This window comes from Luteitalea sp. TBR-22 (assembly GCF_016865485.1).
Classification (GTDB): domain Bacteria; phylum Acidobacteriota; class Vicinamibacteria; order Vicinamibacterales; family Vicinamibacteraceae; genus Luteitalea.
In genome coordinates this window covers 5412952-5470622 of record NZ_AP024452.1, presented here as the reverse complement: position 1 = coordinate 5470622, position 57671 = coordinate 5412952, and the positions used below count along the sequence as shown (strand labels likewise).

The 57671-nt window shown below is 71.2% G+C and carries 49 protein-coding genes (2 of these 49 only partly in view); 27 read left to right on the top strand and 22 right to left on the bottom strand.

The window, feature by feature from the left end; genetic code table 11:
* Positions 1-843 carry the 3' portion of an NAD-dependent epimerase/dehydratase family protein gene (locus tag TBR22_RS22635; protein WP_239490109.1) on the top strand. The gene continues 90 nt to the left of window position 1, outside the view, so the window shows 843 of its 933 coding nt (coding positions 91-933); the start codon falls outside the window, past its left edge; the stop codon is at positions 841-843.
* Positions 844-855: 12 nt separating this feature from the next.
* Positions 856-1770 (top strand): dienelactone hydrolase family protein, encoded by a 915-nt coding sequence (locus tag TBR22_RS22630; protein ID WP_239490108.1) that lies wholly within the window; start codon positions 856-858, stop codon positions 1768-1770.
* A gap of 19 nt (positions 1771-1789) precedes the next feature.
* Here the strand turns inward: TBR22_RS22630 and TBR22_RS22625 are convergent, their stop codons facing one another.
* Positions 1790-2434: a hypothetical protein gene (locus tag TBR22_RS22625; RefSeq protein ID WP_239490107.1), complete on the bottom strand. Its 645-nt coding sequence runs from the start codon at positions 2432-2434 to the stop codon at positions 1790-1792.
* Positions 2435-2622: 188 nt separating this feature from the next.
* Between TBR22_RS22625 and TBR22_RS22620 the strand changes: the two genes are divergently transcribed.
* Positions 2623-3564 carry a threonine/serine dehydratase gene (locus tag TBR22_RS22620; RefSeq protein ID WP_239490106.1) on the top strand — a complete coding sequence of 314 codons (942 nt, stop codon included), beginning with the start codon at positions 2623-2625 and terminating at the stop codon, positions 3562-3564.
* A gap of 93 nt (positions 3565-3657) precedes the next feature.
* Here TBR22_RS22620 and TBR22_RS22615 read toward each other — a convergent pair whose 3' ends face one another.
* Together TBR22_RS22615 and TBR22_RS22610 are read right to left on the bottom strand one after the other, a co-directional pair.
* Positions 3658-5031: a CCA tRNA nucleotidyltransferase gene (locus TBR22_RS22615; protein WP_239490105.1), complete on the bottom strand. Its 1374-nt coding sequence runs from the start codon at positions 5029-5031 to the stop codon at positions 3658-3660.
* Between the two features lie 166 nt (positions 5032-5197).
* Positions 5198-5983 (bottom strand): SDR family oxidoreductase, encoded by a 786-nt coding sequence (locus TBR22_RS22610; protein WP_239490104.1) that lies wholly within the window; start codon positions 5981-5983, stop codon positions 5198-5200.
* 41 nt (positions 5984-6024) lie between these two features.
* On the opposite strand from TBR22_RS22610, the gene TBR22_RS22605 reads away from it, so the two are divergent.
* Positions 6025-7110 carry a hypothetical protein gene (locus TBR22_RS22605; RefSeq protein WP_239490103.1) on the top strand — a complete coding sequence of 362 codons (1086 nt, stop codon included), beginning with the start codon at positions 6025-6027 and terminating at the stop codon, positions 7108-7110.
* A 3-nt stretch (positions 7111-7113) separates the two neighbouring features.
* On the top strand, positions 7114-8247 hold the full coding sequence (locus tag TBR22_RS22600) for a M20/M25/M40 family metallo-hydrolase (RefSeq protein WP_239490102.1): 1134 nt from the start codon (positions 7114-7116) through the stop codon (positions 8245-8247).
* Positions 8248-8254: 7 nt separating this feature from the next.
* Here TBR22_RS22600 and TBR22_RS22595 read toward each other — a convergent pair whose 3' ends face one another.
* The 4 genes from TBR22_RS22595 to TBR22_RS22580 form a co-directional block, all read right to left on the bottom strand.
* Entirely contained in the window at positions 8255-8530 is a 276-nt protein-coding gene (locus TBR22_RS22595; protein ID WP_239490101.1) for a hypothetical protein, read from the bottom strand.
* A gap of 238 nt (positions 8531-8768) precedes the next feature.
* Positions 8769-9704, bottom strand: coding sequence for a proline dehydrogenase family protein (locus TBR22_RS22590; RefSeq protein ID WP_239490100.1), 936 nt, complete (start codon positions 9702-9704; stop codon positions 8769-8771).
* A gap of 1 nt (position 9705) precedes the next feature.
* Positions 9706-10824, bottom strand: a complete 1119-nt coding sequence (locus TBR22_RS22585) for a 1-acyl-sn-glycerol-3-phosphate acyltransferase (protein ID WP_239490099.1) — start codon at positions 10822-10824, stop codon at positions 9706-9708.
* 5 nt (positions 10825-10829) lie between these two features.
* A complete protein-coding gene (locus TBR22_RS22580; RefSeq protein WP_239490098.1) occupies positions 10830-11843 on the bottom strand; it encodes an isocitrate/isopropylmalate dehydrogenase family protein in 1014 nt (337 codons plus the stop codon).
* Between the two features lie 21 nt (positions 11844-11864).
* Here TBR22_RS22580 and TBR22_RS22575 point away from each other — a divergent pair, with 21 nt between their 5' ends.
* The 5 genes from TBR22_RS22575 (at position 11865) to TBR22_RS22555 (ending at position 19134) form a co-directional block, all read left to right on the top strand.
* A complete protein-coding gene (locus TBR22_RS22575) occupies positions 11865-13238 on the top strand; it encodes a DUF255 domain-containing protein (protein ID WP_239490097.1) in 1374 nt (457 codons plus the stop codon).
* Positions 13239-13331: 93 nt separating this feature from the next.
* Complete coding sequence (locus TBR22_RS22570) at positions 13332-15131, top strand: transketolase (RefSeq protein WP_239490096.1); 1800 nt, start codon at positions 13332-13334, stop codon at positions 15129-15131.
* 22 nt (positions 15132-15153) lie between these two features.
* Positions 15154-18084, top strand: a complete 2931-nt coding sequence (locus TBR22_RS22565; protein ID WP_239490095.1) for a gamma-glutamyltransferase — start codon at positions 15154-15156, stop codon at positions 18082-18084.
* Between the two features lie 137 nt (positions 18085-18221).
* A complete protein-coding gene (locus TBR22_RS22560) occupies positions 18222-18710 on the top strand; it encodes a DinB family protein (protein ID WP_239490094.1) in 489 nt (162 codons plus the stop codon).
* Positions 18711-18723: 13 nt separating this feature from the next.
* Positions 18724-19134 carry an OsmC family protein gene (locus TBR22_RS22555; protein WP_239490093.1) on the top strand — a complete coding sequence of 137 codons (411 nt, stop codon included), beginning with the start codon at positions 18724-18726 and terminating at the stop codon, positions 19132-19134.
* On the opposite strand, the gene TBR22_RS22550 is transcribed toward TBR22_RS22555, so the two are convergent.
* Positions 19131-20588: a class I adenylate-forming enzyme family protein gene (locus TBR22_RS22550; RefSeq protein ID WP_239490092.1), complete on the bottom strand. Its 1458-nt coding sequence runs from the start codon at positions 20586-20588 to the stop codon at positions 19131-19133. The two genes, TBR22_RS22555 and TBR22_RS22550, sit on opposite strands and share 4 nt — an antisense overlap.
* Before the next feature lie 24 nt (positions 20589-20612).
* Between TBR22_RS22550 and TBR22_RS22545 the strand changes: the two genes are divergently transcribed.
* On the top strand, positions 20613-21059 hold the full coding sequence (locus tag TBR22_RS22545) for a 3-hydroxyacyl-ACP dehydratase FabZ family protein (RefSeq protein WP_239490091.1): 447 nt from the start codon (positions 20613-20615) through the stop codon (positions 21057-21059).
* Here TBR22_RS22545 and TBR22_RS22540 read toward each other — a convergent pair.
* A complete protein-coding gene (locus TBR22_RS22540) occupies positions 21056-21970 on the bottom strand; it encodes a hypothetical protein (RefSeq protein ID WP_239490090.1) in 915 nt (304 codons plus the stop codon). The genes TBR22_RS22545 and TBR22_RS22540 overlap by 4 nt on opposite strands.
* A 57-nt stretch (positions 21971-22027) precedes the next feature.
* Here TBR22_RS22540 and TBR22_RS22535 point away from each other — a divergent pair, with 57 nt between their 5' ends.
* The gene (locus tag TBR22_RS22535) at positions 22028-23194 is read left to right on the top strand and encodes a DUF2062 domain-containing protein (RefSeq protein WP_239490089.1); all 1167 of its coding nucleotides are present in this window, start codon (positions 22028-22030) and stop codon (positions 23192-23194) included.
* Between the two features lie 11 nt (positions 23195-23205).
* Here TBR22_RS22535 and TBR22_RS22530 read toward each other — a convergent pair whose 3' ends face one another.
* Genes TBR22_RS22530 through TBR22_RS22510 form a run of 5 tightly spaced genes read right to left on the bottom strand, consistent with a single transcriptional unit; the run spans position 23206 to position 29153 of the window.
* A complete protein-coding gene (locus TBR22_RS22530) occupies positions 23206-24255 on the bottom strand; it encodes a metal-dependent hydrolase (RefSeq protein ID WP_239490088.1) in 1050 nt (349 codons plus the stop codon).
* The gene (locus TBR22_RS22525) at positions 24256-25290 is read right to left on the bottom strand and encodes a lysophospholipid acyltransferase family protein (protein ID WP_239490087.1); all 1035 of its coding nucleotides are present in this window, start codon (positions 25288-25290) and stop codon (positions 24256-24258) included. It lies immediately after the preceding gene.
* A complete protein-coding gene (locus TBR22_RS22520; protein WP_239490086.1) occupies positions 25287-25973 on the bottom strand; it encodes a glycosyltransferase family 2 protein in 687 nt (228 codons plus the stop codon). Before TBR22_RS22520 ends, TBR22_RS22525 begins: the two co-directional genes overlap by 4 nt.
* Complete coding sequence (locus TBR22_RS22515; RefSeq protein WP_239490085.1) at positions 25970-28429, bottom strand: MMPL family transporter; 2460 nt, start codon at positions 28427-28429, stop codon at positions 25970-25972. The genes TBR22_RS22520 and TBR22_RS22515 overlap by 4 nt, the downstream gene beginning before the upstream one ends.
* A gap of 28 nt (positions 28430-28457) precedes the next feature.
* Positions 28458-29153 carry an outer membrane lipoprotein carrier protein LolA gene (locus tag TBR22_RS22510; protein ID WP_239490084.1) on the bottom strand — a complete coding sequence of 232 codons (696 nt, stop codon included), beginning with the start codon at positions 29151-29153 and terminating at the stop codon, positions 28458-28460.
* A gap of 25 nt (positions 29154-29178) precedes the next feature.
* Between TBR22_RS22510 and TBR22_RS22505 the strand changes: the two genes are divergently transcribed.
* The 5 genes from TBR22_RS22505 (at position 29179) to TBR22_RS22485 (ending at position 35481) form a co-directional block, all read left to right on the top strand.
* Positions 29179-30399, top strand: a complete 1221-nt coding sequence (locus TBR22_RS22505; RefSeq protein ID WP_239490083.1) for a beta-ketoacyl synthase — start codon at positions 29179-29181, stop codon at positions 30397-30399.
* A 280-nt stretch (positions 30400-30679) separates the two neighbouring features.
* Complete coding sequence (locus TBR22_RS22500) at positions 30680-31432, top strand: 3-oxoacyl-ACP reductase family protein (RefSeq protein ID WP_239490082.1); 753 nt, start codon at positions 30680-30682, stop codon at positions 31430-31432.
* Between the two features lie 7 nt (positions 31433-31439).
* Entirely contained in the window at positions 31440-31697 is a 258-nt protein-coding gene (locus TBR22_RS22495; protein ID WP_239490081.1) for a phosphopantetheine-binding protein, read from the top strand.
* A 5-nt stretch (positions 31698-31702) separates the two neighbouring features.
* The gene (locus TBR22_RS22490) at positions 31703-32542 is read left to right on the top strand and encodes a polysaccharide deacetylase family protein (protein ID WP_239490080.1); all 840 of its coding nucleotides are present in this window, start codon (positions 31703-31705) and stop codon (positions 32540-32542) included.
* On the top strand, positions 32527-35481 hold the full coding sequence (locus TBR22_RS22485; RefSeq protein ID WP_239490079.1) for a sigma-E factor regulatory protein RseB domain-containing protein: 2955 nt from the start codon (positions 32527-32529) through the stop codon (positions 35479-35481). Before TBR22_RS22490 ends, TBR22_RS22485 begins: the two co-directional genes overlap by 16 nt.
* 68 nt (positions 35482-35549) lie before the next feature.
* Here the strand turns inward: TBR22_RS22485 and TBR22_RS22480 are convergent, their stop codons facing one another.
* On the bottom strand, positions 35550-36170 hold the full coding sequence (locus TBR22_RS22480) for a response regulator (RefSeq protein ID WP_239490078.1): 621 nt from the start codon (positions 36168-36170) through the stop codon (positions 35550-35552).
* Complete coding sequence (locus tag TBR22_RS22475; RefSeq protein ID WP_239490077.1) at positions 36167-38311, bottom strand: PAS domain S-box protein; 2145 nt, start codon at positions 38309-38311, stop codon at positions 36167-36169. Before TBR22_RS22475 ends, TBR22_RS22480 begins: the two co-directional genes overlap by 4 nt.
* 256 nt (positions 38312-38567) lie before the next feature.
* Here TBR22_RS22475 and TBR22_RS22470 point away from each other — a divergent pair, with 256 nt between their 5' ends.
* Complete coding sequence (locus TBR22_RS22470; RefSeq protein WP_239490076.1) at positions 38568-39749, top strand: beta-ketoacyl synthase; 1182 nt, start codon at positions 38568-38570, stop codon at positions 39747-39749.
* A gap of 142 nt (positions 39750-39891) precedes the next feature.
* Positions 39892-42567 (top strand): alpha/beta fold hydrolase, encoded by a 2676-nt coding sequence (locus tag TBR22_RS22465; protein ID WP_239490075.1) that lies wholly within the window; start codon positions 39892-39894, stop codon positions 42565-42567.
* Positions 42568-42640: 73 nt separating this feature from the next.
* Here the strand turns inward: TBR22_RS22465 and TBR22_RS22460 are convergent, their stop codons facing one another.
* The 4 genes from TBR22_RS22460 to TBR22_RS22445 form a co-directional block, all read right to left on the bottom strand.
* On the bottom strand, positions 42641-43663 hold the full coding sequence (locus TBR22_RS22460; protein ID WP_239490074.1) for a hypothetical protein: 1023 nt from the start codon (positions 43661-43663) through the stop codon (positions 42641-42643).
* A gap of 156 nt (positions 43664-43819) precedes the next feature.
* Entirely contained in the window at positions 43820-44896 is a 1077-nt protein-coding gene (locus TBR22_RS22455; protein WP_239490073.1) for a hypothetical protein, read from the bottom strand.
* A gap of 74 nt (positions 44897-44970) precedes the next feature.
* The gene (locus tag TBR22_RS22450; protein WP_239490072.1) at positions 44971-46047 is read right to left on the bottom strand and encodes an SPFH and helix-turn-helix domain-containing protein; all 1077 of its coding nucleotides are present in this window, start codon (positions 46045-46047) and stop codon (positions 44971-44973) included.
* 383 nt (positions 46048-46430) lie between these two features.
* Positions 46431-47006, bottom strand: a complete 576-nt coding sequence (locus TBR22_RS22445) for a Uma2 family endonuclease (RefSeq protein ID WP_239490071.1) — start codon at positions 47004-47006, stop codon at positions 46431-46433.
* 406 nt (positions 47007-47412) lie between these two features.
* Between TBR22_RS22445 and TBR22_RS22440 the strand changes: the two genes are divergently transcribed.
* The 3 genes from TBR22_RS22440 (at position 47413) to TBR22_RS22430 (ending at position 52200) form a co-directional block, all read left to right on the top strand.
* Positions 47413-49386: a HAMP domain-containing sensor histidine kinase gene (locus TBR22_RS22440; protein ID WP_239490070.1), complete on the top strand. Its 1974-nt coding sequence runs from the start codon at positions 47413-47415 to the stop codon at positions 49384-49386.
* On the top strand, positions 49383-50054 hold the full coding sequence (locus tag TBR22_RS22435) for a response regulator transcription factor (RefSeq protein ID WP_239490069.1): 672 nt from the start codon (positions 49383-49385) through the stop codon (positions 50052-50054). Before TBR22_RS22440 ends, TBR22_RS22435 begins: the two co-directional genes overlap by 4 nt.
* A 76-nt stretch (positions 50055-50130) precedes the next feature.
* Positions 50131-52200, top strand: coding sequence for a hypothetical protein (locus TBR22_RS22430; protein WP_239490068.1), 2070 nt, complete (start codon positions 50131-50133; stop codon positions 52198-52200).
* A gap of 172 nt (positions 52201-52372) precedes the next feature.
* On the opposite strand, the gene TBR22_RS22425 is transcribed toward TBR22_RS22430, so the two are convergent.
* Positions 52373-53959, bottom strand: coding sequence for an NAD(P)/FAD-dependent oxidoreductase (locus TBR22_RS22425; protein ID WP_239490067.1), 1587 nt, complete (start codon positions 53957-53959; stop codon positions 52373-52375).
* 190 nt (positions 53960-54149) lie between these two features.
* Between TBR22_RS22425 and TBR22_RS22420 the strand changes: the two genes are divergently transcribed.
* Both TBR22_RS22420 and TBR22_RS22415 read left to right on the top strand, forming a co-directional pair.
* A complete protein-coding gene (locus tag TBR22_RS22420) occupies positions 54150-54392 on the top strand; it encodes a type II toxin-antitoxin system Phd/YefM family antitoxin (protein ID WP_239490066.1) in 243 nt (80 codons plus the stop codon).
* Positions 54389-54847, top strand: coding sequence for a PIN domain-containing protein (locus tag TBR22_RS22415; protein ID WP_239490065.1), 459 nt, complete (start codon positions 54389-54391; stop codon positions 54845-54847). Before TBR22_RS22420 ends, TBR22_RS22415 begins: the two co-directional genes overlap by 4 nt.
* 3 nt (positions 54848-54850) lie before the next feature.
* Here the strand turns inward: TBR22_RS22415 and TBR22_RS22410 are convergent, their stop codons facing one another.
* Positions 54851-55069, bottom strand: a complete 219-nt coding sequence (locus TBR22_RS22410) for a hypothetical protein (RefSeq protein ID WP_239490064.1) — start codon at positions 55067-55069, stop codon at positions 54851-54853.
* 158 nt (positions 55070-55227) lie between these two features.
* Between TBR22_RS22410 and TBR22_RS22405 the strand changes: the two genes are divergently transcribed.
* The 3 genes from TBR22_RS22405 to gltB all read left to right on the top strand — a co-directional run.
* Positions 55228-55389 carry a hypothetical protein gene (locus TBR22_RS22405; protein ID WP_239490063.1) on the top strand — a complete coding sequence of 54 codons (162 nt, stop codon included), beginning with the start codon at positions 55228-55230 and terminating at the stop codon, positions 55387-55389.
* Positions 55355-55453 (top strand): PEP-CTERM sorting domain-containing protein, encoded by a 99-nt coding sequence (locus TBR22_RS26990; protein WP_370651370.1) that lies wholly within the window; start codon positions 55355-55357, stop codon positions 55451-55453. The genes TBR22_RS22405 and TBR22_RS26990 overlap by 35 nt, the downstream gene beginning before the upstream one ends.
* A 242-nt stretch (positions 55454-55695) precedes the next feature.
* Positions 55696-57671 carry the 5' end (the start) of a glutamate synthase large subunit gene (gltB, locus tag TBR22_RS22400; protein ID WP_239490062.1) on the top strand. 2650 nt of this gene lie beyond the right edge of the window, so only the first 1976 of its 4626 coding nucleotides appear in the window; it begins with the start codon at positions 55696-55698; the stop codon falls past the right edge of the window.

Genomic DNA, 57671 nt, shown 5'->3' with positions numbered 1-57671 from the left:
GTCCGGCACCAGGAAAAGGCGCGTCGGCTTGCCGATCGCGGCGTCGATTCAGCTGTCGGGACCCTCGGCAACCCGAATACCTGGCGCACCCAGGCCTCCTCCTGCGAGGCCTTCGTGCACGCGGCCTTCGAGCCCTCCCCCAAGGGTGTCGAGATCGAGCGCATCGCCCTCGAGACCCTGATCGATCTCGCGCGGCACGCCGCCGAGCGCGGCCCCGCCGTCCTCGTCTACACGTCGGGCATCTGGGTGCTCGGCCCGGCCCCCGATCCCGTCGACGAGACGGCACCGCTGGCGCCCGTGGACCTGGTGGCCTGGCGCCCGGCGCACGAGCAGTGGGTGCTCGACGCCGGCGGCGGCGCCCTGCGCGCCGCGGTGATTCGGCCGGGCATCGTCTACGGTGGGTCGCGCGGCATCGTGTCGGACCTGCTGGCCTCGGCCGAGAACGGGCTGATGCGCATCGTCGGCAACGGCGAGAACCACTGGCCGCTCGTCTACGATCGCGACCTGGCCGACCTCTACGCGCGTGTCGTCGCCAGCGAGGATGGGCACGGGGTGTTCCACGGCACCGACGGCGCCGACGAGCAGGTCCGCGCGATCGCCGACGCGATCGCCGCGCACCGCCCGCATCCGCCCGACATCCGCTTCGTGCCGATCGCCGAGGCCCGCGCCAAGATGGGGCCCTACGCCGACGCGCTGGCGCTCGACCAGCGGATCCGCAGCGCCCGCTCGCTGGCGCTCGGCTGGTCGCCCACGCTGCACTCGGTGTCGGGGAACATCCCACGCCTGTTCGAGGAACTGCGTCGCGGACGCGCCCGCCGCGAGCAGGACCAGCAGGACTCGTAAGGAGGCCGCACCATGAGGAACCGCATGGCCGCCGTGCTGCTCGGCGCAGCGCTCGTCGCCCACGTGCGTCCGGCCGGGGCCCAGACGGCCGCGGCCGCCGCGGACCCCCACGCCGGGCACGCCATGGCGCACCCGATCGCGCAGGCCGCGACGGTCGCCGATGATCCGTCGCTGCCCCCCGCCGAGGAGACCGCCAAGGCGCGGCTGAACGCGTCACCCCGGCACGGCGAGTACGCCGACGTCGCCGTGCCCGGCGGCGGCACGCTACGCGCCTGGGTTTCGTACCCCGAGCGCAAGGACAAGGCGCCGGTCGTCATCGTCATCCACGAGATCTACGGCCTGTCGGACTGGATCCGCGGCGTCGCCGACCAGTTCGCCGCCGCCGGCTACATCGCCATCGCCCCCGACCTGCTCACCGGCAAGGGACCCAACGGCGGCGGCACCGAGGCGTTCGCCTCCCGCGACGACGTGGTGGCGGGCGTGCGAGGGCTGACGCCCGACGAGGTGGTCATGAAGCTGGACGCCGTACGCACCTATGGCGTCAAGCTGCCGGCGGCCAACGGCAAGTCGGCCACCGTCGGCTACTGCTGGGGCGGTTCCACGAGCTTCGCGTATGCCACGAAGCAGCCAGCCCTCGATGCGGCCGTCGTCTACTACGGGAGTTCCCCGGCCGACCTCGCGACGCTGGCCAACGTCAAGGCGGCCGTGCTCGGCCTGTACGGCGAGAACGACGCCCGCGTCAATGCGACGATCGACGGCGCCAGGGCGGAGATGGGCAGGCTGGGCAAGACCTTCGAGGCCAACGTCTACCCCGGCGCCGGGCACGGGTTCCTGCGGGCGCAGTCAGGGCAGAACGGGGCGAACCTGAAGGCCACGCAGCAGGCCTGGCCGGCGATGCTCGCCTTCCTCAAGAAGCACGTCGGCTAGCCGGGCGGGGTGCCGTGGCTCACTTGAAGCCGAGGCCGACGCTCAGCACGAACAACGACGTGGCCGGGTTGCCCACGTAGTCGGCGGAGGGCTCGCTGGAGCCGAGGCGGTAGTAACGGCCGTCGAAGGTGAAGGCGACGTGCTCGCTGACGAACCAGCGCGCGCCGCCGCCGACGTTGATGGTCAGCAGTTGCGGGCTGTACGACAGGTCCGTGTCGGGGTTGCCGGCCTTCAGTTGCGACAGGCCCAGCCCGCCGCCCAGGTAGCTCCAGCCGCGGTGGCTGCCGAAGTTGAGCGACACCTGCGGCACGATGCCTCTCACCCGGAACTCGCCCCGGTTGCCGGTCGCCGTGGCGCCGTCCACCGGATCGGCCGGCGACTGCGTGCCGCCCATCATCAGCAGCGACGCGCCGATTCCCAGCGTGACCTTGCCCCGCACCGGGTAGACGTGTGCGCCGACGTCCAGGCCCAGCACCCGCTTGGGCAACTCGGCCACCTGCAGGCCGCGCGGGGCCGCCAGTTCCTCCGAGCGGCCGACGCTGCTGAATCCGCCGCGCACGTCGAGCACGAACGGGCCCGGCGGCCCGGCGACCTGCGCCTGCGCGGGTGTCCACGCCAGTAAGCCGAGGCTGACCAATAGGAGGGTGCGCGCCAGTCGCCGCATCTCGGAGGAGTATAGAACTAGAATTCCCCCATGCGCCTCTGCCCGACCGCCCAGGCCGCTGACTGCCTCGCCGGCCTGCCAGCCCTCGCCGCCCTCGCACGTCAGCCGTCGGCCCGGGGCCCGGCCAGCCTCGACCGAGACTCGCTCGGCGTTGCCTGCATGCCGCTGACCGGAAAGGCAGGGCGCTGATGCTCGCCACCCTCGAGGGGATTCGCGCTGCCGCCGCGCGTGTGCAGGGCATCGCCCGCCGGACGCCGGTGCTCGACCTCGCGCCGCTGCTGCCGCTGCAGGTCAAGTGCGAGCAGATGCAGCCGATCGGCGCCTTCAAGATTCGCGGTGCCTACAACTACCTGGCGCGCATGACCGAGGCGCAGCGCGCCGCTGGCGTGATCACGTACTCGTCGGGCAACCACGGGCAGGCAGTGGCCTTCGCGGCGCAACGGTTCGGCATTCCTGCCGTCATCGTGATGCCGGAGACGGCCCCGGCGGTGAAGGTCGAGGGCGCGCGCCGCTGGGGCGCCGAGGTGCTGTTTGCGGGCACCACGACGGTGCACCGCCAGGCGCGCGCCGAGGCGATCGCCAACGAGCGCGGGCTCGCCATCGTGCCGCCCTTCGACTGCCTGCCGATCATCGAAGGGCAGGGCACGGCCGGGCTCGAGATCGTCGCGCAGGTGCCCGAGGTGCGGACGGTCGTGGTGCCGGTCGGCGGCGGCGGCCTCATCTCGGGCGTCGCCGCGGCCGTCAAGCTCACCGATCCGTCGATTCGCGTCGTCGGCGTCGAACCGGAGGGCGCGCCGAAGATGTCGCAGTCGCTGGCCGCAGGGATGCCGGTGACGCTGTCGGCGGTCAGCAGCATCGCCGACGGGTTGATGGCGGTCCGCCCGGGCGTGATGAACTTCCTGCACGTGCAGGCGTTCGTCGACGAGGTGATCACGGTGAGCGACGCCGAGATCGTCGACGCGGCGCGGGCGCTGTGGGACAGCGCGCGCATCGCGATCGAGCCGAGCGGCGCGACGTCGGTGGCCGGGGCGCTGCCGCGCGTCGCCGACTGGGCGCGCGAGGGAGCGGTTGTGGCCGTGCTGAGCGGCGGCAACGTCTCGCTCGCTTCGCTCGCCGAGCTGCTCGGGTAATTCGAGATTCGAATTTCTCGGCGGCTCGGCCTCCGGCCTTCGCTCGCTCGCGACAATGCGAGGGGCGACGGCGAAGCCGCGCCCCGCGAAATTTCAACTGTCGAATTTCAAATTGCCACGGGCGGCGTCGATGGCCTCCTCCAGCGTCGTCACCGCGCCATCGAGCTGCTGTTCGTAGACGGCCTTGAGGATCTCGCCCATGCGCGGCCCCGGCGCGACGCCGAGCGCGATGAGGTGGCGGCCGAGCAGCAGCGGCGCCGGCGGCGCATGCTCGACGCCGAGCGCGGCGACCCGGTCGAGGAACCACTGGCCGAAGCTGCAGTCGAAGGTCCCGCCGCGGCCGTTGCAGTCGGCCTCCGAGAGACGCGCCAGCAGCACCATGTCCACCTTGCGTGCGAGCCGACGGAATGCGCCGTCCGAGACCGGCTCGGGCGCCTTCCACCAGGCGCCCGGGAGCATGTGCCAGGCGACCAGCGCGAGCACCTGCGCCCGCACCGGGTAGCCCTCGAGCGTGTGCACCTGCCAGGCGTCGAGCAGCGCGGTGGCCAGCGGCACGCCTTCGCCCTCGTGGCCGGGGCTCTTGATCCGGCCGTCGATCTCGGCGGTCACCAGCGGCTTGCCGATGTCGTGCAGCAGCGCGCCGAGCATCAGCGCCACCTGCTCGGGATGCGTGAAGGCCGCCTTCCGGGTCGCGGCCTCGTCCACCACCATGCAGGTGTGCGTCCACACGTCGCCTTCCGGGTGCCACTCGGGGTCCTGCGGGCAGCGGGCCAGGGCCTCGAGGGTCGGCCAGAGGCGCCCGACGACGTCGAGGTCGCGCGCGAGGTGGAGGCCCACCGACGGCCGCGGCGAACGGAGCAGCAGCTTCTCGAGCTCGCCCCACACGCGCTCGGCCGGCAGGTCGTCGAGCGGCGTGGCCCGGCACACCCCCGCCGTCGCCTCGTCGACTCGACAACCGAATCGCGCCGCGAACTGCAGCGCCCGCAGCACCCGCAGGCTGTCCTCGCCGAACGTCCGGGCGTCGACCATCCGCAGGACGCGCGCCTCGAGGTCGGCCCGCCCGCCGTGCGGGTCGAGGTACTCGCCGGTGCGCGGGTCCCACCCGATGGCGTTGATCGTGAAGTCGCGCCGGCGAGCTGCCTCGTCGAAGGGCAGGAACGGGTCGCCGTGGACCACGAAGCCCTTGTGCCCGCGCCCGACCTTCGACTCGCGTCGCGGCAGCGACACGTCGAGTCCCTGCACCTTGAAGACGGTGAAGCTCTCGCCGACGGTGTTCACCGCCCCGAACCTCGCCAGCAGCGCCTTCAGGTCGTCGGCCGGCACGCCGAACACCTCGAGGTCGATGTCCTTGGACGGGTGCCCGAGCAACTGGTCGCGCACGTAGCCGCCGACGACGAGCGCCCGGCCTCCTCGGGCATGCACGTCCTCGGCGATGGCACGAGCGAAAGTCAGTTCGGCGCTCTGCATCGTCACCGTGAACAGGGACGGCTCTCCGTCCCTCGACGATGCTCGGGGCGGCGTGAGCGAGAGTCGAAGGGCGAGCGGGCCGTGACCATGGCACGGCCTCGGACGGCTCGGACAGCCGTCCCCACCCAGGGCCGGTGCCCGGATCCCGGTGCCCGGTGCCCGGTGATCACTTCGGCGTCCTCGTGAACCTCGTCGACACCCAATCGGCGACGCCGGGCAGCAGGGCCGCGGCGACGGCAACCAGGCGCGAGGCGCGCATCGGGTAGACGTCTGCCCGTGGTCGTCGCAACGCGCGCACCATCGTCGCGGCGACGTGGTCGGGCGACTGCCTCGGTCCGGCGCCGGCGACGTCCTGGCCCCATTCACGCGCCATCGCGCTGCGGAAGCCCGTCTCGGTGCTGATCGGGTACACCAGCGTGACGTGGATGCCCGAGCCTGCGAGCTCGGCGCGCACCGACTCGCCGAGCCCGACCTGGGCGAACTTGGTCGCCGCGTAAGCCCCCATCCGCGGCACGCCCTTGCGGCCGACGATGGAGGACACGATGAAGAGGTGACCGGCGCCGACGGTGCGGAAGTGCCCGACGGCGGCGCGTGCGGCGTGGAAGGTGCCGAAGTAGTTGACCTCCATCAGCCGCCGCATGGTCTCCGTGTCGGTCTCGTCGAGTCGTCCGTTGTAGCCGAGGCCGGCGTTGGCGACCATCACGTCGAGCCGCCCGGTCGCGGCGAGGGCCCGGGCCACCAGGGCATCGACCTGCGCCGGGTCGGTGACGTCGCACGGTGCCACGGTGGCAACCCCACCTGCGGCCGCGATGTCGGCGGCGACGCGCTCGAGTTCACCCGCCCGCCGGGCGGCCAGCACCACGTGCAGGCCCTCCCGTGCAAAGGCCCGGGCGCACGCCTCCCCGATGCCCGAGGAGGCGCCCGTGATCACCGCGGTTCGGCGGTCGGCCATCGGCGGGATCGTACCAGCCCGTGGATGCTATCCTCGGCCGTATGAATGCTCGCCTGCCCCTCGCGGCTGCGACCCTCGCCCTCGTCATCGCCGGGTGGATGAGGCCCGACGCGCTCCTGCTCGCCCAGCACCAGGCGCCCGCGCTGCCGCCGGTGCCGGAGAACCTCGCCGCCCTCGAGGGACACCTCTCCGACATCCGGATGCTGACCGATCGTGGAGAGAATGCCGAGGCCTACTTCTCGCCCGACGGCTCGCACCTGATCTTCCAGTCGTCGCCCGACCCCGTGTCGTGCGACCAGATGTTCGTGATGAAGATCGACGGCACCGACCGCCGGCAGGTCAGCAACGGGCAGGGGCGCACCACCTGCGGCTTCTTCACGCGCGACGCCAGGCAGATCGTCTACGCGTCGACGCACGGCAAGGCGGCGGCCTGCCCCGAGCGCCCCTCGATGGCGCGCGGCTACGTCTGGCCCATCTACGACGGGTACGACATCTACAAGGCGAGCGCCGACGGCAGCGCGCCGGTCGCGCTCACCAGGACGCCAGGCTACGACGCCGAGGCGACCGTCGGCCCGAACGGCCGCATCGTGTTCACGAGCGTGCGCGACGGCGACATGGAGATCTACTCGATGGCCGGCGACGGGTCGGACGTCAAGCGCCTGACCAACCTGCCCGGCCCCGACGGCGGCGCGTTCTACTCGCCCGACGGCACGCAGATCGTCTTCCGTGGTCGCCATCCGCAGGCCGGCAGCGCCGAGCTCACCGACTACTTCACGCTGCTGAAGGAGGGCCTCTGGCGCCCGACCTCCACCGAGCTGTACGTCATGAACGCCGACGGCTCGAACCTCCGCCAGATCACCAACAACGGCGCGGCCAACTTCGCCCCGTTCTGGACGCCCGACGGCAAGCGGCTGATCTTCTCGTCGAACCTGCACAACGTGAAGGGGCGCAACTTCGACCTGTTCCTGATCGACGCCGCCGGCGGCGCCGTGGAGCAGGTGACGCACCACCCCGACTTCGACGGCTTCCCGATGTTCTCGCCCGACGGGACGCGCCTCGTGTTCGCGTCCAACCGCAACCAGAAGAACCGCGGCGACACGAACATCTTCATCGCCCGCTGGAAGTAGGCCATGGAGCGGGCGAGGCAGCTGCTGCGCGACCTCGTCGCGATCAACTCGGTCAACCCGTCGCTCGTGCCGGGCGCGCCCGGCGAGGCCGACGCGGCGGCGTGCCTGGCCGCGTGCCTGCGCGAGTCGGGACTCGACGTGACGGTGACCGAGGTCGTCGCCGGCCGGCCCAACGTGGTCGGCGTGCTGGAGGGCGCGCAGCCGGGGCCGACCCTGCTGCTCTGCGGCCACCTCGACACGGTGGGCGTCGAGGGCATGGCCGACCCGTTCGTGCCGGTCGAGCGTGACGGGCGGCTCTACGGGCGAGGCACGCAGGACATGAAGGCGGGCCTGGCGGCCTGCGTCGGCGCGGCGCGGCAACTCGCGGCCGAGGGGCTCCCGAAGGGCCGCCTGCTCGTCGCCGGCGTCGTCGACGAGGAGTACGCCAGCCTGGGCGCCGAGGCGTTGGTGCGCGACTGGCGTGCGGATGGCGCGGTGGTCACCGAGCCCACCGACCTGAGCGTCGGCGTCGCGCACAAGGGCTTTGCGTGGCTCGAGATCAACACCCATGGCCGCGCGGCGCACGGCAGCCGTCCCGAAGAGGGCAAGGACGCGATCCTCGCGATGGGGCGCGTGCTCGGCGTGCTCGAGCGCTTCGACCAGGAACTGCGCGCCCGGCCGACCCACCCGCTGCTCGGCAGCGGGTCGCTGCACGCGTCGACGATTGCCGGCGGCACCGAGGCGAGCGTGTATCCCGCGTTGTGCCGCCTGATGATCGAGCGGCGCACGCTGCCCGGCGAGGACGGCGCGCGCGCGCTGCACGAAGTCGAGCAGATGCTCGCGGTGCTGAAGAAGAACGATCCCGAGTTCACGGCGGACGTCTCGCTGATCGTCGAGCGATCGGGATACGACCTCGATCCGGCTGCGGAGTTGCCGCAACAGCTGATCGTCGCCGGGCGCGCCCGCGGCCTCGAGGCCCGCGTGGCCGGCATGAGCTACTGGACCGACGCGGCCATCCTCGGAGGCGCGGGGATTCCCACCGTGATCTTCGGTCCCAGGGGCGCCGGCCTGCACAGCCCCGTGGAGTACGTCGAGCTCGCGAGCGTCGACGAGTGCGCCTACACGCTCGCGGCGTTGGCGCGGCAGTTCCTCGGGTAAGCCATTCCTACCGAATCCTGTGCCGCCCCGGATCGCCGGCGTACGTGCGCTGGTAGGCGCGGCCGCCGGTGTCCCAGCCTGGCGAGTCGTGCTGGCAGGTGACGCACCGCAGTGTCACGCGCGTGCCCTCGACGTGCAGGTACTTGTCGTGGCCATTCACGGCGCAGAGCGACTGGCGGAGCCAGGTGCCCATGCGCGCGGCGTGCTCGGTGAACGGGCGGCGGCGCGAGACGAGCGCCGGGAACGTCGTGGTGAACCGGGTGGCCTGGGCCTCACTGGCCATGGGTGCATCCTCCCTTGCTCGGGATCCGCGCGCGCTGGGACGCGGCACGAATGCCCTCGTCCGATTGAACGCTGCGACGGCTGGCGAGCGAACGGCAGGGCAGGGTGCGAGGAGCATGCCAACGCGACGACGCGCCTGAACGCTTCAGCTTCGCGGTCGATGCGCATCCCCCGCCACGGCCGATGCCTCGGCCGGGACGGCTGCGGTGGCGGCGCGAAGTTGTCTCGAGCGTGGCGCGTCAGCGCTCGCGCAGCAGGCTCTTCAGTACGAACCCGACGTTCGCAGGGCGTTCACCAAGACGACGCATGAAGTATGGGAACCATTCGCGGCCGTACGGAATGTAGACACGCATCCCGAAGCCCTCCGCCCGCAGTGACTGCTGCAGGTCGCGTCGCACGCCATAGAGCATCTGGAACTCGTAGGCGCCTTGCGGCACGCCGGCCTCGGTCGCCAGGCGTCGGGCGGCGGCGATCATGTCCGGGTCGTGCGTCGCGATGGCCGGGAAGTGCCCGGCGCGCAGGAGTCGCTCCATCAGGCGCACGTACGCGTCATCAACCTCGGCCTTGGACTGGTAGGCGACGGCTGCCGGTTCCTTGTAGGCACCCTTGACGAGGCGGACCCGGGCGCCCAGTGCCAGCACCCGTTCGAGGTCGTCCTTGCTGCGCTTGAGGGCCGATTGCAGCACGACGCCGACGTTGGTCGTGCCCTCGCGCCACACCGACTCGAACAGCGCCAGCGTGGCCTCGATGTACGGCGAGTTCTCCATGTCGATGCGCACGAAGAACCCGAGCTCGCCCGCCCGGGCGAGGATGCGGCGCAGGTGCGCCCCGGCCAGGTCGGCCGAGAGGTCCAGCCCGAGCTGGGTGAGCTTGATGGAGATGTTGCGGCCGACGCCCGCGTCGGCGATGCGGGGCATCATCGCGAGGTACGCCTCGGCGGCCGCGCGTGCCTCGGCCTCGCTCGCCACGCTCTCGCCGAGCAGGTCGAGCGTCTGGGCCAGGCCTTGCGCTTCCACGGCGCGGGCCGCGCCGATCGCCTCGTCGATGGTCTCGCCGGCAACGAAGCGGCGCGCGAACCCACCCTGTCCCCGCATCCCGTAGCGGCTCGCCACGCGCTTGAGCGTGGCGCTCCCGGCCAGCGTGCCGAACACGGCCTTGGACAGGGCGTCGATCATCTCAGGGGATGGGACGCGGCGTGTCGAGCAGGTGTTGCAGCTGGCGCGCGTAGTAGCGCAGCGTGAAGCGGTCGCGCACCCGCACGAGGTCGATCTCGCGCTGCAGGACGCCGCGCTCCTCGAGCAGGGCCAGGCCTTCGTGGGTGGCCTTGCGCGCCGAGGTCGTCTCCATGTTCGCGCCCGAGGCCACCAGCCGGCCGATCAGCGCGTCCACGCCGCCCACCAGGTCGTCGTAGGGGATGGACGGGCGCATCGCTCGCGCGACCAGCGCCGTCGGCAGCACCTTGTGGAGCCGGCCGATGGCGGCCAGCGACTGCTGCGCCAGGTCGATCACGTCGCGTCGTGACCGCGCCTCGCCACCCGCGAGCGTGATCGGCTCGCCGAAGGTGACGAACGCCCGCGACTGGTAGCCGACGGCGGTGCCCACCATCTCGGCGAGTTCACGCGTGAAGGGCCGCTGCCGGCTCTTGGTGACCTGTGGCGCGAGGATCTTGTCCTCGAGCACGAGGTCGTAGGCGATCGCCAGCGGCAGGATGTGCAGCGTCGGGACCTCGGCGGTGACGACGGCGTTGAACAGGCCCGTCTTCGCCGACTTGAGCGCGCCGCTGTAGCTGCGCCCGCCCTCGGGGTAGAAGAACAGGTCGTGCCCCTGGAGCAGTTCCGCGACGTAGGCCTTCAGCGTCACCAGGTACGCCGCGTCACGGGTGCCGCGCCTGATCGGGATGGCGCCGGTCACGTGCTTGTGCAGCAGGCCGAGCGCGCCGCCGAACAGGTTGATGCCCGCGGCGATGATCGGTGGCCGGATGTCGAAATCCTCGAGGATCAGCAGCTCGATCAGGTAATCGACGTGGCTCTTGTGGTTGGAGACGTAGACCACCCGACCCGATTGCACGGCGGCGTGCGCGCGCTCGATGTGCTCGGGGATGCGCTCGACCTTCCGGAGGATCGGGTACAGCGGGTGCTGCAGGGCGCGGTAGATCGACCGCCGCTGCGTCGCGCGCAGTTCCTCGAGGTATTCCTCGACCCGCGCCAGCGCGGCGGGTTCGCCGTCGGGCGGTTCGAACAGCCGGCGGACGTCCTCGCGCGCCAGCACCTGTTGCCGCAGGTCCTCCACGATCACGGCCGTCAGCCCCGATGGGCGTGGATCTCGCGCACGACCGCGTCGGTGAACTGGGTGGTCGACGCCGACCCGCCGAGGTCGCGCGTGATCGTCGTGCCAGCCGCCATCACCCGGGTCAGGGCGCCGAAGATCACGTCGGCGGCCGTCCGTTCGCCGATGTGGCGCAACAGCATCAGGCCCGACAGCAGCAGTGCCGTCGGATTGGCCTTGTCCTGCCCGGCGATGTCCGGGGCGCTGCCGTGCACCGCCTCGAACACCGCGGCCTGCTCGCCGAGGTTGGCGCCGGGCACGACGCCGAGGCCGCCCACCAGGCCTGCCGCCAGGTCCGACACGATGTCGCCGTAGAGGTTGGGCAGCAGCAGCACGTCGTACTGCTCGGGCCGCATCACGAGCTGCATGCACGCGTTGTCGACGATCTTCTCGTCGTACGTGATGTCGGGGAACTCCCGGGCGACGGTCCGCGCGCTGCGCAGGAACAGGCCGTCGGCCTGCTTCATGATGTTGGCCTTGTGGATGGCCGTCACCTTGCGGCGCCCGTTCTCGGTCGCATGGCGGAAGGCGAACCGCGCGATCCGCTCGCTGGCCGTCGCGGTGATGATCTTCAGGCCTGCCACCACGCCCGGCACGATCTCGTTCTCCATGCCGGAGTAGAGATCCTCGGTGTTCTCGCGGACGATCACCATGTCGACGTCCTGGTACCGGGAGGGCACCCCGGGCAGGTTGGTCACCGGTCGCAGGTTCGCGTACAGGTCGAGGGTCTTGCGCAGGCCCACGTTGACGCTCGTGAAGCCCTCCCCGACGGGCGTCGTCACCGGGCCCTTGAGGGCGACGCGATTGGCGATCACCGAGTCGAGGAGCGACTGCGGCAGCGTGCTGCCCGTCTGCTCGACGGCCGTCACCCCCGCGTGGTGCTCGTCCCACTCGATGGCGACGCCGGCCGCCTCGATGATGCGCACGACAGCGGCGCTGACCTCCGGCCCGATGCCATCCCCTGGAATGAGCGTTACGCGGTGAGCCATGGCTTGGTCATTATAGGACCCGTGGCTCCCCCCGACTGGCAGCCGTGGCACACGGCCGCCTTCCTCGACGCGCAGCGCCGCCGTCGGCCCGTGCTGCTGCTCCTCGAGGCCGCGTGGGCCCCGGCCAGCGCCGACGCGCACGCCCGCGTCTTCGCCCGGCCCGATGTCGCGGCCGCGATTGCCGAAGGCGTCGTGCCCGTCCGCGTCGACGTCGACCGCCGGCCCGACATCGCCGACCGGTACGGGCTGGGTCAGTGGCCCACCCTGCTCCTGCTCACGCCGGAAGGACATGTCCTGACCGGGGGCACGCGGCTCGACGAATCGCTGGCCGCCCGCCTCCGCGTCGCGACCGACGCGTACGCGGCCCACGGGTGGCGCACCCCGCCGCCGGCCCCCACGACCGTCCCTCCAGGGGCCGACCCTCCGGATGTCGGGGCCGATCAGGCCGGCGACGTGCTGGAGGCCGTCATGCAGGGCGTGGCCGCGCCGACGCTGTCTCCTTCGGGCGCGCCGGCTGCGCTGGCCGCGCTCTGCGCCTTCGCGTGGGCGGCCGTCGGCCGCGACGCCGACTGGGCCGCCATGGCCGCCTCGCTCCTCGACGCGGCCGCCGAGGACCTGCCCCGCGATCCGGATGCGGACGATGCCGGGGGCCCGCGTCGCCTCGAGGACGAGGCCGCGTGGGTTCGCGTGCTGGCCCGCGCCGTGTGCCTCGACGCCCTGCCGTCGTGGCAGTCACACCTCGAACGTCGGGTCGCGGCGCTGCGCGCGCTCAGGCGGAACGACGGGCACTGGCGTCCCTGGGTCGGGGCGGGCGGGCTCGTCCTCGTGGACGCGAGCGCGCGCGCCTGTGCCGCGCTGCTCGCCGCGGCCGCTGCGATGCACGACGATGAGCTCGCGAGAGAGGCAATCGAGGCGCTCGAGGTCCTGGCGCCGGCGGCGTATGCCCGGGGCGCCGGCGTCTCGCACGTGCTGGAGCACGGCCACGCGCGCGGCCCGCTCCTGCTCGACGATGCGATGGCGATGGCCGTGGCGGTGCTCGACGCCGACCAGTGGCGCGACGAGCCCGTCTATCGCGACCTTGCCGAGGAACTGCTCCAGACGGCGCTGGCGCGGCTCGCCCACCCCTCGGGCGCGCTCGTCGATCGGGTGGCGACGCTGGCCGGGGCCGGGCAGGTCGGGCGGCTGGCCGAGCCGCACTTCCCGCTGGTCGGCAACGCCGAGGCCGCGCGGCTCCTCGTGCGCCTGCACGGGGACGATCCCGAAGCGATGGCGCGGGCTCGCCGTATCCTCGTGGCGATCGGTGAGCAGGCCGGCGCGGCCGGTGTGTTCGCGGCGCCCGTCGGGCTGGCCTGGATCGGCCTCGAACCGGGCGGTCGGTCGACGACCGCGTGGTAGACTACGCAGTCCCCGGAGGTCCTTGTGTCGCCGTCAGTTGCACCTGCTCACGCGTCCCTGCACAACATCGCCACCCGCCTGCGGATCGACTCCGTGCGGAGCACCACCAAGGCCGGTAGCGGTCATCCGAGCACCTGCGCCTCGGCCGCCGAGATCGCCGCCGTGCTGTTCTGCGGCGAGATGCGCTACGACCCGAAGGATCCGCACCGGGTCGACAACGACCGTTTCATCCTCTCGAAGGGGCACGCCGCACCGCTGCTGTACGCCGCGTGGGCGGAGGTGGGCATCGTGTCGCGTGAGGCGACGCTGACGCTTCGCGAGCTGACGAGCGACCTCGAGGGCCATCCGACGCCGCGCCTGCCCTGGGTCGACCTCGCGACCGGCTCGCTCGGGCAGGGCCTGGCGGCCGGCGTCGGGTGCGCGTTGAACGCCCGCCGCATCGGCAGCGACTACCGCACCTACGTGCTGATGGGCGACGGCGAGATGGCCGAGGGCTCGGTGTGGGAGGCGGCGCAGAGTGGCCAGTTCCACCAGCTCGACTCGCTGTGCGCGATCGTCGACCTCAACGGGCTGGGCCAGAGCCGCGCGACGCAGTTCGGTCACGACACCGAGACGGTGGCCGCGCGCTGGCGCGCCTTCGGCTGGCACGCGATCGTCCTCGACGGGCACGACATCGGCGCGCTGCAGGCCGCCTTTGCCGAGGCGCGCGCCACCAGCGGCAAGCCGACCGTGCTCGTCGCGCGCACCGAGAAGGGCAAGGGCATCGCGCTGATGGAAGGCAAGGCCGGCTGGCACGGCAAGCCGATGTCGGCAGAGCAGGCCGAGGCGGCCGTGGCCGAGCTCGAGGCGCAGTTGGTGCCCGAGGGCGGTGCCGGGCGCCCGGAGATTCCGATGCCCTCGGGCGTCGTGACCCGCCCCGATCCCGCGGCGCCGGCGGTCGTGGAGGCCCCGAGCTACACGAAGGGCGACCTGGTGGCGACGCGCGAGGCGTACGGCACCGGCCTGGCGAAGCTGGGCGTCGCGGATGCGCGCGTCGTGGCGCTCGATGCCGACGTCAAGAACTCCACCTTCACCGACCGGTTCGAGAAGGTGGCGCCGGAGCGCTTCTACCAGTCCTTCATCGCCGAGCAGGTGATGGCGGGCATGGCGATGGGCCTGGCGGCGCGCGGCGCGATCCCGTTTGCCACGACCTTTGCCGCGTTCCTGACGCGCGCGGCCGACTTCATCCGCATGGCCGGCATTAGCGGCGTCAACACGAAGTTCGCCGGCAGCCACTGCGGCGTCTCGATCGGCGAGGACGGCGGCTCGCAGATGGCGCTCGAGGACCTGGCGATGTTCCGCGCCGTGCCTGGTTGCGCGGTGCTCTACCCGTGCGACGCGGTCAGCGCCGAGAAGCTGGTCGCGACGGCCGCCGCCCATCCGGGCATGGCCTACATCCGCACCAGCCGGCCGAAGACGCCGGTCATCTACGACGCCGCCGAGTCGTTCCCCGTCGGTGGCTCGAAGGTCCTGCGCTCGTCGGCCTCCGATGCGATCACCATCGTCACCGCCGGCGTCACGGTGTTCGAGGCGCTGAAGGCGGCCGACGCGGTCGCCGCCGACGGCATCCACGTGCGCGTGATCGACCTCTACTCGGTCAAGCCGGTCGACGCCGCGACGATCACCGCGGCGGGCCGCGAGACCGGGCTGTTGGTCACCGTCGAGGATCACTACGCCGCCGGCGGCATCGGCGACGCGGTGTGCGAGGTGGCCTCGCCGCTCGGCCTGCGCGTCGAGCGCGTGGCGGTGCCGGGCCTGCCCCGCAGCGGCACGCCCGAGGAACTGATGGACGTCAACGGCCTCTCGGCCGCGAAGCTGGCGGCCACCATCCGTCGTCTCGTCAGCGCCCGCTGACGGGTCAAGGCGGCCGTTCGGCATGTCCGCAGGCCCGCGCCTCGGCCGGCTCGTCCTCCTCGGCGGCGCGCTCGCCGGGGCGTGGCACCTCGGCGTGCGCGCCCAGGACGACCGCCCGCTGGCCGCCGTCCGCGACGCGGCCTGGGCGCCGTCGGGCGGCCGCATCGCCGTCTCCCTGCTCGACCAGATCTGGACGATGACCCCGGACGGGCGCGATCCCCGCCCGTTCGTCGCATGGCCGCGCGGCACGGCGCCCGCCGTCGAGCGCGATCCGGCATGGGCGCCGGACGGGCGCCGCCTCGCCTTCGCCGCCGACGTCGGTGACGGCTTCGACCTCTACGTGGCCGAGGAGGGGCTCGCGCCGCGGCGCCTCACGATCGCCCCCGGCGAGGAGCGCCAGCCGTCCTGGACACCGGACGGCCGGCTGGTGTTCGCCCAGCGCGTGCGCGATCAGTGGGGCCTGATGATCGTCAACGTCGACGGCTCGGCCCCCGGCCTGCCGCCGCAGATCGGCACGGTGATCGATACGCCCGCCGACGAGCGCGACCCGGCCGTGTCGCCCGACGGGTCACGTGTCGCCTACGTGTCGAGCCAGGAGGACGATCGCGGCGCCGACGACATCTGGGTGCGCGCGCTGCAGCCCGACGACCGGCCGGAGGGGCGCGGGGAGCCGTCAGCGTCGCGGCCGCCCGACGAGCGCGGCTGGCGCGTGACCGCCACGCGGGGCCGCGAGAGCGCCCCGGCCTGGTCGCCCGACGGCTCGCGGCTGGCGTATGCCTCGGCGGCCGACGGCACCGGCGCGGTGTGGGTGACCCCGGTCCCCACCGCGGAGGCGCTGGCCGAGCGCCGTGCCTCGAGCGGCGGCGGCGACACGGCGATCCTGGTGTCGCGATGGCGGTCCCAGCCGGCCTGGTCGCCCGACGGCCGCACCCTGCTGCTCGCCGACCTGCCCGACGAGCTGCCGGCCTACAACGGCAATCCCTCGCGGGTGCCCGCCGAGCCGCCGCCGCTGTTCGAGCGCGGGCGGGGCTTCACGCTCCGCACGATCCCTGCACCGTTGCCGCCCGACGCCGGCGCACAGCGCATCACGGGGGCGATCGCGCCCGACGCGACGCGCTTCGGGCTGGCCTTCGATCGCACGTGGGCGCTGCTCCGCGACCTGTACTACCAGGCCGGTGCATCGGCGGCCGCCTGGGACCTGCTGAAACTGCAGTTGCGCCCGCAGGCGGTCGCGGCGCGGACTGCCGCGGAGCTCGAGCGCGTCGTCGACGACCTCGTCGCACGCCAGCCGCTGGCCCGCACGCCGGTCACCTCGTCGGACGCGCTGGTCGTGTCAGGGCATCGCCTGGCCAGCGAGGTCGGCGCGCGCGTGCTCGCGCAGGGCGGCAACATCGTCGACGCGGCGATTGCCGTGTCGTTCGCGCTCGGCGTGGTGGAGCCCGATGCTTCGGGGATCGGCGGCGACGGCATGGCGCTGCTGTTCCTCAACGGCATGCGCGAGCCGGTGGTCATCGACTACAAGGACCAGTCGCCGATCCACGCCACGTTGACCAACGCGGCGATCTTCCGCGATGGGCGGCTGGTCGGCGACGGGCCAGCCGCGGCCAACATCCCCGGCATGGTCGCCGGCATGGACCACCTGTACCGACGCTACGGGTCCGGCCGCTTCACGTGGGCACAACTCATCGCGCCGGCCGTGGAACTCGCCGCCGATGGCTACGAACTCGACGAGGCCCTGCCGACCACGCTGCGGGAAGGCCGCGCGCGGCTCGATCGGTGGCCCGAAGCGGCGCGCGTCTACTTGCCCGGCGGCCGCCCGCCACGCGCCGGGGAGCGGTTCGCCAATCCCGACTACGCCGCCACGCTGCGCACCATCGCGTCGGAAGGCGCCGAGTCCTTCTACCGCGGCAGCCTGGCGCGGCGCATCGCCGCCGACATGGAGGCCAACGGCGGCATCATCGGCCTCGAGGACCTGGCGCAGTACCAGGTCATCGAGCGGGCGCCGGTGTCGGGGCGCTACCGTGGGCTGCAGGTGTTCGGCGCGCCGCCGCCGGTCTCGACCGGCACGGCGCTCATCGAGACGCTGCAGATCCTCGACCACTACCCGCGCGTCGCCGGCACGTCGGGCACCGGGTCGGCCGACTACCTGCACCACGCCATCGAGGCCTGGAAGGCGCGCGACCCGTTGCGCCGGGTGGCGGACCCGGCCCTCTGGCCCGTCGAGGTGGCGCCGCACCTGGAGCCGGCCCATGCCGCGACCCTGTTCGGTCGCATCGATCCGGCGCACGCCCTGCCGTTCGCCGACGACACGGACAGCGGCGGGCAGGGGCAGGGCGATCGCATCGGTCGCGGCACGACCGCGTTCGCCGTCGGCGACGCGGCGGGCAACGTCATCGTGATCACGCAGACACTCTCCACGTGGGGCGGCAACTTCTACGTCTCCAAGGGCCTCGGCTTCCTCTACAACAACCACCTGCGCGGCTACCGCACGGTGCGCGGCGCCTACGGCCAGTTGCTGCCGCTGATGCGCTCGTCGTCGACCAGCGCCCCGACGCTGGTCTGCGAGGACGTCAACGGCACGCTCAAGCCGCGCCTGGCGCTCGGCGCGGCGGGCAATGCGTGGATCACCGCCTCGGTGTACGGCATCATCCTGGCCCACGTCGATGGTGGGCTGGGGGCCCAGGCGGCCGTGGAGGCGCCGCGGTTCCTCGTCGGCCGTGACCCTGCCGATCCTGCCGGGACGCGTCCGCGCGTGCAGATCGAGGATCGTTTCCCGGCGCCGCTGCTCGACGCGCTCGCCTCGCGCGGCCACCACTTCCAGAAGATCGGCCGCAAGGGGGAGTTGCGCTACGGCTACGCGTCGGCATTGCAGTTCGACGCGACCACGGGACGACTCGAAGCCGGCGCCGATCCGCGCCGATCGCACTTCGCCGTCGCCGTGAAGCGTCAGTGACAGCGTACGGCTCAGGGCTCAGGGCTCAGGGCTCAGAGAGCATTCTGAGCCTCGAGCCTCGAGTCGGAGTTCGAGCCCTACGGCCGACTACCGACTACCGACTGCCGATCGAGGCTCCGTGCTGCTACCGTGAGGCCATGGCCACTTCACGCACCGCGTTTCTCATCGACGAGTTGCACCGCGCGTTCGATGGCGACCCCTGGCACGGGCCCTCATTCATGACGGCGCTTGCAGGCGTCACGCAACGGCAGGCCCAGGCGCGCCCCTCGGCGGACGTGCACAGTATTGCCGAGATCGTCGCGCACGCGACCTCCTGGACGGCCGAGGTCGCGCATCGCCTCGGCGGTCACCCCGCCGGCGACCCCGAGGACGGCGACTGGCCCATCCCGTCGGCGATCGACGAGGCCGGCTGGGCAGCGATGCAACTCGCGCTGGCCAACGCCGTCGCCAGGACGATCGAGGCGATCGCCGGCTTCCCCGAGGCCCGGTGGGACGACCGGGTCGGCGACGCGCGAGAGGCCTCGCTGGGCACGGGCGTGACCTACGCGCAGACCGTGTCCGGGCTCGTGCAGCACTTCGCCTACCACGGCGGGCAGGTGGCCGTGCTGCGCAAGCTGGCAGGCTGATAGGCTGGGCGTCATGAGCCTGAAGGTCCTCGACGCCACCCTCGGCACCACGTACCGGACGACGCTGGCCGTCCGCCAGCACGCCTTCGCGGCCGACGAACCGGCCGACGCGGGCGGCACCGACACCGCGCCGACGCCGGTCGAGCTCCTGCTCGGCAGCCTCGCCGCGTGCACGGCGATCACGCTGCGCATGTACGCGCAGCGCAAGCAGTGGCCCCTCGACGGCGTCGACGTGCAGGTGCAGTACACCGCCACGCCGGTGCCGACCATGGTCAAGGTGATCACGCCGCGCGGCGCGCTCGACGACGAGCAGAAGGCGCGGCTCCTCGAGATTGCCGAGAAGTGCCCGGTGGCCAGGCTGCTGAAGTCCGGCGTCACCAGCGAGTCGCGCCTCGGCCCCGTGGACGGGGTCGCGATCGGCTAGCGACGCGCGTCGGCAAGCACGCGCGCGACGCGCGCGCGGTCGACCTTGCCGCGGTCGGTGAGTGGCAGCGCACGCGTCACCACCACCACGCGCGGCAGCTTGTAGGGCGCGAGGTGCGGCGCGAGGGCCTCGCGGATGGTGCGCGCGTCCCAGGCGGCGTCGCTGGCGACGAGCACGCCGAGCGCCTGCCCGCGCAGCGGGTCGTCGACGCCCAGCGCGACCGCATCGTTCACCCCCGGCAGCGCCCGGAGGGCCGCCTCGACCTCGTGCGGGTGCACCTTGCGGCCCGCGACGTTGACGAACGTGGCGACGCGTCCGGCCAGCGTGTACGCGCCGTCGGCATCGCGGCGCGCGTAATCGCCGGTCAGGTACACGCCCTCGAAGGCCGGGCCGTCGTGCGCGCCAGCGTACCTGTCGATCACGTTCGGCCCGCTCACCTCGACCCGGCCGGCGCCCTCGGGGGCGTCGGCGTCGGGCACCAGTCTGACCCGGCTGCTGCCCATCGGGCGTCCCACCGGCACGCGCGGGTCCAGCGCCTCGCTGTCGTCGAAGCAGATGCCGCCGGTCTCGCTCGACCCGTAGAAGGACCGCACCTTCAGCCTCGTGGCCGTGTGAAAGGCCGCGACGGTCTCGAATGGCAGGCGCGCGCCGGCCGACACCACCAGTCGCAGTGTCGGCAGCGGCGGCAGCGCCTGGTGGCGCGCCAGGTGCTCGAACATGAACGGCACACCGGCGAACGTCTCGAGCGCCCCGGCCACGACGTCGCCTGCAACCTGCGTCGGCACGAACTGCGGCCGGAGCAGCACCGGCGATCCCTGCCACAACAGGGGCATCACCAGGTTGCTGAATCCGTACGAATGGGAGAGGGGGATCACGCCCAGCTGCGCCGAGCGGGGCCCGATCGCCATGGCGTCGGCGATGTGCCGCACGTCGGCGATCAGGTGGCGTTCTTCGGTGCACGTGGCGCGCGGCTCGCCGGTGCTTCCAGACGTCAGCTTGAGCAACGCCGCCGGCGCGTGACGACCGGCCTCGGGCGGCGTCGGTGGCGTCCAGGCGATGAGCGCACCTGGCAGCGGCATCGCCACGCTGACCGACCCACTGCTCCGCAGATCGATGCCCTCGTGCACCACCACCGCGGCGGCCTCCCATCGCGCCGCGAGTGCGGTGAGTTCGGCGGGTGGCGCGCTGCGGTCCACGGGCATCAACGGCCAGCCCTCGCGCAGGCAGGCGAGCACGAGGGCGGGCATCGCGGCGACGTTGCCGACGCTGCTGATCACGAGGTGGCCGCGCACCAGTCCACAGGCCGTGAGTGCCGCGGCGAGGGCGCGGGCGTCGGCATCGAGCGCCCGGGCCGTGAGCGTGCGTCCCTCCCCGGGTGCCATGACGAGGACGTCGTCGGCACGATCGCGCGCGACGCGGTCGAAGGCCTCGGCAATGGGGGAGGAACGGGTCATGGCGCGCCTGGGCGATGATATGCCGTGGATTACCTCTCGCTGCTGCCTCACACGCCGCCGATGCGCCTGGTCGAGGAGGTCGTCTCGGTCGACCCCGGCCAGCAGGCGGTCGCCCGGCGTGTCACGCGCGCCGACGACTTCTTCTTCCAGGGGCATTTCCCGGGACAGCCGGTGGTGCCGGCGGTGGTCCTGATCGAGTTGCTGGCGCAGACGGGTGGCCTTGCCGCAGGCACGCCGCGTCCTGGCGAGCCGCACCAGCCTCGCGCCCTGCGCGTGGCGGCCGTCGACGGTTTCCGCTTCCCGGCGGGGTGCGGCGCCGGCGTGACGCTGGAAGCCACCGCCAGGGTCGCGGGCCGGATGGGCGGGCTGTTCAAGATCGAAGGCACCGTGACCGCCGACGGCACGATCGTGGCGCGTGGTGCGCTGACGCTGGCCGACGTACCGGGCCGCGCACCGGCGGCAGGGGCCTAGAGCTCGGCGACCCCCTCGATTTCCACGAGGAGGTCGGCGCGGCACAACTCGGCCTGCGCGTACTCGATGTCGACGCACTCGCCATAGCGCGCCGCGACGAGCGCGCGCACGACCCCCACGTCCTCGCGACCGACGAGGTACACCCGCAGGCTGGTGAACCGGGCCTGCGCGCCATCGGTGCCGTGGCGGGTCTCGGCTGCGGCGAGCAGCGCGTCGAGGTTGTCGAGGGTCTCCACGGTCTGCGCCGCGACGTCGCCGACGTGCACCGTCTGCTCGCCCCTGATGCTCGCCGTGCCCGCCACCAGCAGCCACCAGGCCTCTCCGATGGGGTGCGGCAGCTGGGTCGCGCGCGCGAAGCAGGGCGGGCGCGGCCCGTAGCGGCGCGAGTACTTGTAGGCGGGCACCTGACGGGGGTTCTCGACCGGCGACCCTGGCGCGTCGGCGGCCAGGCAATGGATGGCCAGCGCCTCGCCGAGCACGCCCACGCCCGAGGCGGCGGCCAGCGTGTGATCGAAGTCGTTGGGCGAGCCGTGCCAGTGCTCGCAGGCAGCGAAGCGGCCGCCGTTGAACACCATGTACCGATCCAGCCCCTCGCCCGACGGCGTGTGGATGTGCGGCACGAAGTTCCAGAAGCGCACGGGGTGGCGTTGCTGGGCGTTGAGTGTCGTGGCGACCGACAGGTACGCGTCGCGGACGTCGGCGGCCAGCACATCGGGGGCAAGCACGTGCGCGTGCGGGATGGTCACCGAGACGTGCGTGAACCGCGGACCCGTGCGCACCACGACCGTGCCGTGGGCGGTCTCGGTACGCGAGATGACCGGCGCGGGTCCCAGCAGGGTGTCGACCCAGGGCGGCGGGAACGGGGCGAGCGGAGCGACCGTGAGGAGGGAAGAAACCGTCGACTTGGGCATCACTGCACGGCGACCCCGCATCCGTCTGCGCGGGACGAACCGCCATAATACCCGAAGATGACCACGGCTCCGTTGGCTGGCAGCGCCCGCGCGCTGTCACGCGCCACCCGCCTGCAGCGCGCCATCCACGCGCTCAGGACCGAGGGCGACACCCGCGGTCGCGAGTCCCTCGCGATCGGGCTCGGGCTCATGATCGGCTGCACGCCGTTCTGGGGCGTGCACTTCGGCCTCTGCTGGCTGCTGGGCAGGATGCTTCGCCTCAACCGGCTGAAGATGTATCTGGCGGCCAATGTCATCAACCCCCTGATCGTCCCGCCGCTGTTCTACGCCGAGGTGCAGGCCGGCGCCCTCGTCAGGCGGGGCCATTTCCTGTCCCTGTCGTGGGACATGCTCTCGGCCGACCGCATCTGGGCGTTCGGCGCCGACCTTGTGGTCGGCAGCGTGGTCGTCGGAGTGATCGTGGGCCTGGCGGGCGGGATCGTGACATGGGCGGCGCGCCGGCCGGCCACCGATCCGTTCTTCCAGTTGCTCGTACGACGGGCGAGCGACCGCTATCTCGACTCCGGCATCACCGCCTGGGAGTTCGCCAGGGGCAAGCTCTCGGGCGATCCGGTCTACGCGGCGGCGCTGTCGATTGCGTTCCCGGCCGCCACCGGCACGCTGCTCGACATCGGTTGCGGCCAGGGGCTCACCCTGGCGCTGGTGGCCGAGGCGCAGCAGACCGCTCGCGAGGGGGCCTGGGACACGTCGCGGCCCGATCCTCCACAGTTCGACCGGCTCGTCGGCGTCGAGTTGCGGCCCCGCATCGCGCGCATCGCGGCCCGCGCGCTCGAACACGAAGCCGAGGTCGTCAGCGCCGACGCTCGTGAGGCCGGCCTGCCCGGGGCCGACGTGGTGCTGCTGTTCGACGTGCTCCACATGCTGCCCGACGACGGCCAGCGCGCCCTGCTGCGCGCCGTGCACGCCGCGCTGGGGCCCACCGGGCGCGTGCTCGTTCGCGAGGCCGACGCATCTGCCGGCTGGCGCTACCGGATGGTGCGCCTGGGCAACCGCCTCAAGGCGCTGGTCACCGGGAGCTGGCGACAGCGCTTCCTGTTCCGAACGTCAGCGGACTGGCGTCGCGTGCTGCACGAGGAAGGCTTCGTCCCACACGTCGAGCCGATGGGATCCGGGACGCCCTTCGCCAACGTGCTGATCACGGCCGGGGTGCGCGAACGCAGGTGACGCACGCCTCGTCATAACCCAATCCCCCAGCGCTGCGGGGATCGCCGCTGCAGGTGTCCGCCGAGCCAGATGAGGGCCTCGTATGGGCGGCCCTGCGCATCGTAGGAGCCGCCGAACCACAGCGCGCAACGCAGCGGGCCCCGTGCAGGCCTGACGTCCTGGTGCGGCACGTCGTCCTGCGCGTCGGCCTGCTCGGAGGGCGTCCAGCAGAAGCGCGCATCGGACCAGAACACCACGTGCCCCGCGTCGTCGTCGCGGACCGTCGCGAACGCGAAGGGGTGCACGGGCACGAAGTTGCGCGCCGTGGCGAAGTCGGCGAGCGAGGCGCGGGCAAACGGCGCGTCGGTCGCCGGTGGCTGGCTGAAGCGCAGGCGCGCGCCGGGGACCACGCCGTCGGCCTGCCACGCGCGCAGCGTGCCGTCGGCGAGCCGGTCGACGAACGACCACGCGCGCCAGGACCCCCACACGGCTTCCACCGCCACCCGCGTCGGTGCCGGGCCGGCGCTGGCGGCCGCCGCCTCGTAGGCTGCCGTGGCCCGCGCCCGCGTCACCAGCTTCACGCCACTCAGCAGCGCCAGCAGGACCAGCACGAGCGTCGCCGCGGTGCGCGGCACGCGAGGCCACACCCACAGCGCGACGGCGCCGACGACGAGCACCGCGATCGCGAGCGGGTCGGCCATCGCCACCACCGGTGCGGTCATCACCCGTTCCGACAGGGGCCACAACAGGCGGATGCCGGCGCCCGAGTAGACATCGAAGAACACATGACTGAGGACGCCGAGCCAGGCGCCGAATGCCAGGGCGCCGAGTGACGCCTGCGGCGCCCATGTCCTCACCACGCCGGCCGTCAGCAGTGCCACCAGTGGGCTGCCGGCGAGCGAGTGGGTGCCCAGCTCGTGCCAGCGGAGGTAGACGTCCCAGCCGACGGCCATCAACGCGGCGTCGACGTCGGGAGCCAGGCCACCCAGGACGGTGGCGGCGACCACGCCACGCGGCAGGGCACGTGCGGGCCGCAGCGCGGCGACCATCCGGGCCAGCAGCAGGTGCGAGACCGGATCCACCTAGCGCGGGTCCTCGTCGATGCGGACCGGCAGCGATGCCGCCAGCGCGCCCGTTCCGACGCCCGGTGAACCGTCCGCGCCACACGCCGCGTCCTGTCCGGTCCGCGATCCGCGATCCGCGATCCCCGGCTCCTCCCAGTACCGATAGAACTGGTACCAGCAGTCCGGACGCGCCGCGATCTCGCGCTCGAGCAGCGTCGCGACGCGCTGCGCGGCGCGCTGCACCTGCTCGTCGCGGTTGCCGGTCCGGTCCAGCAGGATCGGCTCCTGCGGGCGCGCGCGGAACCGGCCCCGCCCCTCGCGCACCAGGAAGATCGGCACCAGCGGGGCACCCGTCAGGTACGCCAGCATCGCTGGCGCGCCCATGAAATGCGTACGTCGCCCGAACATCGTCACCGGCACCCTGTCGCGCTCGACGTGCCGATCCATCAGCATGGCCACGGCGCGCCCCTCGGCCAACCGGCGACGGATCTGCAGCGGGGTGTCCAGTGACTGGCGCACCTCGATGGTGTCGGCGTCGAGCTCCGTGCGCACCTGATGGCGGATGCGGTTCACGTTGGGATCGGGCTCCGGCATGGCGACCACGGTGAGCGGCACCTGCAGCGCCTTCATCAGCACGGCGCCCGCCTCCCAGTTGCCGAAGTGGCCCGTCACCAGGATGGCGCCGCGGCCGAGCGCCAGTGCGTCCTGCAGGCGGTCGGCACGCTCGTAGGAGAAGCGCTCGAGCACCTTCTCGCGCGACCACGACAGCGACCGCATGAAGTCCATCCAGTCGTCGGTGTACGTGTGGCAGGTGCGGTAGGCGCGGCGACGGAGCTGCGCGTCGGTCTCGTGCGGGAACACGGCGCGCAGGTTGTGCACCAGCGCGTCCCGCACGCTCGGCATCAGGTGGCTCACCAGCCACGCCCCCGCGTGCGCCACCGGCCACGACAACGGCAGCGGCACGTACCGCGATCCGAGATAGCTGCCGCCGACGATCAGCGTGCCGTTGAGGCGGTGGCTGACCCACCGGACCGGTTGCTGCTGCGTGCTCATCTGTCCGACCTCCCGCCGCGGCGCAGGAACCGGTACACCAGGGCCAGCACGATGTTGCGGGTCGTGTCTCGCACCGGACGGATCTTGCTCGCCTCGCCGGCGTACACGGCCTTGATCGGCACGCGCGCGATGTGCGCGCCGCGGCGTGCCAGCTTCACCACCAACTCGGTCTCGAACTCGTAGCCGGTCGCCTCCAGCGGGACCTGGCGGAGCACGTCGGTGCGGACCACCCGGAAGCCCGACTGGGTGTCCGTGAGGTCCACGCCCATCAGCGTCGCCAGCATCCAGCTGCCGATCACGTTGGCCCAGTAACGCGACGCGGGCATCTCCTCGCGCACGAACACGCGCTCGCCGATGACCATCGCCGCCCCCGAGCCCGCCGCCTCGGCCAGCAGGGCCGGGATCTCCTGCGGTCGATGCTGCAGGTCGCCGTCCATGAAGAGCACGTGCGTGGCGTCGCCCTGGAACACCCGCGACAGCCCGGCACGGATCGCCGTGCCCTTGCCGCCGTTGCGTTCGAGCCGCATCACCTCGGCGCCGGCGGCGGCCGCCGCCTCGGCGGTCCCGTCGGTGGAGCCGTCGTCGACCACCAGCACACGGTCGACGTTGGCCGCGGCGCCGACGACCACCCGGCCGATGGTGGCCGCCTCGTTGAAGGCCGGCACGAGCGCCCAGACCTTCATCGCGACGACTCCCTGCCGCCGACCAGCGCCGGCAGCACGAGCAGCGACGCGACCAGCGCCGCGCCGATCGTCGCCACCGAGACGAGCCCCAGCGAGTGCAGCGGACCGTACGACGACCACACGAGCGTCCCGAAGCCGACGATCGTCGTCGCCCCTGCCAGCAGCAACGCCGGACCGACGAGCGACAGCGCACGCGACACGTCGAGGCCTTCGGGACCGAGTGTCGGGTGCAGCAGATGGATGCCGTAGTCCACGCCGATGCCGAGGAACATCAGGATGGCGAACACGCTGAACAGGTCGAGCACGACGCCCGCCCATCCCAGCGCCCCCAGTCCCCAGATGATGCCGCAGATGGTGGGCAACAGCGCGAGCGCGGTCGGCCGGACTGCCCGGAACTCGAGCCAGATGAGCAGCACCACCACCAGCGCGCCGACGCCGAGCCCGATGCTCAGTTCCCGCGGCAACCGCGCCGCAAGGGCGGCGTTGACCAGCGGCAGCCCCGTGAGGATCAGGCCGGGCTGCGCTGCGACGCGCGCACGCAGCGCTTCCACGGCTGCCGGATTGTCGGCAGTCGCATACGTGGCCACCAGGTACTCCGCCCCGTCACGCCGGATGAAGCGCCCCGCGAGGTCGCCGAGGCCGTGCGCCTCCAGCTCCCCGAGCGTCAAGGCCTGGGTCGGATCGAGCACGCGGTCCAGCCGGGCCCGGAACGGCGCGAACGTGCCCGGCACGAACCCCAGGTCGTCGGCGGCCGCATCGACCGCGTCGGCGACGGTGGCGCGCCGCGGCGCCAGCGAGGCGAGCTCGCGCCGGCGTGCCTCCTGCACCTGCGCCGAGGGGAGCAGTACGGACGGACCGGCATGGGCCAGGCCGTCGACGTCGGCCAGCGAGCGTTCGAGGGCCTCGTGCGCCGCCAGGAGCGGTTCGAGGGTCGGACCCCGACCCAGCACGAGGTACATGTCGGCAGCGAGCCCGAATCGTGACGTGATCTCGGTCTCGAGGGCCAGGCCTTCGGTCACCGGGCGCAGCCGCTCGATACGTGGATCGACGCGCAGCCCGGGCAGGCCCCACGCGAGCGGCAGCGTGATCAGGGCGGCGGTCGCCAGGATGGCGACGCGATGCCGCGTCACCCACGGACCGAGGCCGGGCAGCGTCAGGTCTCGCGAGCGTTCCACCCACGCGCGGCCCGGCAGGCCGGCCACCAGAACGGTGAGCGTGAACAGGCCGGTCAGCAGGATGCCGAGGCCCACGACGACGCCGAGTTGCTGCAGGCTCGGAAAGGTGACGAACCAGAGCCCCAGGAACGTCGCCGCCGTGGTGACCTCGCCGAGCACGATGCTCATCCCGATGCCGCCGAGTTCACCGACCGCCTCGAGGGGCGTCAGGCCGCGGGCCAGCCCCTCGCGATACGCAACGAACAGCAGCACCAGGCCGTCGTCGCCCAGGCCGAACAGCATCGCGGTGGCCCCGGTCGCCGCGGCCGACAACTGCACGCCGGCGACCTGGTGCAGGGCGAGCGTCACCAGGGTGCCGAGCAGGATCGGCAGGGTGCCGAAGATCACGAGCCAGGCATTGCGGAACGACAGGTACAGCAGCGCGAGCACGCCCACCATCGACCACGCGGCGTTGCTGATGGCCTCGCCGCGCATCAGCGTCTCGGTCTCGATCGCCGTCCGATGTCCACCCGCGATGTCCATCCGCGGCGGGGGCAGGTCGTCGTCCTTCCACTGCGTCGTGAACCGATCGCGCACGCGCCGTTCGGCCTGGCGGACGTGGTCGAGCAGCGCGCGGGCGAAGGTCGTGTCGAACGGCGGCTGCACCGGGTGCACGACGAGCAGTTGCGCGCGCCCGTCGGTCGTCACGTACCCCTCGTTGCCCGGCGGCGCGAGGCGCAGCACGCCCGAGGCACCGTCGAGGCGCGCCGTGGTGAGCTCGAGCCAGCCGAGCGGATCGCGCTGGGCGAGTGCCTTGAGGTCTTCCGAGGGGAGCGCGAGCATGTCGCGCGTGCGGGCCAGTTGCGCGGGCACGCGCTCCGGCGCCATGCGCGCCACCGCTTCGGCATAGTTGGCCGGATCGAGCAACAACAACTGCCGGTCGGTCAGCCAGGCCCAGTCCCGTGAGCCGTCGAGGCGCCCCGCATCGACCCGCCGCACCTCCGGCAGCTCGCGGAGCGCATCGACCAGGGCGTCGACGTACTCGGCGTAGTCGGCGACGACGCCGTCGGGAGGCGCCTCGACGAACACGTACAGCGCGTCGAGGCTGCCGAACCGCTCGAGGTACGTCTCGAAGGCGTCCACGGCGCCCGATTCCCGTGGCATCAGCTGCAGCACGTCGGTGCCGAAGCGGATGCGCAGCGTCGGCACGAGGCTGGCGAGTGCGAGGACGGCCGCGAGCGCGAGCACGAGGCCGCGCCGGGCACGCGCCCACGTCATGAGCGCCTGGACGAAACGAGTCACGTGCGGGGAGCCGGGCTGCGAATGGCGGTCAGCGTCGCGGGGCGACCGTGAACGCCTGGGCGTCCACCGGGGGATTGAGGCGGACGTCGCTGAATTCCATCAGCCGGGCATCGCCGCCGGGATACTCCATCTTCAGCGCCTGGAGCTGCAGCGAGGCCTTGTCGATCCACAGCAGCACGCGATTCACCCCCTCGCGCATCTGCCGGCGCCTGGGGGTGAAGGCGACGCGCCAGGCGCCCTTCCGGTCAGGCGCGTCGACGGTCGCGATCTCGAAGTGCTTGCGCAGCTCGGCCGGCGACGACAGGACGAAGAAGCGCTCGGCGCGTCGCATCGTGCTGGTGATGTCGCGGCTGTCGCGCGTCGCCCGCGACGGCCAGTCGATTGCCAGCGTGTTGCCGTTGACGATGACCGTGCGCGGGTCGCTGCCGGTGTAGTCGAGGCGCACCTGGTTGGGCCGTCGGCCGACGAGCGTGCCACGCGCCACCTGCGGCGCCTTGAGCAGGGTGGAGGTGCTGGTCTCGACGAAGCTGGCCGACACCGTCTTCAACGTCGCCTCGACCGGGGCGCCGCGGCGGAAGATCTCGTCGAACGGATCGGCGGCCGCCGTCGCCGGCGGTGCCGGGGCCTGCGTCGCCCCCGATCCCGCAGCGCCGGCGCCCGCCGTGGCCAGCCACAGGGCGACTCCGGAGGCGAAGACTCGTCGAAGCGGCCGTTGAAGAGCCATGAATCGAAATGGTAACGTACCGCCCGTGCAGCGACGGGCCGCAATCACTGGCGTTGCCGCCTGCTCCAGCCTCGGCCAGACCGACGCCTTCCTCGACGCGCTGCTCGCCGGCCACTCGGGCATCCGGCCAATCACCTCGTTCGACGTCTCGGAACGGCGCGCCAAGCAGGCAGCCGAGCTGATCGACTTCACGCCGGGCGCCTTCATCCCGCCGATGAAGCTGCGTCGCATGGACGAGGTAGGCGCCCTGGCCGTGGCCTCGGCCCGGCTCGCGCTCGACGCGGCGGGCCTGCCGCGCTCCGACGCTGGCTACGACGATGTGGGCGTGGTGTTCGGCACCTGCACCTGCGGCGTGCACTCGACCGGCGAGTTTCTCGATCGCCTCCTCGAGCTCGGTCCCACTGGCGCGCCGGCGTTGCTGTTCAGCAACACGGTCGGCAATGCCGCGGCGAGCCTCGTGGCGCTCGAGGAGAAACTGCGCGGTCCGAACACGACGCTGAGCTACAAGGAAGCATCAGGCCTGGCGGCGGTGGCGCTGGCCAGCGACCTCATCCGCGCCGGCAAGGCCGGGGCTCTGGTCACCGGCGGCGCCGAGGACATCTACGACCTCTACTTCCAGGTGCACGACTGGTTCGGCGTGCTGTCGGTCACAGGCGCTTACCCGGAAGGGGCGCGGCCGTTCGATGCCACCCGCAACGGCTTCGTGATGGGCGAAGGCGGCTTCGTGCTGGTGGTCGAGGACCTGGCGCGCGCCGAGGCGCGGCAGGCGGCGGTGCTGGGCGAGGTGCTCGGCGTCGGCGCCAACGCCGGCGTCACGGCGGTCAACGCCTGGCCCACCGATTCGGGACCGCTCGTGCGCTGCATGCGCATGGCGCTCGACGAGGCCGGCGTGCGTCCCGACGAGGTCGGCGCGGTGTACGCCGCCGCCAACGGCGCCATCGACTTCGATCGCCTGGAGGCTGGCGCCATCGCCGAGGTCTTCGGCGGGCGCCCTGTCGCGACGACATCGGTCAAGGGCGCGGTCGGGGAAGGCGGGATGGCGGCCGCGGCGTCGCTCGTCGCGGCCGTGATGGCCGGCCGGCGTGGCCTCGTCGCGCCCACGGCCGGGCTCGCCAACCCCGACCCATCGCTGGCCCCGCTCGGCTGGGTGATGGGGGCGGCCGCGCCGCTCGCCTCCCCGTACGTGCTCGTGAACAGCTTCGCCAGCGGCGGCACCAACTACAGCCTCGTCATCAAGGTGCACTAGCCACCCGGTCCCGCTACCCGGCCCCGCTGGCCCGCTGCGCGCTGGCCGGCGCCCGGTACCCGGCGCCCGGCGCCCCGTACCCGGTGCCCGGTGCCCGGCGCCCGGTACCCGGCGCCCGGCGCCCCGTACCCGGTGCCCGGTGCCCGGTGCCCGGTGCCCGGTGCCCGGCGCCCCGTACCCGGTGCCCGGTGCCCGGTGCCCGGTGCCCGGTGCCCGTCTTCACCCTTGGTATAGACTGTGCCTTTCGCGGTCCCCATCCGGACGGCCGCGTGGGACCGGCGTGTACGAATCGCTTGCCTTGTCTGGCCGGGTCGCCCTGGTCACTGGTGGATCGCGCGGCATCGGTCGCGCCATCGTCGAGGTGCTGGCCCGTCGCGGCGCGGCGGTGGCCTTCTCCTATCGGGAACGCGAGGAACCTGCGCGGGCGCTGGTGACGGCGCTCGAGGCGGAAGGGGCGCGTGTGTGGACGACGCAATGCGACGTCGCCGATGAGGCGCAGGTCCAGCGGATGGTCGCCGATGCCACCAGTGCGCTTGGCAACATCGACATCCTGGTGAACAACGCCGGGGTCACCCGCGACGGTTACCTGATGATGATGGACCGCGAGAAGTGGGACGCCGTCCTGCGGCCCAACCTCGACGGTGCCTTCTTCTGCGCGCGGGCGGTGGTGCGGGGCATGCTCGTGCGCAGGTGGGGCCGGATCATCAGCCTGACGTCACCGAGCGCGGTGGCGGGACTGCCCGGCCAGGCCAACTACGCGGCGTCCAAGGGCGGACTCATCGGGCTCACCCGCACGCTGTCGCGGGAACTGGCGCCCAAGGGCGTGCTGGTCAACGCCGTGATGCCCGGGCTCATCGAGACGGACATGACCGCGGCGATACCGGAGGCGACGCGCGAGGCGCACCTGCGCAACGTGCCGGTAGGGCGACTGGGGACGGCGGCCGAGGTCGCCGAGATGGTGGCGTTCCTGAGCTCGGACGCGGCAGCGTACGTCACCGGGCAGGTGATCGGCGTGGACGGCGGGCTCGTGTAAGGCACTCATGACTGACTTGCGTTCCGACATCAAGGCCGCCATCGTGCGTGCCCTCAAGCTGCCCATCTCGCCTGACGAGATCGACAGCGCCGCCCCCTTGTTCGGCGCCGGCCTCGGGCTCGACTCGATCGATGCCCTCGAGCTGGTCCTCGAGATCGAGCGCTCGTTCGGCGTGGTGATCGGCGACGAGGAGACCGGCGGCAAGGTGCTGCAGTCGGTGGACGCCATCGCCGAGTACATCGAGGCGCAGCGCAAGACCGCCTAGCGCCCATGGCGTTGAACGCCTTCACGGTCGACGTCGAGGACTGGTTCCACATCTGCGGCGTCGACGACCGGCTGCCCGCGTCGCAGTGGGACCGCCTCGAGAGCCGCGTCGTGCCCACCACGCGCGCCCTGCTCGATGACCTCGCGGCCGCCGGCCAGCGCGGCACCTTCCTGGTGGTGGGCTGGGTGGCGGAGCGCCATCCCGCCCTCATCCGCGAGATCCGCGACGGCGGCCACGAGATCGGCCTGCACGGTCACCGGCATCGCCGGATCTTCGAGATGACGCCGGAGGCGTTCCGGCAGGACCTGCGCGACAACCTCGCCGCCCTGGCGGCCGCCGGCGCGGGCCCGGTGGTGTCGTTCCGCGCGCCGGAGTGGTCGCTCAACCACCGGGCGCCGTGGGGCCCGGCCATCCTCGCCGAGGAGGGCCTCCGCATCGACGCGAGTCGGGCCCCCGTGGCGCGCGTCGGGTCGCCCGGCTACCCGCGTCGCCCGTACCCGCTGGCGACGCCCGCGGGAGCCTTGCTCGAGGTGCCGCCGCTCGTCGGGCGTCTTGCTGGCCACGCGGTGCCCCTCGGCTGGGGCTGGGGCCTGCGCAAGGCCGCGCCGGCCGACGTCGTCTCCGCCATCGCGGCGAACAACCGTGACGGAGACCCGGCCGTCCTTACTGTGCATCCATGGGAGCTCGATCCCGCCCCCCCGCACGTCCGCCTGCCGGCGCCACTCGCGTTCGCGCATTACTACAAGCTGTCGGGCTTCCGGGAACGGCTGCGGCAGGTGCTGGCGGGGGCGGAGTTCGGGCCGCTCTGCGAGTTGCCCGACGCCAGGGCATGGCTGGCCGACTGAGCGCCGTCTTCGCGGTGCTCGCCACATGCCTGGCGGCTCCGTGGGCGGGCGCGCAGCCCTCTCAGCCGAGGCCCCCACGGCTCTTCTTCGAACTGCTCCCGGCCGACGAGCCCGCCTGGCCGACCCTGCCATCACCCCCGGAGGGACTGCGCGCGGCGCGCCGCATCGTCGTACCCGCGCTGGCGCCTGATGCGGCTGGCCGCGTCGCGGCTTCGCGCGGGTGGCCGGTGTGGCTGTCGGTCGTCGTCCCGGAGCCCGGCAGCATCGACGCCGCAGCGTGGCCGCAGTGGATCCGCGACGTGGTGGCTGCGGCGCCGGCCCTTGCGGCCGTCGAACTGGTGTTGGGAGATGTGAGGGCGTCTTCCTCCCCTGGCGTACGAACAGGCGCGTTTCTGGTGAAGCTCGCGGCTGCCGAGATTCGTGCCCGCGACGCCGGCATCCCGATCGTGCTCGGGGGGCCGGCATCGACGAGCGCCGCGCGCGACGCGCTCGTCACCCCTGACGTGGCGCCCTCGCTCGATGCGTACGCGATTGACGCGGGTGGCGACGTGGAGTCGACCACGCGCTGGATTGCCGATCGCGACCCGGGCGCGAGCCTGGTCCAGGGCACTTTCGCCGTCGTCGACGCCCCGGCGGCAGCCAGCGCGCGCGCTGGCGCGGCGCGCTTCGCGGAACTCGAGGTGTCGTCGGCGGGCGCGCCCATCGCGGCGCGCGGCTACGTGCTCTCGGCACAGGCGCTTCGGGCGGTTCTCCCGGTGGCCGGCCGCCTGCGCGATCTCGACCCTTCCGACCTCGCGACAGTCAGCACCACGCCCGACACGCTGCGCATCTCGGCCAACGACGTGGACGTGACGGGCTCGCGCCGCTGGCGCCTGCTCTACAACCTGTCGACGCTCGGGACGTACCTGGTGGTCGACGGCCTCGGCCCATCGGAGGAGCGGCTCGATCTCTCCCTCGTGCTCCCGTCGGCGGGCACCGTGGTGGTGCGGGACCCGCTGACCGGTCGGGATCGCCCGGCCTTGCGCGTGACGCGCGACGACGCGCGGCAGCGGACGGAGGCCACGGTGGTGCTGCCGGGGCAGGGCCCGTGGGTGGTGGACTTCAACCGCGGGGCCGAGGCCGGTTTCATCGCGCAGGAGGAAGTGACCGGCGCCCGCCTGCCCACGGTGGAGGAGATCCTCGCGCGGCACCAGGCGCGCCAGGCGCTCGAGCGCGACGCGTCGCCCCGGTACGTGATGAACGGCCGGATCCAGCAGTACTTCCGGCCCACGGTCACCGACCCGGGCTACGACGTGATCACCGTCAACCGGTTCTTCGTCGATCGCGTCGAGGGCACCGAGTGGGAGGAGCGCGAGTTCAGCGTCAACGGCGCGAAGTTCGGCGAGCCGCGGCCGCCGTTCCCGCTGCTGCAGGCCGAGAAGGTCCTCACGCCGCCGTTGCAGATCGAGCTCGACGCGCGGTACCGCTACCGGTTGCAGGGTTCCGAGGCGATCGCGGGACGCGACACGTGGGTCGTGGTGTTCGAGCCGGAGCGCAAGGACCAGTCGCTGTATCGCGGCACCGTGTGGATCGACAAGACGACCTACGCGCGCGTCCGCCAGCAGGCCGCGCAGACGGCGCTGTCGGCGCCGGTGATCTCCAACGACGAGGTGCAGGACTTCGCACCGGTCCGCGCGTCGGACGGCCGCGAGGTGTGGCTACCGGCGCGGATGTACAACCAGCAGTTGATCCTCATCGCCGGCCGCAACCTGCTCGTCGAGCGGCGCATCACGTTCTCCGACTACGCCATCGCGCCGGGCGACTTCGCGGCGCAGCGGCAGGAAGCACGTGGCGGGGCGCGGACGATGTATCGGGACACGGACGCGGGTGTGCGCTACTTCGTCAAGGAGGGCGATCGCCGCGTGGTATCCGATGTCGCCACGACACGAGCCAAGGCCCTCGCGCTCGGCGTGACCATCGACCCCGGCTTCGGCTATCCGCTGCCGATTGGTGGCATCAACTACCTGAATTTCCGCTTCCGCGGCCGGCAGGACACGCAGGTGGCGGTACTGTTCGCGGGGGTGCTCGCCGCCGGCAACATCCAGCGGCCGAAGGCGCTGTGGGGGAAGGTCGATGCCTCGCTCGACTTCTTCGCGATTGCCCCGCCGTCGACGGATCGGTTGTTCGGACCTGCAGGCGAGCGCGAGGATCAGAGCCTGCTCACGTGGCCGCTGTCCACCGGCCTGAACCTCGGCTGGCAGGCGACCACGTACCAGCGGATCTCCGGACAGTACCTGTTCCGCTTCGACGGCTACGTGCGCAACACCACGACCGCCGAGGACTTCGTCACGCCGACCAGCACGGTGACCAACGGCGTCGGGCTGCTGTACGAGTACCGGCGCAGCGGCTATTCGCTGACCGCCAACGGCACGTGGGCGCGGCGCGCGTCGTGGCGGCCCTGGGGCGATCCCACGGCGCTCACCGCGACGCCGGCCGCGTATGCGAAGTACCAGGCGGTGGCCACCAAGGCGTTCTACCTCGGCCCGTTCAGCAAGATCATCGTCAACGGCGCGTACTTCGGCGGCGACCAGCTCGATCGGTTCAGCCAGTACCAGTTCGGGCTGTTCGACGACACCCGGATCCACGGCGTGCCGTCGGCGGGCGTGCGCTACGGCGAGCTCGCGATGGCGCGAGGGCAGTACTCCTTCAACCTGCTCGACCAGTACCGGATGGATTTCTTCGTCGACCAGGCCTGGGGCCGCACCCGGCCCGGTGGCGTGCCCGGCGTGAGCGCCATCCCGTGGGAGCCGCTGACCGGCGTCGGCGTCGCCTTCAACGTTCGCGTGCCTGGCAAGGTCGCCTTCATCCGCGGCGAGGTGGGGCACAGCTTCCTGCCCGATCGGTACCGGGGGCTCGGCTCGACGACCGTGCAGGTGATGCTGCTGAAGCCGTTGAACTGACGCAGGGCTGATCGTCGACCTGAAGGTCGACGGCCACGAAACGGTCGACGGGCACCAAACACGGACGGTCAGCGCTTCTCCGGTTCCCCGAGTCCACTCGCCTTGACGCGCGCGTAGCACTCCGGGCACATGCCGTGCGATACCTGCGCGCCCGTCCGCCGCTGCAGGAACGACTCGAATCTCTCCCAGTTGCCGTTGTCGTCGGCGACACGCCGGCAGTACGCACACATGTGGAGCAAGGCCTTCAGCTGCGTGACTTCCTGGAGCGCCTCCCGCAACTGCCTGGTCAGCGCCTCGCGCTCGGTCTGCATCCGGTGGTGGAAAAGCGCCATCTCGATGATCACGCGCAGTTCGCGCACGTTGAACGGCTTGAGCAGGTAGCCGTACGGCTCGCTCAGCTTGGCGCGCTGCACCATCGGCGCGTCGTCGTACGCGGTGATGAACACCACGGGCGCTCCACCGCCGCGGCGGATCGTCTCGGCCGCCGTCACGCCGTCCATGTCACCGGAGAGATGTATGTCCATCAGGACGAGGTCCGGAGACAGCGACCGGGCCATGGTCACCGCTTCCTCACCGCGTCCGGCGACGCCGACGACGACGTGACCGAGATCGGCCAGCGTGTCGCTCAGGTCGAGGGCGATGATCTGTTCGTCCTCGACGATCAGGATGCGCGCTGACGCGGGGGTCATGCTGACGCCTCGGACGGGTGAAGCGGGAACCTGATCACGGCGCGCACGCCGTCATGCGCCTGCAATTGGAAGCTGCCGTGCAGCTGCCGGGCCAGGCTCTCGACCAGCCGCATGCCGATGGAACCCTCGCGTGGCACGACGGGCAGGCCGATGCCGTCGTCGCTCACGGTCAGCACGGTGTCGTCGCCGTCGCGCGTCAGGCTCACGTCGAGGGCGCCCGCGGTGCGCCCGACGAACGCGTACTTGAGCACGTTGGCGACCAGCTCGTTGACGATGAGGCCGCAGGGCAGCGCCACGTCCACCGGGACCGGATGGTCATCGGCCGTGACGTTCGAGCGAAGGAGCACGCCAGCCGGGGCCATCGACTGGCACAGCTGTCGGACCAGCTCGTGCAGGTAGCGGCGCATGTCGATGGCGGCCAGGTCGGCGCCCTGATAGAGACGTTCGTGCACCAGGGCCATGGCCAGGACGCGCCGACGGCTGTCGTCGAGCACGTCGCCGGTCGCGGGGTCCTGCACGGCGCGTCGCTGCAGGCTGAGCAGGCTCGACACCACCTGGAGGTTGTTCTTCACGCGGTGGTGCACCTCGCGCAACAGCATGTCCTTCTCGGCGAGGGTCCGCTCGAGCGCCTGCTGGGCCTGGCGATGATCGGTGACGTCTTCGACCTGGGCGATGAAGTGCACCAGGTTGCCCCGCGTGTCGCGCACCGCCGAACCCGTCAGCCTGATCCAGATGACGCGGCCGTCGCGGTGCAGGTAGCGTTTCTCGAGCTGGTAACTCCGGATGTCGCCGCGGGCCAGTCGCGCCGCCTGGGCCAGGTCGGCCTCGAGGTCGTCGGGATGGGTGATGGCCTGGAACGTCAGTGCCTGCAGTGCCTCGGCGTCGTATCCGAGCATCTCGCAGAAGGCCTGGTTGACCTTCAACATCCGGCCGTCGGGCGCCACCAGCGCCATACCGACGGCCGCTGCCTCGAAGGCCGACCGGAAGCGCTCCTCGCTCTCGTGCAGTTCGTCCTGCGCGCGCCGGATGTCGCCGATGTCCCGTCCTTCGGGAACGAGCAGCACGACGCGTCCACCAGCGTCGCGAATCGGCTTGATCGAGAAGTCGATGGTCGTGAGGTGCCCGCCCCGACCGCGAACCACGGCCTCGTAGCGCACGAACTCGCCGCGCGCCGCGGCGGCCACCGCCTCGCGCAGCCGCTCCGTGGTCGCGGCGTCGACCTGCCACCAACGCGCCTCCCAGAACGGCTTGCCGACGACGTCGGCGGCGTCGAGGCCGGCGAAGTCGAGCGCGGTGCGGTTGGCTTCGAGCAGGGTCCCATCGGGGCTCAGCAGGCCGATGAACTGGAACGCGCTGTCGAAGATGGCGCGGAAGCGTCGCTCCTCGTCGCGACGACGCTCCTCGGCCTGGCGCCGCGCCGTGATGTCGGTGTGCGTGCCGACCACGCGCGTGGCGCGGCCGCGTTCGTCACGGGTGACGGCCTGGCCGCGATCGAGGATCCAGCGGTAGGTGCCGTCCTTGGCGCGCATGCGGTGTTCCGACACGTACTCGGGCGTGCGTCCCTCGACATGGGCGACCACGAGGGCCATCGTCTCGTCGATGTCGTCAGGGTGGACGCGTGACGACCACTCGTCGAGCGACGAACCGATCTCGTCAGGCGCGAACCCGAGCATCGACTTCCACCGGTCGGAGAAGAACACCTCGTTGGTCGTGGCGTCCCAGTCCCACACGCCGCTGTCGCTGCCCTCGAGCGCATAGTGCCAGCGGGCCTCGGCTTGCCGCAGTTCGGCCTCGGTCCTGCGCCACGCCGTGATGTCCTCGACGATGACCAGCAGGCAGGCGACGTCGCTCCTCAGCGTGAAGGGTTCGAACGAGAGGCGGACGTGCTGCCCGCTGGTCAGGAGCGTCTCGTGCTGGCGGACGCGGCCCTCCGTCCGGACCTTCTCCATGACCGCGGCCCGTTCCGCGGCGTCCGTCCACGTGCCGAGGTCGATGGACTGCCGGCCGAGCAGCTTCTCGCGGCTCAGGCCCAGGAGCACGCAGCACGCGTCGTTGGCGTCGAGGATGGTCCCATCGTCGCGGCGGGTGATCGCCATCGGCACGGGGCTCTGGCGGAAGATGAGCTCGAAACTGTCCTTCACGAAACGACGGATCTCACCGGTACGATACAGCAGTGCTGGCTCCGGTTTCTCTGGGCCGGCCCTGGTCACCGCCTTTCGTCGGCAGCGGCCGTCCGCGTTCCTCACTTCGGGAAGGGCCGTCCCGCCACAGTGACCGGCTGGCGCCGGTGCGCGAGCAAGGCAGGGCGTGACGATTTTTCAGCGCCCCAATTGCCCGGACTTGTGGAATTCTGGGGCCGGCATGTCCCAGAAAAGGGTCGCAATCACTGGCATCGGCATGATCTGTGCGCTGGGCACCCAGCGCGAAGCGGTGTGGGAGCACATGCTGGCGGGCCAGTGCGGCATCGGACCGGTCACGCTGTTCGACACCGATGGCTACCGGAGCCGCATCGCGGCCGAAGTGGACCTGTCCGAGGTGCAGGCGCGGTTCACGCCGTACCAGCGTCGCCGCTGGTCGCGCAGCGACATGATGGGCGTCGTCGCCGCCGAAGAGGCCGTCGAGGACGCGGGGTTGCTCGACAGCGGGATCGACAGGGCGCGCGTCGGCGTGTTGCTCGGTGCCGGCACCGGTGACCTCGTGCGCAACGAGTCGTACTACTTCACGATGCGTCGTGAGGGCATGGACCGCGCGCGGCCGACCTGGATCCACAATCATTTCTCCAGCACGCCGGTCGACATCGTCGCCGCGCATTTCGGCTTCGAGGGGGTGCGATCGTGCCTGATGGCAGCGTGCTCGTCGAGCACGATCGCCATCGGACAGGCCGTCGACGCCATCCGGCGCGGTCGCATCGATGCGGCGCTCGCCGGCGGCACCGACGCCTTGTCGCGCCTCACGTTCGCGGGCTTCAACGCGCTGCGCCTCATGGACCCGCAGCCGTGCCGGCCGTTCGACGCCGGCCGCCAGGGCATGAACATCGGCGAGGGCGCTGCCATCCTCGTGCTCGAGGACTGGGACCGCGCTCGTCGTCGGGGCGCGCGCATCTACGCGGAACTGGCCGGCTACAGCTTCACCTGCGAGGCCTATCACCCGACGGCGCCCGAGCCCGAAGGCCAGGCAATCGGATCGACGATCCGCGCGGCGCTCGATGATGCCCGCGTGAATGCCTCCGACGTCACGCATGTCAACGCGCACGGCACCGCCACCCCGCAGAACGACAAGGCCGAGGCCCGCGGCGTGCATGTCGTCTTCGGCGACCGCGCGCCCGCCATGCCCGTCACCTCGCTCAAGGCGATGTTCGGCCACTGCCTCGGCGCAGCCGGCGCGATGGAGGCGGCGGCGCTCGCGCTCACCGTGTCGCGCGGCGTGATCCCGCCGACGATCCACCTCGATCGGGTCGATCCCGACTGCGCCGTGGACGTGGTGGCCAACACGCCGCGCCAGGTGCCGGTGCCCTGCGCCGTCTCGACGTCGCTGGCCTTCGGCGGCAACGACTCCGCGCTGGTGTTGCGGCAGGCCTGACACGTGCGGAACCCCGCCGTCGGTCCCTTCGTATCCGTCGTACAGCCCTGCCGACCGCCCGACGTGCGTCCTTCCCTGGCGTGGCGTGCTTCGGACAGCCCGTTGCCCGAGGCCGGCAGGCTTTGCCAATGAGGTGTCCTCGATGGTGCGAGTGTTGTCGACGATGGTGTGGGGCGGCCTGGCGGTGGCGGTCATGAGCGGCGGTGCGCTGGCGCAGTCGGCCGGGCAGCCCCCGATCATCGACCGTGCATTGTTCTTCGGGGACCCCGAGATTTCCGGATCGCAGCTGTCGCCGGACGGCCAGTACCTGTCGTTCATCAAGCCGTTCAACGGCACGCGCAACATCTGGGTGAAGAAGGCCGACGCGCCGTTCGACACCGCGCGCCCGATCACCAACGACCAGAAGCGGCCCATCGGCGGCTACTTCTGGAGCCGCGACAGCAAGTACGTGCTGTTTTCGCAGGACCAGGGCGGCGACGAGAATTTCAACGTCTACGCCGTCGATCCGGCCGCCGCGCCGGCCGCCGGCTCGCCCGTGCCTGCCGCCCGCAACCTCACCGAGGCCAGGGGCGTGCGCGCGCTGATCTACTCGGTGCCGAAGACCGATCCCGACACGATATATGTCGGCATCAACGAGCGCGACAAGGCCTGGCACGACCTGTACAAGGTCACGATCTCCACGGGGCAGCGCACCCTGTTGCGCGAGAACCGCGACAAGGTCGCGGCCTGGGTCTTCGACGAGCAGGGCACGCTGCGCCTGGCGTCGCGCACCACCGACAGCGGCAGCACCGAGATCCTGCGCGTCGACAGGGATGCGCTGACGAAGGTGTACGACTGCAGCGTGTTCGAGACGTGCCAGCCCATCCGGTTCCACAAGGACGGCTCGAAGGTCTTCCTGATCACGAACAAGGGCGATGTCGACCTGATCGGCCTCACCCTGCTCGATCCGGCGACCGGCGCCGTGACGCCGGTGGAGAGCGACCCGAAGAAGCGCGTCGACTTCGGCAACGCCATCTTCTCGGATCGCACCGGTGAGCTGCTGGCCACGCAGTACGAGGACGAGCGCCTGCGCTGGTACCCGAAGGACGCGGCGTTGAAGGCCGATCTGGCGTTCCTCGAGAAGCGCTTCCCGGGCAAGGACATCGGGTTCCAGTCGTCCACGGCCGACGAGCGCCGCTGGATCGTGGTGGCCTCGGGCGACACCGATCCCGGCGAGGTCTTCGTGTACGACCGCACGACGAAGGCGCTGACGCCGCAGTACAAGGTGCGCGAGGCGCTGAAGCGCGATCAGCTCGCACCGATGACCTCCATCAGCTATCCCTCGTCGGACGGCCTGGTCATCCCGGCGTACCTGACGCTGCCGAAGGGCGTCGCGGCCAAGGGGCTGCCCCTCGTCGTGGTTCCGCACGGTGGGCCATGGGGCCGCGATGCGTGGGGATACGACACCTTCGCGCAGTTCCTCGCCAATCGCGGCTACGCGGTGCTCCAGCCGAACTTCCGCGCCTCGACCGGTTACGGCAAGAAGTTCCTGAACCTGGGCAACGGCACCTGGGGCGAGACGATGCAGGACGACATCACCTGGGGCGTCAAGCACCTCGTGGCCAAGGGCATCGTCGACCCGAAGCGCGTCGGCATCATGGGCGGTTCCTACGGCGGGTACGCAACGCTGGCCGGCCTTGCGTTCACGCCAGATGTCTACGCCGCCGGCGTGGCCATCGTCGCGCCGTCGAACCTGCTGACGCTGCTCGACTCGATTCCGCCGTACTGGGAGTCGATCCGCACGGTGTTCAACGTCCGCATGGGTGACCCGAGCAAGCCGGCCGACAAGGCGCGGCTGATGAAGCAGTCGCCGCTGAACTCGGCCGACAGGATTCGCACGCCGCTGATGGTCGTGCAGGGCCAGAACGACCCGCGCGTGAAGCGCGCCGAGTCCGACCAGATCGTCATCGCGCTGCGTGATCGCGGCTTCCCGGTCGAGTACATCGTCGCGCCGGACGAGGGCCACGGCTTTGCGCGGCCGATCAACAACATGGCGATGATCGCCAGCACCGAGAAGTTCCTCGCCAAGCACCTCGGTGGCCGCTACCAGGAGGACGTGCCGGCCGACGTTGCGGCGCGCCTCAAGGAGATCACGGTCGATCCGAAGACGGTCACGCTGGCTGCGCCCGTCACGGCCGCCAGCAGCGCGCCGAAGCCCGTCGCGGATCTCGCGCCGATGAAGGCGACTTATGCGGCGACGATCGCGCTCGGACCGCAGAGCATCAAGATGACCATCGCGCAGGAGGCTCGCGAGGAGAACGGCGCGTGGGTGTTCACCGAGACGGCCGACACGCCGATGGGCGCCGCCACCGACACGGCGGTGATCGAGAAGGGCACGCTGCTGTTGCGGAAGCGCACCGTGAAGCAGGGGCCAGCCGACATCGCGCTCGACTTCTCCGCCACGGCCATCAGCGGCACGATGGCGATGGGGGGCCAGTCGCGTCCCGTGAACGTCGCCCTCGACGGCCCGGTGTTCGCCGACGGCGCCGGCTCGCATGCGGTGATCGCGCGCCTGCCGCTGGCCGAGGGCTACGCGACGTCGTTCCGCAACCTCGACGTGCGCTCGCAGAAGGTCGGGGTCAAGCAACTGAAGGTGGTGGGCCGCGAGTCGGTCACCGTGCCGGCCGGCAGCTTCGACGCCTGGAAGGTCGAGGTGAAGGGCGAGGATGGCGGCGTCACCACGCTGTGGGTGGCGGCCGATTCCCGCACGGTCGCGAAGATCTCGGCCACCTTGCCGGCGATGAATGGCGCGGTGATGACGGCGGAGTTGCAGAAGTAGCGCTCGGGCAGGGCGGCGTGTCCCACGCCGCCGTGAGGCGGCCTGGGGACGTCGAAGGCCGAGCAGGCCGCTTTCAGGCCGCCCGCGACCTGCAGCAGAGATCGTAGATCAGCTGCGGTAGGGCCTCGAGGATCCGCAGACCCCACCACCACACGGCGAGTGCTGCCGCCGTGACCAGCGCGGCAATCGTCGCCCAGGCGATGGCCTTGTCACGCAAGGTGGTCGGCGGGTTCCCGACGACAGCGTCGCCCTCGCCGTGGACCAGGGCGGTCCACGGCTGCCCGAGGGTCGTGCAGGTGATGACGTACAACGGCACCAGCACGAGCCGTCCCTGCTGCTGGCTCCAGGTCGGCCACGTCTCGCCCGGCAGCGTCTCTCCATCGCCGGCGGCCTTCAGTGTGTCGTCGAGCTCCGCGTCGATCTGTGCCCGCGCCATGTCCCAGGCGCCCCACAGGCCGCGCGTGTCCTGCTGCACGATGGCGCCCGCCAGGTAGCGCGGGTCATAGGGCCGTGCGTAGGTGAGCGACACCGGTCCCAGCCTCCCGAGCAGGTCCAGTGGCAAGTGCGAGAAGCCGCGGCCTATGGCCGTGAACGATTCGTCGATGGTGCCGCCGAACACCCGGCGCTGCTGCTGGCCATCGCGATTCGTGTACTCGTACTCGCCCCGGTACGGGCAGTGGACATGCGCGGAGCACTCCCAGTAGGGCACGTACTCGCGGCGGATCTCCGTGACGTCGACTGTGGCGCCGCCAAGGCGGCCACCGTGGGACTGGCTCGCCCACTTGCGCACCAGCTCCTCCGCCGCACGCTCCCCGATCGTGAAGGGAATCACCCCGCCCGGGGCCAGTGGCGCGTCGCCTGCGTCTGCCCCGCGGACCAGCGGCGTGCCGCAGGCGTCGCAGGTCGTGGTCACGGTATTGATCGGGAACGTCGTGATCCCGCCGCACGAGGGGCACGGCGCGGTGATCTCCGTGGGCGTCCAGGTGGCGCGGTTCTCGGGCGAGTCGCGCAGCCGGTCCACGAGCGGCAGCCAAGGCACCTCGCCGGTCGGCGCGGCGGGCAGGTCGAGCGTCGAGTCGCACGCCCGACAGACCATGGCGCGCCGCTCGGGATGCCACGTCGCCTTGCTGCCGCACTGATGGCATGAGTATGCGTGCGTGGCGATCACGCCGAGTTGAACGACGCCGGACGCGCCGACGAACAATCCGGTGCCCGGGACCCCGTGCCCGGGACCCGGTGCCGGGCACGCGGTCTACCTGTTCACGTACGCGAGCACGATCAGGATCGCGACGATGATCAGCGCGACCTTCACCCAGCTGACCGGATACGTGCCGCCCATGCGGCCGTTCGAGCCGTTGACCACCAACTGGTAGGACTGCGCGCGGTACATGTACGTCATGACGTACACGGGCACGAGCACGTGCTTGAACGTGCGGCCGCTCCATGAGGGCATCATGCGCAGGTTCTGGTAGGTATCTCCGTGAATCTGCGCGATGCACATCTCGCGCACGGCCACTTCCATCTGCTGTCCGCCGAAGGCGGCGGCATCGGGCAGGGCCACCTGGTACTGCTCGACGACGTGGCCGGAGAGGTAGGCGGTGTCGTAGGGCAGCAGTTCCTGCGTCGGGAAGGGCTCGATCTGCGCGAGCAGGCCGCGGTCGATCCCGGCGGTGCCCGGCACCAGCGTGTCGTCGAAGAAGTGATCCACGACGCCTGCCGCCGGCTCCCAGCGCACGCGGCGGACGGTGTTGTTCCCCTGCTTGACGTAGTGGTAGTAGCCGGCCTCTGCCTGCCAGGGGCAATGGACGCGCGCGTCGAAGGTCCAGTAGGGGATGTACAGGCCGTGCAGCGTGTCGACCAGCGCCTTGCGCTTGAAGGCGTTCGGCGCGAGCCACTTGCTGGCGAACCAGTGCCGCACGGTCTCGCGCACCTGCGCCTCCGACACGCGGAACGGCAACAGGCTCGACGGGGTGATCGGCGGCTTGACGTCGGCGTAGTCGACAAGGGCCGGCGATCCGCAGAACTCGCAGTTCTGCCCGACGCGCGACGGCTCGTAGACCATCACCGCCTTGCAGCTCCGACACTGCACGCTGCGCGTCTCGGCACGCCATCCGCGCTGGTCGTCGCCGGCCTCCGCGAGCGCGCGCGCGAGGTCGAGCTCGGCGATCGGGCCGGTGCCTGCCGGCGCGACGTACGACGACTCGGTGCCGCAGAACGGGCACACGAGGCGCTGGCGCGACGCGTTCCATTCCGCCTGCGCGCCGCACGCGACGCACAGGTGCTTCTGGAGCGCGGTGATGTCCTGCGGGAGGGGAGGCGGCGTCGACACGGAAGGAGGCGGCTGCAGCCGGCGGGCCACAGGCGACCCGGCAGGTCGCCTGCAGCCGTGCCGGCAGCCGGAAATCAGCTGGCCAGGTACGAGTCCAGAGCGGCGCGCGTGACGCGGTACGTGCTGCCGATCTTCTTGGCCTTGAGCTCGCCGGCCTCGATCACCGCGAGCACGTCGGCATCGGACACGCCGAGCGCCTTGGCCACGTCGGCGACGCCGAGCAGGTCGATGGTCGGCACCGCCGCTGCCGACGAGGCCGCCGGCCCGCCCTGCACCGGGGGCGTCGGCGGAGCGCCGCCCGCCAGGCCCTGCTGCATCATCTGCTGCGCGATGCCGAAGCCGACGGCCAGTTCGGACGCCATGCCCGCCGCACCAGCGCCACCAGGCGTCTCGAAGCCCTTCGCCATCTGGTACTTCACGAAGTCGTTGAGGTTGCCGATGGCCGCCATGCTCGAGCGCTTGTCGATCGCCTCCTCGACTTCCGGCGGCACCGACACGTTCTCGACGATGAACGAGGTGATCTCGAGGCCGTACTTGGCCGTCACCGCCGGGTTGATCAGCGGCAGCAGCGCCTCGCCGAGCTCGCTGTACCGCGTTGCGACGTCGAGCACCGGCACGCCCGACGAGGCGAGCGCATCACTGAAGATCGACACGATCCGCGAGCGCATCGTGTCGGCGAACTCGTCGAGGCGGAAGTTGTGGTCCGACCCGGCGACTTCCTTCAGGAACAGCTTCGGGTCGACGACCTTGAAGTCGTAGGTCCCGAACGACCGCGCGCGGACGATCCCGAAGTCCTTGTCGCGGAGCATGATGGGGTTGCTGGTGCCCCACTTGTTGCCGGTGAACAGGCGCGTGTTGACGAAGTAGATGTCGACCTTGAAGGGCGACTCGAAGCCGTACTTCCACGACTTCAGCTTCGTCAGGACGGGGATGTTCTCGGTGACCAGCGAGTGCTTGCCGGGCCCGAACGTGTCGCCGAACTCGCCGAGGTAGACGAACTGCGCTACCTGCGACTCGCGGACGATCAGCTGCGCGCCGTTCTTGATCGCCTTGTCGTCGTCCGGGAAGCGCCACGAGATCGTGTCGCGCGAGTCGTCCGTCCACTCGATGACCTCGAGCAGCTGGCCCTTGATGAAGTCGAAGATCCCCATCGTTTGCGTTGTCCTCCGTGACGCGGACCATTGTACTGCCGCGATGCCTGAAACTCGCCGCGCGCCGGCACGGCGCGGATCGGCGAGGCTTCACTACCGGGAGTGCCGTCATTGTTGGACGAGGGGGCCGGGCACGTGTTCCCATCCCGCCGCCGCGACGACCTGCGGCGCCGCCTGACACGCACCTGACACTTTCCGTACTTCCACCCGACCCGGTGGCGGTAGGCTTCGGTCCACCCACATGTCGCGCGCCCGATGGTTCCACCCGCAGCGCCAGCTGTTGCTGGCGGCCGTCGTCGTGGCGATCGTGTCGGCGGGTGCCCTGGGTGCTCGAGAACTTCCTGCCGGCGCCGCGGACGGCGCGCAAGTAGCGCGCGCCCGCCCTACGGCTCCTGGTCGTCCCAGAGAAGCGCAAGGTGCAGGTCGAGCGCATCGAACGGCTCCTCGCGCGCGACGTCGCGGCCCACATGGGTCGCGACGTGCGTCCACGACCCGCCGACGCGTCGCAGCACCTCCAGCGACTCGGCCAACGGGTCGACCAACCACACATGTCCCACGCCTGCCGAGCCGTAGACCCACAGCTTCCGGTCGCGGTCGAGCCGCTCGGTGGATGGCGACAGGACCTCGCACACCCAGTCGGGCGTCGCCTCGATGTACGCCACGTCGGGCAGGCGAGGCATGTGCTCGCGCCTCCAGCCCGCCAGATCCGGAACGACGACCTGCCGGCCGAAATGCAGCTCGGGCTCCGGCAGGATGCGCCAGCCCCCTGCGCGTGACGAGCCATCGCCCCGCAGGCGACTCCCCAGCTCGGCCATGAGTTGCCCGGCCGCCCACGCGTGCCGCGGGGAGGGCCTGGGCGCCGTCCAGAGCTGGTCGTCGACGATCTCGCCCACGACGTGGTCAGGCAGGGCGATCAGATCGGCGTAGGTGGCAGAACGACCGAGTTCGATCCTGGGCATGTGAGTCAGCATGGACGGACACACTGCAGGCTGCATGCCCGAGCGCGCCGCGCGAGAATGTCGAGCATTCCATGACGATCTGCGTCAAATCGGGCCCTGGACGACGACAACCGCCGTTGACGCTCGGTAACGCGGGTTGCACCTGGCCGCTCGACCAGCGCAGGCACACCCGCCGTCCCACGACGACGATGCCATCGTCAGCCCTGCGCTTCAAGCGCCGATTGCGGGAATTGCACCCGGCGCGCGGCGTCTCCTCGGCACTTCCTGCCATGACGCCGACGGCTCCCTGTCGTCCCTGTCCGACACGGACCACACACATCCCTGACAGTGTTCATGGCACGATGCGCGTCGTCACCGCATCGACGGCAACCGGGTGCGCCACACCGCCCGACATCGTTCCGGACTCGTGCCCCTTCGCGACTGGTTTCGTCCGCCACGTTCCCTGCTGACGCTGTATCTCGCCGGCGCCGCGGTGGCTCTGGGCTGTCTCGCGTGGCTGGCGGTCAGGCAGTGGCACCAGGATGCCGCCCTCGATGCGCAGCGGACCACCGATCGCCTGCAGGGCGCCGCCAACCTGGCCGCCGCCCGGGCCTTGCAGTCGCTCGCCGATGTCGACCGCCTCATTGCCTCAGGCGCGACGACTACACCCGCACACACGCACGTCGTACAGCTGACCGACGACGGCGTCCACGTGATCGCGGGGCGACTCCCGTTCGTGCCGCGCGCGTTCGAGTCGACCCCTGTGCCCGACGGCGTCTTCGATGCGCCCGAGCAACTCGAGCTCGATGCGAACCGCCTCGATCGGGTGGCGACGATGTACCGCCGGCTCGCGGCGTCGGCATTGCCGTCCGTGCGCGCGGGCGCGCTGATGCGCCTCGCGCGCGTCCTGCGGCGGCAGGGGCGCGACGAGGAAGCGCTGCAGGCCTACGCGGTCCTCGTGCAGGCGTCCGACGTGGTCATCGAGGGGCGTCCCGCCGACCTCATCGCCAGGCTCGGGCGCTGCCGCGTGCTCGACGCCGTCGGGCGCCGGGACGACCTCGCCCGCGAGGGGCGCGAACTCCGGGTGGACCTCGCCCGCGGCCGCTGGCCCATCACGTCGGCGCTGTGGGCATCGGTGTTCGCCGACGCGACGCGTTGGGCGGGGCCGTCGGCAGGCGGCCTGGCGACCCTTGATGATGATGTCGCGGCTGCCGGGGCTCTCGAGCAGTACTGGTGGCAGCGACAGGGCCCGCCGCCGGGCGTCGCGGCGCGGGTCGCCGTCCACACGCCGCGCGGGCTGGCACTCGTCGTCGAGCAGGCCCACGAGGGCGGTCCCCGCGTGCTCGTGGCGGGGCCGGCGCACGTGGCGGTGATGCGTCAGCAGCTCGCGGACGCCACGACGACGGCCGACCTGCTCGCCCCGGACGAGAGGCCTGCCGTGATGGACGGCACGCCGGCCGTCATGCTCCGGGCCATCGAGACCGGGCTGCCATGGACGCTCGTGGTGGCCGACCGCGATCCGGAGCGCGCGCGGGCCGAGTCGCGCACGCGGCGCACGACGTTTCTGGCAGGGCTGTCGCTGGTCGGCGTGCTGATCCTCGCGAGCGGCTACTTCACGTTCCGCGGCATCCGGCGCGAGATCGCCATCGCGCGCCTCCAGTCGGAGTTCGTGTCGGCCGTGTCGCACGAGTTCCGCACGCCCCTCACGTCGATCCGGCAGCTGTCGCACCTGCTGCACGGGGGGCGCGTGAGCAGCGACGAGCGGCGTGAGCAGTACTACGCCGTGCTGGTCCGCGAGAGCGAGCGCCTGAATCGGCTCGTGGAGCGCATGCTCGGCGTCGGGCGCGCCGACGCCGGTCGCTTCCGCTTCGAGGCGGTCGATGCCCGCGACATCGCGCGAGCCGTGGTCGCCGACTTCACCGGCCAGGCAGGCGCTCGGTCCATCGACGTCTCCGTGTCCGAAGCCGCCTGTCCGCTCCGTGCCGACCGCGAGATGCTGTCGCTCGCGCTCTGGAATCTCCTCGACAACGCGGTGAAGTACTCGCCCGACTCCGAGCCGGTCCGCCTCGACGTGGCCCCGCGCGACGGGCGCGTGGCGATTGCCGTCACGGACCGCGGCGTGGGCATACCGCTACAGGACCAGCGCCGAATCTTCGAGCAGTTCATCCGCGGCTCCTCCGACCGCGTCGCCGAGACCGCCGGCAGCGGCATCGGCCTCGCGCTCGTCGATCGCGTCGTCCGCGCCCACGGTGGCCGCGTGGACGTCGCGAGCGAGCCCGGCCGCGGCAGCACGTTCACCTTGCTGATCCCGGTCCTGGCGCCTGTGAAGGCCGACGGCCGAATGCCGACCTGTCCGCCGAAGCCCTGGCGAAGGCGGAAGGCCGGGGAGGTTCTACCGTGAGACTCCTGGTGGTGGAAGACGACGATGGGATTGCCCTCGGGCTGGAGGACGACCTCCGCCTCGAGGGCTACGACGTCGTCGTCGCACGTGACGGCGAACGGGCGGTGCGGTGCGCGACCACCGAGTCGTTCGACCTCGTCGTGCTCGACCTCATGCTGCCGAAGAAGGACGGCTACCAGGTGCTGCGCGAGCTGCGACGGGCTGGCGTGACGACGCCCGTCATCATGCTCACGGCGCGGGCGCAGGACGCCGAGAAGGTGCTCGGCCTCGAACTCGGCGCCGACGACTACGTCACCAAGCCATTCAACCCGATGGAACTGCGCGCGCGTATCAAGGCGGTGCTGCGTCGGGCCTCCGGGCAGGCCGCATCGGTGTTCCGGTTCGCCGACATCGAGGTCGACACCCGTCGCTGCGAGGTGCGGCGCGCGGGCGTGGTGGTGCCGCTCTCGACGATCGAGTTCAAGCTGCTCACGGCGTTCATCGAGGCGCGCGGCGCCGTACTCAGTCGCGAGCGCTTGCTCGATGCCGTGTGGGGGCACGACATCCACGTCACCGACCGCGCCGTGGACAACCATGTCGTCGGGTTGCGGCGCAAGATCGAGGCCGATCCGGCCGATCCGAAGTTCATCACCAGCGTGCGGGGCATGGGGTATCGCTTCGATGGCTGAAACCGTGCAGATCTCCGACAGGGCCGGCATCCTCGGGCGACCGTCGGGCCGCTACCGTTCGCGTCGGAGGGATCTGATGACGCGAGCGTTGATGGTGATGGGCGCGGCCGTGCTGGCCGGCACGGCGCTGTTCGGGCAGCAGCGGCCGGCGGCAGCCAGCCTGGACAAGGCACGGCTCGAGGCGGCGATCAACAAGGAAGTGATCGATGGCGACCTCGAGGCCGCCATCGCGATGTATCAGGAGCTGACGCGTTCGGCAGACCGCGCAGTGGCGGCGCAGTCGTACCTGCGCCTGGGGCAGGGGTACCGTCGGCTCGGCGATCCGCAGGCCAAGCCGACATTGCAGCGCGCGCTGGAGTTCAAGGACCAGCCGCAGGTCGTCGCGAAGGCGCGTGCGGCGCTGGGTCTGCGCGCGCAGGCGGGCAGTGGCCCGACAGCGCCGAGCATGCGGCGCGTGTGGGCGGGGAACGGCGCGTCAAGGCATGGCAGTGTGTCGCCGGACGGTCGCCTGGTGGCCTTCGTGGACCCCGACACGGGCGACCTCGCCGTTCGCGATCTCGAGGCGGGGACCAGCAGGCGGCTCACGCAGAACGAGAATGAGAGCTGGGACCAGTTCGTCGAGTCGAAGACCTTCTCACCCGACGGGGGGCAGATCGCCTACGTCTGGAACGTGAAGGGGGAACGGTACCAGGTCAGCATCGTCGGCGTTGGCGGCGCTGGGGCGGCAGGGCCGCGCACGATCCTGGACCGGTCAGACATCGAGGACATCCTCGTGCGCGATTGGTCGCCCGACGGCAAGTCGCTGACGGCAATATACGAGACCCGCGACTCGTCCGGTGGCGGTGCGCACCTTGCCCTCATCGACGTCGCCGATGGCCGTATGCGCGACCTTCGTGCATCGCTGGACCATTGGCCGACTCGCGCCCTCTTCTCGCCCGACGGTCGCTTCGTGGCGTACGACGTGGTCCGCGGCGACGACACCGGGAACCGAGACATCGTCGTCAGGAGCCTTGCGGATGAAAACGAATGGTTCGTCGCGCCGAGCCGAAGCTACGACGAACTCGTTGGTTGGGGGCCAGACGGCACGCTGCTGGCGTTCGCCAGCGACCGCAGCGGCGTGAACGCGTTGTGGGTCGTCCCGGTCAGCGAGGGCAAGGCAACCGGGGAGCCGCGCCAGGTGTACGGGAACGTCGGAGACGGCACGCTGGGTCTGACGACCAGGGGCGCCCTCTTCGTCGGTGTGGTGGCCGGGGCGGTGGACATCAACGTCGTGGCCGTCGACACGGCCACCGGGAAGCGCCTCGGCGAACCCGAACGCCCGGTCGACCGGCGCCTCGGTCCTGGCCGCAGCGCCGCCTGGTCACCGGACGGAACGACGTTGGCCTTCGCGCTTCAGGAGCAGCGTCGAGGTCAGGGGCGGACGCTGGCCATCCGTGACATGCGCACGGGCGACGTGCGGCAGCTGAGGACCACCCTGCGCAACTTCAACTTCCCGCGGTGGTCACCCGACGGACGTGCGGTCGTCGTCCAGGGAGTCGATAAGGAGCGCAGGCCGGGCATCTTCCGCGTGGCCGTGGAGGGCGGTGAGGTCACGCCCATCGTCCACTCGTCTCCTGGCGTGCAGAACTTCTGGCCGTCGTGGTCGGCCGACGGCCAGCACGTGTACTTCACGCGCGTGTCCAAGGGTGAGGGCGCGTCCACGATCGAGCGCCATCTGCAGACGGGCGCTGAGCGGGAGTTCCCCGGCGTGCGCTCGGGCATCGCGTCGCCGGACGGTCGCTACCTGCTGGAGTCCCCGTGGCAGGACGACCAGGGCCGCATCGGTGAGCTCAGGCTCGTGCCGATCGCCGGTGGCGAGGCGCGCGTGGTCTACAGCGTGCGCGAAGGAGGCTTGCCCTGGGCCAACTGGACGCCCGACAGCAAACACATCCTCGTGAAGTACGCCGGCAAGGATGATCGCGACGACGCCCTGCTGATCCCGATCGATGGCGGCGCACCGACCAAGCTCGATCTTCCCGGGGCCCAGTGGGGATGGATGTCCATGCATCCCGACGGCAAGCGCATCGCCTACCTCGCCGGAAAGCAGGAAGAAGAGGTGTGGGTGATCGAGAACGTCCTGCCCCAGGCGAGGGCGGCGCAGAGATAGGACGGGCGACCAGCGACCGATGTGGAGCTGGCCGCCATCATGCGCGAAAACTCGCGCGGAGGCGAGTGACAGGCGTGGGGCTGGGGGCCCCACGCACGTGCCGCCCGCAACCGCCGGAGCGTGAGTGTTCCGGCCAGCGGAACCGGTCGAGGGGCGACCGGCCCGCCCGTCGTCATGCCGCGACGTGAGCCTTCGGCAACTGGAATACCGCGGCGTTCTCGAAGCCGCCATGATCGCGAGCGATGGTCTTGCCCGCCGCCATCTGCAGGATCACGTCCGCATACCGCTCCAGCTCCGCGAAGTTCTCGGTGAGCCGCATCGTCAGCGTCGCGTCGTCGATGTCGTCCCAGAGCTGGCCCTGGATGCGGTGCAGGTACGGCATGTCGAGCAGCGACATCTGCTGGTAGCCGTAGCTGGCCTGGTCGCTGTCGCTCCAGGCCTTCAGCCTGGCCTGCATGCGCGCGTGCAGGAAGAAGAACCGCGTCAGCAGGCCCTCGAGCTGCTGCATGTAGGCCATGTCGCGGTACTTGCGGCGGAAGTAGAGCAGCGCCGAGATCGCCCAGTAGCAGGCGTTGTCCCAGGCCACCTTCACCGTCATCACCTGGGCGTTGCCCATGATCGGGTACTGCCCGTCGTACAGCTTCAGGAATGCCTGGAACAGCAGCAGGTACATGCGGCTGAAGAACGCCGCGTGGTGGGTGATGTCCTCGCCGCGACGGTCACGCGCGATCAGCTCCGCAGTGATGTCGTTGCCGATCGAGATGAAGTCCGAGCCCGGGGAGTAGAACGGATCGGTGAACACGCCGGCCTCGCCGATCAGCGCCCAGCGGTCGGCCGAGTACATCTGCGTGCAGTTGTGCGAGAAGTGCTGCAGGCCGAGGAAGTCGTCGAGCTCGCTGCGATGGTCCTCGAGGTACTCGGCGCACTGCGGCTCGAACTTGTGCAGCCACGCCATCGCCTTGTCGAAGCGGTTCAGCGTCTGGTACGGGTGAATCGCGTCGTCGGCGACGATGCCGATGCTGTGGCTCTCGGAGGCGAGCGGGATCAGCCACGTCCAGTAGCCCTTGCCCATCAGGTGGACCGTGCTCATCCACCGCTCCTCGGTGGGCATCCAGTCCTTCCACGAGGCCTTGGGGGACCAGTCGTCGATCTTGATGCGGCTGCCCATCCGGAACCACACGGCGTTGGCGTTGTGCGACGCCGTCCGCGTGAGCCCGAGCTTGCGGCGGATCAGGCCGGCGCGGCCGGAGCCGTCGACCACCCAGCGTCCCTTGAAGCTCTGAATCTTGCCGTCGATCTCGATGTCGACGCGATGGTGCGGGTCGCCGAATTCGATGGCCTTGACCTTCACGCCGTCGAGCACCTCGATGCCGGCCTTGCGATCCTCCTCGAGCAGGAAGTTCTCGAGACGGCCGCGATCGAGCTGGAAGGAGGGCACTTTCGGGAACGTCTTCGGCCCGAGCTCGATCCGCTGCGTGACGTCGCGGTTGTCGCCTTCGGTGAAGAAGTAGCGCAACCCGAGCTTGTAGAGCTGCTTCTCGAGCAGGTGCGGCTCGAGGCCGAGGATCTTGGAGAAGTAGTGGGCCCCGATCTCGACGCTCGACTCGCCGACCTTGTGGGCGGCCTCGGGCACCGGGTGCTTCTTCTTCTCGGCCACCAGGATGGTGATGTCCGGGTGTTCCTGGCGGAGCTGGCGGGCGAGGCAGAGGCCTGCAAGGCCACCGCCGGCGATGATCACGTCGTAGGTCGTCAGGGACATGAAGGTCGGGAGTCGGGAAGCGGGAGTCGGGAGTCGGGACGTAGCGCCGGCCAGTGCCGACCCTCTGGAATCACGAAGCCTTATCTTGCACCACTGTTGACGTGTCGCAAGCCACACTCGATTCACGGAGTGCCGAGGTCGAGCCGGTCGCTGACTTGCCGAACGTAGTGAAAGGCACTACATTTCGGCGATGGATGCCCACGTCCCAGCCGCCGAGGCCAACCGGCGCTTCTCCGAACTCCTTCGTCGTGCTCGGGAGGGCCACACCACCGTCATCACGTCGCACGGACGGGCCGTCGCCCGACTCGTGCCGATGACGGCCGAGGACGAGCGCATCGCGTCGGCCCGCCGCGCCCTGTTCGAGCGCCTGCACGAGACACCTGCCGTCGACGCGCCCCGCTGGACCCGAGACGAGCTGTACGACGAGCCGTGAAGGTCGCCCTCGACACGAACATCCTCGCGTGCGCCGAGGGAGTGAACGGCGCGGAGCGTCAGGCCACGACCTGTGGATGGCTCGAGGCGGCACCCATCGGAGAAGTGGTCATCCCCGCGCAGGCGCTCGGCGAGTTGTTCGACGTGCTGGTCCGCAAGGCGGGGCGACCGCCGGTGGACGCGAATGCCGCCGTCCTTGCCTGGCGCAATGCCTATCCCGTGATCGACTCGTCGGCCGACGTCGTCCTGCAGGCCACCCGGCTCGTCATGCAGCACCGACTGGGCACCTGGGATGCGGTCATCCTCGCGGCCGCGAGCGCGGCCGGTTGCGGGATGTTGCTGTCGGAAGACCTGCAGGACGGGTTCACGTGGGGCGGAGTCACCGTGGTGAACCCCTATGTCGCCCCGCAGGGGGAGGGGCGGCCCGTCCGGCTCCCCGCCTGGTTGAGCGACTAGGGACTATTTGCCCTCGCGGCGGCCCTGCGGGCGCTGGGTGCGTGCGGCGGGGTGAGCCTGGGCGCGCGTCACGTGGGCCGGCTTCCGGGTGACCTCGGCGTCCTCTCCCGCGTGGGCGTCGGGCGCCGCCAGGCCGTCCTGCTTCGCCAGGCGTTGCCTCAGCAGGGCCACCTTCTCCTGCGCCCGCTTCTTGGCGTCGCTCGTCCCCGTCGTCTTTGCCATTTGTCCATCGTACTCCCTGCCGCGACGCACGACCGCCCGGGGACGCCCCCACGCGGGATGTCCCTGAGCCACAGAATGCCCCCGAAGCCTCGTGCCCAGAGCCCTGAGCCTGCTTCGCAGCCAGCAGCGTCGCGACGTCCAGCGCCCACACCTCCGACATGGCCACCGTTCTGGTGCTGGCCACGACGCGAGACCCCGACGGCTCCGTGAACCGCGACGTCCGGATCGCGTCGGAGTCCGGCTTCGAATACACCCAGCCGATTGCGGGGGATTTCTCCTGGTTCGATGGCGACGACGGCGGGCCCCCCGCCGGTCCCTGAACCATCAACGACCGCGCTGCTCGGGACGGCCCTCGCCGTGGCCCTGGCGGCGCGCCGCCGCTGACGCCCCGGCTGCCGTGAAGGCGCGGGGGCGGCGGCTTCCCGCGCCGCCGGGCGGGCCCGCAGGTATCAGTGCCACTAATGGCAAGTTCACGCCGGCTAATCAGGGGCGCCCCGCAGCGCCCGGGTGGCGCATTTCGTCCATAAGCCAGACGCATGCTCGTGCGTGTTGGCATACACTCCTCGCACGCATCACCAACCGGCGGGACGTGTCCCCGCTGGTCTCCCGGTGGGCGGGGTGCCCCAATGGACAGCACGCAGTCGCCCCAGAGGCCGCAAGGCGGCCTGTACGACCCGTCTTTCGAACACGATGCCTGCGGCGTCGGGTTCCTCGCGCACCTGAAGGCGCAGCCGTCGCACGATCTCGTCGACCGCGCGCTCCGGGCGCTCGAGCGGATGGAGCACCGCGGCGCCACCGGCGCCGAGCACAACACCGGCGACGGCGCCGGCATCCTGCTCCAGATCCCGCACAAGCTGTTCGAGCGCGAGTGCGCCCTCGGGCGCATCATCGAGCCCGAAGGCGGCAAGCCCCTCGCCGTGCTGCCCGCGCCGGGCAAGTACGCCGTCGGCCTCGTGTTCTCCTCGCCCGACCCGCAGGCCGCCGCGCTAGCGAAGCTGATCTTCGCCATGGTGGTGCGGCAGGAAGGCCAGGTCCTGCTCGGGTGGCGCCGCGTGCCCACCGACAACCGCTCGCTCGGCCAGACGGCACGGTCTGTCGAGCCGGTGATGGACCACGTCTTCCTCGCGCCGGGCCCCGACGTCGCCGACCAGGCCGCGTTCGAGCGCAAGCTGTACGTGATCCGCAAGCGGTACCAGACGACCATCCGCACCAGCGGCATCGACGACACGAAGTACTTCCACGTCCCCTCGCTCTCGTCGCGCACGCTGACCTACAAGGGCATGCTGACGCCGCCGCAGGTGCGTGAGTACTTCTCCGACCTCGACGATCCGCGCACCGAGAGCGCGCTGGCGCTCTTCCACTCGCGCTTCAGCACCAACACGTTCCCGAGCTGGGAGCTCGCGCACCCGTACCACCTCATCGCCCACAACGGCGAGATCAACACCCTGCGCGGCAACATCAACTGGATGCGGGCCCGCGAGGCCATGCTGGCCTCGCCGCTGTTCGGCGACGACCTCAAGAAGGTCCTGCCAATCGTCCGCGAGGGCCTGAGCGACTCGGCCTGCCTCGACAGCGTCCTCGAGCTGCTCGTGCAGGGCGGCCGCTCGCTGCCGCACGCCGTGATGATGCTGGTGCCCGAGGCGTGGGAGCACCACGACACGATGAGCGAGGAGAAGAAGGCGTTCTACGCCTACCACTCCTGCCTCGTCGAGCCGTGGGACGGCCCGGCCTGCGTCACCTTCACCGACGGCACGCAGATCGGCGCGGTGCTCGATCGCAACGGCCTGCGGCCGGCGCGCTACTGGGTGACCGCCGACGACTACGTGATCCTCGCCTCCGAGGTCGGCGTCCTCGACGTCGAGCCGTCGAAGGTCGTCGAGAAGGGCCGGCTGCAGCCCGGCAAGATGTTCCTGGTCGACCTCTCGGAGCAGCGGATCATCGCCGACGAGGAGATCAAGCACCGCATCGCCAGCGAGAAGCCGTACCAGGAGTGGGTGAGTCAGCACCTCATCCCGCTCGAGGCGCTGCAGCCGGCCGAGACGCCGGCGCCGGTCGAGGGCGACGCGCTGCGCACCATGCAGCAGGCGTTCGGCTACACGCAGGAAGACCTCAAGGTCCTGATGGCGCCGATGGCGCTCAAGGGCGAGGAGCCGATCGGCTCGATGGGCAACGACGCGGCCCTTGCGGTGCTGAGCCGCAAGTCGCGGCCGCTGCCCGACTACTTCCAGCAGCTGTTCGCGCAGGTCACCAACCCGCCGCTCGACGCCATCCGCGAGAAGCTGGTCACCTCGGTCGGCACGGCGATCGGCCCCGAGCGCAACCTGCTCGACCCGCAGCCCGAGAGCTGCCGGATGGTGCTCTGCGAGAGCCCCTTCCTCGACAACGCGCAGATGGCGCGGTTCAAGGCGCTGCAGCGCTACGACCGCGCCGGGCGCCTGCTCGCGGCGGCGCGTGACGACCAGCCGTTCTACGTCACCGTGCTCGACATGGTCTTCCCGGTGGCCGACGGCCCCGACGGCCTCGAGCCGGCGTTGCGCGCGATGTTTGCCAAGGCCGACACCGCGATCAGCAACGGCGCCAAGGTGCTCGTGCTCTCGGATCG

What these genes read in the sequence shown, in the direction of transcription:
- TBR22_RS22630 (WP_239490108.1), top strand. Translation starts at nt 856, where the DNA reads ATGAGGAACCGCATGGCCGCCGTGCTGCTCGGCGCAGCGCTCGTCGCC.
- TBR22_RS22625 (WP_239490107.1), bottom strand. Translation starts at nt 2,434, where the DNA reads ATGCGGCGACTGGCGCGCACCCTCCTATTGGTCAGCCTCGGCTTACTG.
- TBR22_RS22620 (WP_239490106.1), top strand. Translation starts at nt 2,623, where the DNA reads ATGCTCGCCACCCTCGAGGGGATTCGCGCTGCCGCCGCGCGTGTGCAG.
- TBR22_RS22615 (WP_239490105.1), bottom strand. Translation starts at nt 5,031, where the DNA reads ATGCAGAGCGCCGAACTGACTTTCGCTCGTGCCATCGCCGAGGACGTG.
- TBR22_RS22610 (WP_239490104.1), bottom strand. Translation starts at nt 5,983, where the DNA reads ATGGCCGACCGCCGAACCGCGGTGATCACGGGCGCCTCCTCGGGCATC.
- TBR22_RS22605 (WP_239490103.1), top strand. Translation starts at nt 6,025, where the DNA reads ATGAATGCTCGCCTGCCCCTCGCGGCTGCGACCCTCGCCCTCGTCATC.
- TBR22_RS22600 (WP_239490102.1), top strand. Translation starts at nt 7,114, where the DNA reads ATGGAGCGGGCGAGGCAGCTGCTGCGCGACCTCGTCGCGATCAACTCG.
- TBR22_RS22595 (WP_239490101.1), bottom strand. Translation starts at nt 8,530, where the DNA reads ATGGCCAGTGAGGCCCAGGCCACCCGGTTCACCACGACGTTCCCGGCG.
- TBR22_RS22590 (WP_239490100.1), bottom strand. Translation starts at nt 9,704, where the DNA reads ATGATCGACGCCCTGTCCAAGGCCGTGTTCGGCACGCTGGCCGGGAGC.
- TBR22_RS22580 (WP_239490098.1), bottom strand. Translation starts at nt 11,843, where the DNA reads ATGGCTCACCGCGTAACGCTCATTCCAGGGGATGGCATCGGGCCGGAG.
- TBR22_RS22565 (WP_239490095.1), top strand. Translation starts at nt 15,154, where the DNA reads ATGTCCGCAGGCCCGCGCCTCGGCCGGCTCGTCCTCCTCGGCGGCGCG.
- TBR22_RS22560 (WP_239490094.1), top strand. Translation starts at nt 18,222, where the DNA reads ATGGCCACTTCACGCACCGCGTTTCTCATCGACGAGTTGCACCGCGCG.
- TBR22_RS22555 (WP_239490093.1), top strand. Translation starts at nt 18,724, where the DNA reads ATGAGCCTGAAGGTCCTCGACGCCACCCTCGGCACCACGTACCGGACG.
- TBR22_RS22550 (WP_239490092.1), bottom strand. Translation starts at nt 20,588, where the DNA reads ATGACCCGTTCCTCCCCCATTGCCGAGGCCTTCGACCGCGTCGCGCGC.
- TBR22_RS22540 (WP_239490090.1), bottom strand. Translation starts at nt 21,970, where the DNA reads ATGCCCAAGTCGACGGTTTCTTCCCTCCTCACGGTCGCTCCGCTCGCC.
- TBR22_RS22535 (WP_239490089.1), top strand. Translation starts at nt 22,028, where the DNA reads ATGACCACGGCTCCGTTGGCTGGCAGCGCCCGCGCGCTGTCACGCGCC.
- TBR22_RS22525 (WP_239490087.1), bottom strand. Translation starts at nt 25,290, where the DNA reads ATGAGCACGCAGCAGCAACCGGTCCGGTGGGTCAGCCACCGCCTCAAC.
- TBR22_RS22520 (WP_239490086.1), bottom strand. Translation starts at nt 25,973, where the DNA reads ATGAAGGTCTGGGCGCTCGTGCCGGCCTTCAACGAGGCGGCCACCATC.
- TBR22_RS22510 (WP_239490084.1), bottom strand. Translation starts at nt 29,153, where the DNA reads ATGGCTCTTCAACGGCCGCTTCGACGAGTCTTCGCCTCCGGAGTCGCC.
- TBR22_RS22495 (WP_239490081.1), top strand. Translation starts at nt 31,440, where the DNA reads ATGACTGACTTGCGTTCCGACATCAAGGCCGCCATCGTGCGTGCCCTC.
- TBR22_RS22490 (WP_239490080.1), top strand. Translation starts at nt 31,703, where the DNA reads ATGGCGTTGAACGCCTTCACGGTCGACGTCGAGGACTGGTTCCACATC.
- TBR22_RS22485 (WP_239490079.1), top strand. Translation starts at nt 32,527, where the DNA reads ATGGCTGGCCGACTGAGCGCCGTCTTCGCGGTGCTCGCCACATGCCTG.
- TBR22_RS22480 (WP_239490078.1), bottom strand. Translation starts at nt 36,170, where the DNA reads ATGACCCCCGCGTCAGCGCGCATCCTGATCGTCGAGGACGAACAGATC.
- TBR22_RS22470 (WP_239490076.1), top strand. Translation starts at nt 38,568, where the DNA reads ATGATCTGTGCGCTGGGCACCCAGCGCGAAGCGGTGTGGGAGCACATG.
- TBR22_RS22465 (WP_239490075.1), top strand. Translation starts at nt 39,892, where the DNA reads ATGGTGCGAGTGTTGTCGACGATGGTGTGGGGCGGCCTGGCGGTGGCG.
- TBR22_RS22460 (WP_239490074.1), bottom strand. Translation starts at nt 43,663, where the DNA reads ATGGTCTGTCGGGCGTGCGACTCGACGCTCGACCTGCCCGCCGCGCCG.
- TBR22_RS22450 (WP_239490072.1), bottom strand. Translation starts at nt 46,047, where the DNA reads ATGGGGATCTTCGACTTCATCAAGGGCCAGCTGCTCGAGGTCATCGAG.
- TBR22_RS22445 (WP_239490071.1), bottom strand. Translation starts at nt 47,006, where the DNA reads ATGCCCAGGATCGAACTCGGTCGTTCTGCCACCTACGCCGATCTGATC.
- TBR22_RS22430 (WP_239490068.1), top strand. Translation starts at nt 50,131, where the DNA reads ATGACGCGAGCGTTGATGGTGATGGGCGCGGCCGTGCTGGCCGGCACG.
- TBR22_RS22425 (WP_239490067.1), bottom strand. Translation starts at nt 53,959, where the DNA reads ATGTCCCTGACGACCTACGACGTGATCATCGCCGGCGGTGGCCTTGCA.
- TBR22_RS22420 (WP_239490066.1), top strand. Translation starts at nt 54,150, where the DNA reads ATGGATGCCCACGTCCCAGCCGCCGAGGCCAACCGGCGCTTCTCCGAA.
- TBR22_RS22410 (WP_239490064.1), bottom strand. Translation starts at nt 55,069, where the DNA reads ATGGCAAAGACGACGGGGACGAGCGACGCCAAGAAGCGGGCGCAGGAG.
- TBR22_RS22405 (WP_239490063.1), top strand. Translation starts at nt 55,228, where the DNA reads ATGGCCACCGTTCTGGTGCTGGCCACGACGCGAGACCCCGACGGCTCC.
- TBR22_RS26990 (WP_370651370.1), top strand. Translation starts at nt 55,355, where the DNA reads ATGGCGACGACGGCGGGCCCCCCGCCGGTCCCTGAACCATCAACGACC.